General features: G+C 67.7%; 40 protein-coding genes and 3 pseudogenes (1 of these 43 only partly in view). 28 read left to right on the top strand and 15 right to left on the bottom strand.

Translation table 11 applies throughout. From position 1 onward, the window contains the following. Positions 1–6 precede the first annotated feature (6 nt). Positions 7–1,344: a PKD domain-containing protein gene (locus C1704_RS14160; RefSeq protein ID WP_419186808.1), complete on the bottom strand. Its 1,338-nt coding sequence runs from the start codon at positions 1,342–1,344 to the stop codon at positions 7–9. A gap of 119 nt (positions 1,345–1,463) precedes the next feature. Between C1704_RS14160 and C1704_RS14155 the strand changes: the two genes are divergently transcribed. Continuing rightward, complete coding sequence (locus tag C1704_RS14155; protein WP_170064707.1) at positions 1,464–1,718, top strand: hypothetical protein; 255 nt, start codon at positions 1,464–1,466, stop codon at positions 1,716–1,718. Positions 1,719–1,934: 216 nt separating this feature from the next. Here the strand turns inward: C1704_RS14155 and C1704_RS14150 are convergent, their stop codons facing one another. Next, the gene (locus C1704_RS14150) at positions 1,935–2,987 is read right to left on the bottom strand and encodes a glycosyltransferase family 61 protein (protein ID WP_104303385.1); all 1,053 of its coding nucleotides are present in this window, start codon (positions 2,985–2,987) and stop codon (positions 1,935–1,937) included. Positions 2,988–2,999: 12 nt separating this feature from the next. Between C1704_RS14150 and C1704_RS18025 the strand changes: the two are divergent. From C1704_RS18025 to C1704_RS14105, 11 genes and pseudogenes are all read left to right on the top strand, one after another. Further along, positions 3,000–4,016: pseudogene (locus C1704_RS18025) on the top strand (formyltransferase family protein); the annotation flags it as partial. Further along, positions 4,014–5,447 (top strand): annotated as a pseudogene (locus tag C1704_RS18020) (AMP-binding protein); the annotation flags it as partial. The pseudogenes C1704_RS18025 and C1704_RS18020, both read left to right, overlap by 3 nt. After that, positions 5,442–7,844, top strand: a complete 2,403-nt coding sequence (locus C1704_RS18015) for a MupA/Atu3671 family FMN-dependent luciferase-like monooxygenase (RefSeq protein WP_473206051.1) — start codon at positions 5,442–5,444, stop codon at positions 7,842–7,844. The pseudogene C1704_RS18020 and the gene C1704_RS18015, both read left to right, overlap by 6 nt. Before the next feature lie 36 nt (positions 7,845–7,880). Continuing rightward, positions 7,881–14,453 carry a type I polyketide synthase gene (locus C1704_RS14140; RefSeq protein WP_104303383.1) on the top strand — a complete coding sequence of 2,191 codons (6,573 nt, stop codon included), beginning with the start codon at positions 7,881–7,883 and terminating at the stop codon, positions 14,451–14,453. 26 nt (positions 14,454–14,479) lie between these two features. Beyond that, positions 14,480–15,493 (top strand): glycosyltransferase family 2 protein, encoded by a 1,014-nt coding sequence (locus C1704_RS14135; RefSeq protein WP_104303382.1) that lies wholly within the window; start codon positions 14,480–14,482, stop codon positions 15,491–15,493. Positions 15,494–15,539: 46 nt separating this feature from the next. Continuing rightward, positions 15,540–16,649: a DegT/DnrJ/EryC1/StrS family aminotransferase gene (locus C1704_RS14130; protein ID WP_104303381.1), complete on the top strand. Its 1,110-nt coding sequence runs from the start codon at positions 15,540–15,542 to the stop codon at positions 16,647–16,649. Next, the gene (locus tag C1704_RS14125) at positions 16,636–17,370 is read left to right on the top strand and encodes a 4'-phosphopantetheinyl transferase family protein (RefSeq protein WP_104303380.1); all 735 of its coding nucleotides are present in this window, start codon (positions 16,636–16,638) and stop codon (positions 17,368–17,370) included. The genes C1704_RS14130 and C1704_RS14125 overlap by 14 nt, the downstream gene beginning before the upstream one ends. 25 nt (positions 17,371–17,395) lie before the next feature. Further along, complete coding sequence (locus C1704_RS14120) at positions 17,396–18,463, top strand: glycosyltransferase family 61 protein (protein ID WP_104303379.1); 1,068 nt, start codon at positions 17,396–17,398, stop codon at positions 18,461–18,463. After that, the gene (locus C1704_RS14115; RefSeq protein ID WP_104303378.1) at positions 18,460–19,749 is read left to right on the top strand and encodes a glycosyltransferase; all 1,290 of its coding nucleotides are present in this window, start codon (positions 18,460–18,462) and stop codon (positions 19,747–19,749) included. Before C1704_RS14120 ends, C1704_RS14115 begins: the two co-directional genes overlap by 4 nt. Continuing rightward, positions 19,746–20,729 carry a glycosyltransferase family 2 protein gene (locus C1704_RS14110; protein WP_104303377.1) on the top strand — a complete coding sequence of 328 codons (984 nt, stop codon included), beginning with the start codon at positions 19,746–19,748 and terminating at the stop codon, positions 20,727–20,729. The genes C1704_RS14115 and C1704_RS14110 overlap by 4 nt, the downstream gene beginning before the upstream one ends. 2 nt (positions 20,730–20,731) lie before the next feature. Then, positions 20,732–22,015, top strand: coding sequence for a glycosyltransferase (locus tag C1704_RS14105; protein ID WP_104303376.1), 1,284 nt, complete (start codon positions 20,732–20,734; stop codon positions 22,013–22,015). On the opposite strand, the gene C1704_RS14100 is transcribed toward C1704_RS14105, so the two are convergent. The 5 genes from C1704_RS14100 to galE all read right to left on the bottom strand — a co-directional run bounded on the left by C1704_RS14100 (position 22,012) and on the right by galE (position 27,698). Next, positions 22,012–23,070 carry a polysaccharide deacetylase family protein gene (locus C1704_RS14100; protein WP_104303375.1) on the bottom strand — a complete coding sequence of 353 codons (1,059 nt, stop codon included), beginning with the start codon at positions 23,068–23,070 and terminating at the stop codon, positions 22,012–22,014. The two genes, C1704_RS14105 and C1704_RS14100, sit on opposite strands and share 4 nt — an antisense overlap. A gap of 160 nt (positions 23,071–23,230) precedes the next feature. Beyond that, on the bottom strand, positions 23,231–24,478 hold the full coding sequence (locus C1704_RS14095) for a porin family protein (RefSeq protein ID WP_146076090.1): 1,248 nt from the start codon (positions 24,476–24,478) through the stop codon (positions 23,231–23,233). Positions 24,479–24,551: 73 nt separating this feature from the next. Next, positions 24,552–25,856 (bottom strand): undecaprenyl-phosphate glucose phosphotransferase, encoded by a 1,305-nt coding sequence (locus C1704_RS14090; protein WP_336469945.1) that lies wholly within the window; start codon positions 25,854–25,856, stop codon positions 24,552–24,554. A 363-nt stretch (positions 25,857–26,219) separates the two neighbouring features. Next, positions 26,220–26,576, bottom strand: a complete 357-nt coding sequence (locus C1704_RS14085) for a hypothetical protein (protein WP_104303372.1) — start codon at positions 26,574–26,576, stop codon at positions 26,220–26,222. 105 nt (positions 26,577–26,681) lie between these two features. Further along, positions 26,682–27,698, bottom strand: a complete 1,017-nt coding sequence (gene galE / locus C1704_RS14080) for a UDP-glucose 4-epimerase GalE (RefSeq protein WP_104303371.1) — start codon at positions 27,696–27,698, stop codon at positions 26,682–26,684. A 93-nt stretch (positions 27,699–27,791) separates the two neighbouring features. On the opposite strand from galE, the gene C1704_RS14075 reads away from it, so the two are divergent. Both C1704_RS14075 and ubiB read left to right on the top strand, forming a co-directional pair. After that, positions 27,792–28,322 carry a hypothetical protein gene (locus C1704_RS14075; protein ID WP_146076089.1) on the top strand — a complete coding sequence of 177 codons (531 nt, stop codon included), beginning with the start codon at positions 27,792–27,794 and terminating at the stop codon, positions 28,320–28,322. Further along, entirely contained in the window at positions 28,319–29,875 is a 1,557-nt protein-coding gene (gene ubiB / locus C1704_RS14070) for a ubiquinone biosynthesis regulatory protein kinase UbiB (RefSeq protein WP_419186807.1), read from the top strand. Before C1704_RS14075 ends, ubiB begins: the two co-directional genes overlap by 4 nt. A 19-nt stretch (positions 29,876–29,894) precedes the next feature. Here ubiB and C1704_RS14065 read toward each other — a convergent pair. Next, a pseudogene (locus C1704_RS14065) lies at positions 29,895–31,324 on the bottom strand (high affinity choline transporter 1). 142 nt (positions 31,325–31,466) lie between these two features. Here C1704_RS14065 and C1704_RS14060 point away from each other — a divergent pair. The 9 genes from C1704_RS14060 (at position 31,467) to C1704_RS14020 (ending at position 40,415) form a co-directional block, all read left to right on the top strand. After that, positions 31,467–31,802: an FmdB family zinc ribbon protein gene (locus C1704_RS14060; RefSeq protein ID WP_104303368.1), complete on the top strand. Its 336-nt coding sequence runs from the start codon at positions 31,467–31,469 to the stop codon at positions 31,800–31,802. Positions 31,803–31,902: 100 nt separating this feature from the next. Next, complete coding sequence (aspS, locus tag C1704_RS14055) at positions 31,903–33,699, top strand: aspartate--tRNA ligase (protein WP_104303367.1); 1,797 nt, start codon at positions 31,903–31,905, stop codon at positions 33,697–33,699. Between the two features lie 124 nt (positions 33,700–33,823). Beyond that, entirely contained in the window at positions 33,824–34,315 is a 492-nt protein-coding gene (gene nudB / locus C1704_RS14050; protein ID WP_104303393.1) for a dihydroneopterin triphosphate diphosphatase, read from the top strand. Then, positions 34,312–35,112 carry an endonuclease/exonuclease/phosphatase family protein gene (locus C1704_RS14045; protein ID WP_104303366.1) on the top strand — a complete coding sequence of 267 codons (801 nt, stop codon included), beginning with the start codon at positions 34,312–34,314 and terminating at the stop codon, positions 35,110–35,112. The genes nudB and C1704_RS14045 overlap by 4 nt, the downstream gene beginning before the upstream one ends. Positions 35,113–35,115: 3 nt before the next feature. Continuing rightward, positions 35,116–36,432, top strand: coding sequence for a cardiolipin synthase ClsB (clsB, locus tag C1704_RS14040; protein WP_104303365.1), 1,317 nt, complete (start codon positions 35,116–35,118; stop codon positions 36,430–36,432). 3 nt (positions 36,433–36,435) lie between these two features. Beyond that, a complete protein-coding gene (locus tag C1704_RS14035) occupies positions 36,436–37,431 on the top strand; it encodes a ligase-associated DNA damage response exonuclease (protein WP_104303364.1) in 996 nt (331 codons plus the stop codon). Between the two features lie 7 nt (positions 37,432–37,438). Further along, positions 37,439–39,157, top strand: coding sequence for an ATP-dependent DNA ligase (locus tag C1704_RS14030; RefSeq protein WP_104303363.1), 1,719 nt, complete (start codon positions 37,439–37,441; stop codon positions 39,155–39,157). A 91-nt stretch (positions 39,158–39,248) separates the two neighbouring features. Then, positions 39,249–39,974 (top strand): GTP cyclohydrolase I, encoded by a 726-nt coding sequence (gene folE / locus C1704_RS14025; protein WP_104303362.1) that lies wholly within the window; start codon positions 39,249–39,251, stop codon positions 39,972–39,974. Positions 39,975–39,983: 9 nt separating this feature from the next. After that, positions 39,984–40,415 (top strand): BLUF domain-containing protein, encoded by a 432-nt coding sequence (locus C1704_RS14020; RefSeq protein WP_104303361.1) that lies wholly within the window; start codon positions 39,984–39,986, stop codon positions 40,413–40,415. Here the strand turns inward: C1704_RS14020 and C1704_RS14015 are convergent. Further along, the gene (locus C1704_RS14015) at positions 40,393–41,502 is read right to left on the bottom strand and encodes a DUF748 domain-containing protein (protein ID WP_104303392.1); all 1,110 of its coding nucleotides are present in this window, start codon (positions 41,500–41,502) and stop codon (positions 40,393–40,395) included. The genes C1704_RS14020 and C1704_RS14015 overlap by 23 nt on opposite strands. Positions 41,503–41,573: 71 nt before the next feature. Here C1704_RS14015 and C1704_RS14010 point away from each other — a divergent pair, with 71 nt between their 5' ends. Further along, positions 41,574–42,428, top strand: coding sequence for a DUF429 domain-containing protein (locus tag C1704_RS14010; protein ID WP_104303360.1), 855 nt, complete (start codon positions 41,574–41,576; stop codon positions 42,426–42,428). A 5-nt stretch (positions 42,429–42,433) separates the two neighbouring features. Here C1704_RS14010 and C1704_RS14005 read toward each other — a convergent pair whose 3' ends face one another. Genes C1704_RS14005 through C1704_RS13995 form a run of 3 tightly spaced genes read right to left on the bottom strand, consistent with a single transcriptional unit; the run spans position 42,434 to position 46,777 of the window. Then, positions 42,434–43,624 carry an efflux RND transporter periplasmic adaptor subunit gene (locus C1704_RS14005; protein WP_336469946.1) on the bottom strand — a complete coding sequence of 397 codons (1,191 nt, stop codon included), beginning with the start codon at positions 43,622–43,624 and terminating at the stop codon, positions 42,434–42,436. 22 nt (positions 43,625–43,646) lie between these two features. Then, positions 43,647–46,049 carry an ABC transporter permease gene (locus C1704_RS14000; RefSeq protein WP_245876496.1) on the bottom strand — a complete coding sequence of 801 codons (2,403 nt, stop codon included), beginning with the start codon at positions 46,047–46,049 and terminating at the stop codon, positions 43,647–43,649. After that, positions 46,046–46,777, bottom strand: a complete 732-nt coding sequence (locus C1704_RS13995) for an ABC transporter ATP-binding protein (RefSeq protein ID WP_104303390.1) — start codon at positions 46,775–46,777, stop codon at positions 46,046–46,048. The genes C1704_RS14000 and C1704_RS13995 overlap by 4 nt, the downstream gene beginning before the upstream one ends. Before the next feature lie 87 nt (positions 46,778–46,864). Between C1704_RS13995 and C1704_RS13990 the strand changes: the two genes are divergently transcribed. The 3 genes from C1704_RS13990 (at position 46,865) to C1704_RS13980 (ending at position 52,281) form a co-directional block, all read left to right on the top strand. Then, positions 46,865–49,312: a ligase-associated DNA damage response DEXH box helicase gene (locus tag C1704_RS13990; RefSeq protein WP_104303358.1), complete on the top strand. Its 2,448-nt coding sequence runs from the start codon at positions 46,865–46,867 to the stop codon at positions 49,310–49,312. Further along, on the top strand, positions 49,309–49,842 hold the full coding sequence (locus tag C1704_RS13985; RefSeq protein WP_245876495.1) for a thermonuclease family protein: 534 nt from the start codon (positions 49,309–49,311) through the stop codon (positions 49,840–49,842). The genes C1704_RS13990 and C1704_RS13985 overlap by 4 nt, the downstream gene beginning before the upstream one ends. Before the next feature lie 129 nt (positions 49,843–49,971). After that, positions 49,972–52,281 carry a PAS domain-containing hybrid sensor histidine kinase/response regulator gene (locus C1704_RS13980; RefSeq protein ID WP_146076088.1) on the top strand — a complete coding sequence of 770 codons (2,310 nt, stop codon included), beginning with the start codon at positions 49,972–49,974 and terminating at the stop codon, positions 52,279–52,281. Here C1704_RS13980 and C1704_RS13975 read toward each other — a convergent pair. Then, positions 52,278–52,820: a hemerythrin domain-containing protein gene (locus C1704_RS13975; protein ID WP_104303356.1), complete on the bottom strand. Its 543-nt coding sequence runs from the start codon at positions 52,818–52,820 to the stop codon at positions 52,278–52,280. The genes C1704_RS13980 and C1704_RS13975 overlap by 4 nt on opposite strands. A 198-nt stretch (positions 52,821–53,018) precedes the next feature. Here C1704_RS13975 and C1704_RS13970 point away from each other — a divergent pair, with 198 nt between their 5' ends. Then, positions 53,019–53,789, top strand: a complete 771-nt coding sequence (locus tag C1704_RS13970) for a Crp/Fnr family transcriptional regulator (RefSeq protein ID WP_104303355.1) — start codon at positions 53,019–53,021, stop codon at positions 53,787–53,789. Positions 53,790–53,796: 7 nt separating this feature from the next. Here the strand turns inward: C1704_RS13970 and xdhC are convergent, their stop codons facing one another. Together xdhC and xdhB are read right to left on the bottom strand one after the other, a co-directional pair. Beyond that, on the bottom strand, positions 53,797–54,603 hold the full coding sequence (gene xdhC / locus C1704_RS13965) for a xanthine dehydrogenase accessory protein XdhC (RefSeq protein WP_104303354.1): 807 nt from the start codon (positions 54,601–54,603) through the stop codon (positions 53,797–53,799). Then, on the bottom strand, positions 54,603–56,919 hold the 3' portion of the coding sequence (gene xdhB / locus C1704_RS13960) for a xanthine dehydrogenase molybdopterin binding subunit (RefSeq protein ID WP_104303353.1). The gene runs 101 nt beyond the window's last position; the window shows 2,317 of its 2,418 coding nt (coding positions 102–2,418); the start codon falls outside the window, past its right edge — the gene reads right to left on this strand; the stop codon is at positions 54,603–54,605. The genes xdhC and xdhB overlap by 1 nt, the downstream gene beginning before the upstream one ends.

Below are 56,919 nucleotides of genomic sequence, written 5' to 3'. Positions count from 1 at the left end.
CGCGTCTTACTGTGAGTAGTAAGGTCCTTGCCAGTCGGCGGGGAGTGCGCCGCCGTGGGCGCCGGTGCTGACCGAAGCTGCCGAAGAGCTGGTGGCGCTGATGTTGCCGCGATAGGCGATCCGCCGTCCGGTGATGTTCAGGTCGGTGACGGTACGCGAGCCACGCACATAGCGGTTGTTCTCGACGATGACGTCTTCGATGCCCTCGACGGATTGCCCGTTCTGGGGAGTGACGGCCACGGTCCACTGGTTGTTGTCGGCAGCGTCGCCAAAGATGTTGTTGGCGATGACGACATAGCGGGTGGCCCAGCTGCTGCCGGAGGAGGCGTAGTTGTCGGCGTAGGCGGACAGGCCACCGGAGTGCAGCTTGAGGGCGTGGCGGATGCCATCGGACGACCGACCGCGCAGGGCATTGTGGGCGATCACGCTCTTGTGCAGGCGGTACAGCCGGGCCGTGTGCTGGTTGGCCGTTCCCATTTCGTTGCCCAGCAGGGCCAGGCGGGAGACGGAGCCCTGGAAGTTCATGTGGGGCAGGTTGGTGGAACTGCCGATCACACGGTTCTCGACGACGAAGATCTCACGCGGGTTGAAGAACTGGTTGGTGGCCACGGTGCGATAGGGGTCGCTGCCGGCCCAGTACTCCAGGGCGCTGCCGACGGTGATCTGGTTGTCGGTGGAGCCGCTGTCAGCCAGGTCGTTGCGGTACAGCAGCAGGCGAGAGGCCGAACTGCCCTGGACGATGCCGTTGGAGACGTTCAGATCCATGACGGTGACGTCGTCGGGGAAGATGGCGCTGCTGGGGCGACCTTCGCCGATGCGCACCGAGGTCACGCGTGGCTTGGCACCCGAGCCATAGGTTGCGACGATGGCGTTGGAGGTGGCGTGTCCCATGTTGATCGAGCCGAAGGACTCGCCGCGGCGCAGCAGGACGCGACGGCCGCTGTAGCTGCTGGGCAGGGACGTGCTCTGTGCGGCGCCGGCCGGGCAACCGGTGTAGTTGGCCGAAGGTGAGACACACAGGGTCTGGGTGCCGGCGTAGACCGAGTCGGGGTTGTGCACCGTGATGGTGACGCTGGCCTGGGAGCGAGTGCCCGCGGCGTCGGTGGTGGTGACGCGCACGGTGTAGGTGCCGGGCAGATCAAAGACATGGGCGGCCAAGGGTCCGCCGACCTGGATGTTTTTGGGTTGCCCGGAGAAGGCCCACGACTCACCGCGGTTGTCGCCGAAGTCGAAGGAGTAGGAGATCTGGCGGAAGGTGTCGGTGCCGGACAGGCTGGAGGTGGTGCCTGTGGCGTCGAACAGCACGGCCAGGGGGGCGGTACCGCTGGTGCGGGTCGCTTGCAGGCTTGCACGGGTGGTGACGGAGTCCGGAGCGGGTGCGGGTGCGGGTGCGGGTAGGGGGGCGGTACCGCTGGTGCGGGTCGCTTGCAGGCTTGCACGGGTGGTGACGGAGTCCGGAGCGGGTGCGGGTGCGGGTGCGGGAGCGGGTGCGGGTGCAGGTGCAGGTGCAGGTGCAGGTGCAGGTGCAGGTGCAGGTGCAGGTGCAGGTGCAGGTGCAGGTGCGGGTGCGGGTGCAGGTGCAGGAGCGGGTGCAGGTGCGGGTGCAGGTGCCGGGGCCGGGGCCGGTGCAGGAGCCGGTGGATTGTTCGGGTGAACCTCTGAATCTTGGATCGCAGGGTTGGATCCACCGCAGGCCGCAAGAACTGCGCCGTAAATGACGATCCCGCAACGACGTGCAAGACGATGGGCTTGGAAATTCAAGAGGAGGACTCCAGTCACCGATAGCCGCTGCAGAGTCTTGTGCCCCCGTAGGGCAATCCGGACTCTGAAGAACTTTCCGTCGATGGTATCCCCCAAACGGGGGGGCAACCTTGAAGGGCGCTGCTCAATTGCGAAACCAACCGTAACAGGCTTCGCGCTGGGCGTGCAGCGCCTTACCTCATCCGGTCGACCAATCTCAGAAGTGCATCGATGTTGACCCTGAAACCGTCGCCGTCGGGGTGTCCCACAGTCATTGCGTAGGACAACTCAGCCGCATCGCAGATGTCCTTGAAGACGTTGTTGAAACGTTGCGGTGGCTGAAGCACCACCAGCGATCCTCCGGGCGCCAAGGTATAGATTGCATGGGCGAGATGACTGCCCTCCACGCCCACCGCGACGCGCGCACCGCGGCACGCCGCGAGAATCTCGCTGACTGAATGCTCTTCAGGACACAGCGACCGGAAGCCTCTCGCCCTCAAGGCTGCAGCGACCTGGTCTTCGTTCGTGAGAACACGCTGATGCCCCGTGTTTCGGCGTAGCAGCACGACGCCAGGCGTCGGTTCTTCCGTGAGCGTTGAGGTTATCGCCTGGAATCGCTCTCTGAGCGCCGCGTAACGGAGCGCCTTCAGCCGATTCTGCGCGATGTCATCGAACACGATGAGCTGCTTGAGATAGGCATTCGGCAGCATCTCGTACTCCAGACCGGTAAGCGTCAGGTACTCGGTCTGGTGCCGCGTCAATGCAACCCTCGGGGAAATCGGAGGGGCGTGATCCGTCGCCAGCTTGAGTGTCGGCAAGTCGTCTGTCATCCAGTGCCCGAAGTAACGGACGCCATAGCGGGAGGCGGCAAGACTGGCCTCCCCGCGTTCCTCCCGGATCGGCCCCGAGATCCAAGGAAGGGGGGTTCTTGACAGTTCTCGAAGCGCATCACGCCGGAACAGGTGACCCTCCAGGAGATAGACATCCGGGATCAGGTGGGCGACCGTGGCCCCGTGATGCCTGGGGCCCCCGCGTAGCCGCTCGAGCTCAGCGCTCATGCTGGTGTCGTCCTGACAGGCTGTCACCCTATCGAGCTCGCGGGTGTCATAGAGGGCTGGACGCTCGACCCTCGTCTCCGCGGGCTGCAAGACCCACGTCCGGGTGGCGGCGTGTTCGAGACTTTTGTCGAAGCCAAGTTTTCGTCTGAGTCGGGCGATCGCCGGATAGGCCGGGTAGAGGAGGGGCATGCCAGTGGGGCGATGTCGTCGAAGAGTGACGGCATTCTCGCGGCCCGTTCAGCGCCACGGCGGGATTCCTGCGCCCCTATCTGGGGGGGTGTTCCACCTACGTGCGTCGCGGAGAATCTCCGCGTGGTTCATCCCCTTGGGGTCTACCCGCCCACCCGGAAAGTCTTCATGTCGAACACCAAACGTTGTGTCCTGATCGGCGACGAGTCGTTGCTTGTCCAATGTGCTGAAACTCTGAAGCAGGCCGGACATGCGGTTATGGCCGTGGTCAGTACGCGCCCGGCGATCCGGCGCTGGGCGATGCACCGTGGCGTACATGTAGTGGACGATGCGAACCTCCTGTGTACTGCAACGGACCTGCAACCGCTTGATTACGTCCTGAGTGTCACCAACCTGTCGGTCTTGCCTTCCGAAGTGCTTGCACTGGCCCGCATCGCCGCCATCAACTTCCATGATGGTCCGTTGCCCGAGTACGCCGGACTGAACACGCCGGTGTGGGCGCTGCTGAATGGTGAGCGAGAGTACGGCATCACCTGGCACCTGATGACGCAAAAGGTGGATCAAGGTGCCATCCTTGTCCAGCGTCGGTTCCTCCTCGACGACAACGAGACCGCGCTGAGCCTCAACACGAAGTGCTTCGAGGCCGGAATTGCCGGCTTCGAGGAACTGCTGCCTCATCTCGCTACAGGGGTGCTGCCGACCATTGCGCAAACCACGCCGCCGCAGCGCTACTTCCGCCGCAAGGACCGTCCGGCGGCCGCCAGTGCCTTGATCTTTGATCAGGATGCTGAGCGCATCGCCACCCTGGTGCGGGCTCTGGACTTTGGCAGCTACGCCAACCCCATGGGATCGGCCAAGTTCGTGCATGCGGGCCATCTGGTGTGCGTGGGCGAGGCTCGCGTCCTAGACACGCGGTCCAGCCAACCGCCGGGCACCGTGCTCGGTGCGGAAACTGACGGCCTGGTGGTGGCCACGGCCACGTTCGACCTTCAGTTGCGCCGCCTGAGCGATGCCTTGGGTCGGTCGATGCCGGGCAAGGATGTGTCGCTGCGGCTGGGCTTGGTGGCGGGAGCCCGGCTCGAATCCCCCTCAGGTGCATTGGCGCAGCGGCTGGGCGAGCTCGACGCATCCGCCAGTGCCCACGAGGGCTTCTGGCGCGGCCGCCTCGAAATCCGCGATCCGGTCGAACTGCCCTACGTCGACCGCAGCGCGACCCCGGCGGCGCCGGCCTACGTGCACCGCGACGGCGAGCTGCTGGCGGCCGATGTGCAGACGGTGCTCGCCGCGGCCGTGGCTCACCTGGCACGCCTGGCCGATCGTGACAGCTTCGACCTGGGATATGCCGATGCACAAGTGGGGCAGCGATCGCCCGAGACAAGTGCCTGGTTCGCCCCCCAGGTGCCCTTGCGCGCCGTGGTGGACTTTGCCCAACCCTTCTCCCAATGGCGAGACGCGTTGTTGGCCGAGGTGGCCGAGCTTCGTCGTCGCGGCGCCTATCCGGCCGATCTGGTGGGGCGTTCCGTCGAGCTGCGTGCTCATGCGGCCACTGCGGGCGACCCCGGTGTCTTCCCGATGGCCATCGAGGTGGTCGCGCACTTGGGCGAGGCCCGAGCCCTGCCGGGCAGCGAGTGCACGCTGGCGATCGCCGAGGACGGCCGGCAGGTTCGCTGGATCTTCGATGCCAGCAAGCTGACGCATCAGCAGGTGGGCGAGCTGCACGAGCAGCTGGCAACCCTGCTGGCCCATGCGCAGGCGCATCCTCAGTGCACGGTGGGTGAGCTACCGCTGCTCGGCGAGCCCCTGTGCGATCGCGTGCTGCGCGAATGGAACGACACGGCGTGCCCGGTGCGAGACGACGCCTGCATCCATCACCTGATCACCGAGCAGGCTGCCCGCACGCCAGAGGCGGTGGCGTTGGTCTGTGAAGATCAGTCGCTCACCTACGCCGAACTCGACCGCCGTTCCAATCAACTGGCGCGCCGCCTAGCCCAACTGGGCGTGGGTCCGGATGTGCTGGTGGGGTTGTGCGTCGAGCGGTCGGTGGAGCTGATGGTTGGCCTGCTGGCCATCCACAAGGCCGGCGGCGCCTATGTGCCGCTGGACCCGACCTACCCGCCCGATCGCATCGCCTACATGATCGAGGACGCCAAGGCGCCCGTGCTGCTGACCCAGGAGCGCCTGCGCGACGAACTGCCACCGCATCGCGCGAGCCTGGTCTGCCTGGACAGCGACTGGCCTTCGACTGCAGCGGAGTCGGCCGAGCCCTTCGACGGCGGCGCCCAGCCGCACCATCTGGCCTATGTGATCTACACCTCGGGATCCACCGGCCGCCCCAAGGGCGTCATGGTCGAGCACCGCAACGTGGTGAACTTCTTCGCCGGCATGGACCGCCACCTGGGCACGGATGAACCCGGCACCTGGCTGGCGGTGACCAGCCTGAGTTTCGACATCTCGGTGCTGGAGTTGTGCTGGACGCTCACGCGCGGCTTCAAGGTGGTGATTTCCTCCGATGAAGACCGCAGCGCCGCCTCGCCGGCCCGGGGCCCGCATGCCGCTCGTGCGGTGGACTTCAGCCTGTTCTACTTCTCGAGCGATGAATCCGAAGGGGTGGGCGACAAGTACCGCCTGCTGCTGGAAGGCGCGAAGTACGCCGACCAGCATGGCTTTGCGGCGGTGTGGACGCCCGAGCGCCACTTCCATGCCTTCGGCGGTCTGTATCCCAACCCGGCGGTGACCAGTGCGGCCATTGCGACCATCACCCAGCGGGTGAAGATCCGCTCGGGCAGCGTGGTGCTGCCGCTGCACCACCCCGCGCGCATCGCCGAGGAATGGTCCGTGGTGGACAACCTGTCCAAGGGGCGTGTGGGCATCTCCTTCGCGTCGGGCTGGCAACCCAACGACTTCGTGCTCAAGCCCGAGAACTTTGCCAACAACAAGCAGGTGATGCTCGAGGGCATCGAGACGGTGCGCAAGCTCTGGCGCGGCGAATCGGTGAGCTTTCCCGGCACCACGGGCCAGCCGGTCGAGGTGCGCACGCTGCCGCGCCCGGTGCAGGCCGAACTGCCGTTCTGGGTGACCTCGGCGGGCAACCCCGAGACCTTCATCGCCGCCGGCCGGCTGGGCGCCAATGTACTGACCCACCTGCTGGGGCAGTCGGTGGAAGAGCTGTCCGACAAGCTCGCCGCCTACCGCCAGGCCTGGAAGGATGCCGGTCACCCGGGCGAGGGCCATGTCACGCTGATGCTGCACACCTTCGTGGGCCCCGATGAAGCGGCCGTGCGCGAGAAGGTGCGTCAGCCGCTGATCGAGTACCTGCGCAGCTCGCTCAACCTCGTCAAGCAATACGCCTGGTCCTTCCCGGCCTTCAAGCGCCGCGAGGGCATGGACGACACCAGCGCCAACATCGACCTGCAAAGCCTCAGCCATGACGAGATGACAGCACTGCTGGAGCACTCCTTCCAGCGCTACTACGAGACCAGCGGCCTCTTCGGCACGCCGCAGGGTTGCCTGGCGATGGTCGATCGCATCAAGGGCATCGGTGTGGACGAAATCGCCTGCCTGATCGACTTCGGTGTCGATTCCGAATCGGTGCTGTCGCATCTGGAATATCTCAACCAGCTGCGCAAGTTGTCCGCGCCGCGCCGCGTGGCCTCGGGTGACTATTCGCTGGCCGCGCAGATGCAGCGCCATGCCGTCACCCACCTGCAGTGCACGCCCTCGATGGCGCGCATGCTCACCCACGACGACAAGGCCGTGGCAGGCCTGAAGAAGCTGCGCCGCATGATGGTGGGCGGCGAGGCTCTGCCGCCCTCGCTGGCGCGGGACCTCAAGGCGTTGATTCCCGGCGTGTTGATGAACATGTACGGCCCCACCGAGACCACCATCTGGTCGGCCGTGCAGCCGGTGGACGCCATCGACGGCATCGTGCCGCTGGGCCGGCCGCTGGTGAATCAGGAGATCTACATCCTCGACCGCCGTCAGCAGCCCGTGCCCGTGGGCGTGCCAGGCGAACTGGTCATTGGCGGCAAGGGCGTGGTGCGCGGTTACCTGCATCGGCCCGAACTCACGGCCGAGCGCTTCCTGCCCCATCCCTTCCGCGGGGCGGCCGGGGGGCGGGTCTACCGAACCGGCGACCTGGCCCGCCAGCGACCCGACGGCACGGTGGAATTCCTGGGGCGCCTGGATCACCAGGTCAAGGTGCGGGGCTACCGCATCGAACTGGGCGAGATCGAGGCCCGTCTGCTGAGCCACCCGGCGGTGCGCGAGGCGGTGGTGGTGGCGCGCGAGGACAGCCCGGGCGACGTGCGCCTGGTCGCCTACCATGTGCCGCATTCCGGCCAGACGCCGGCCGTGGCCGAGCTGCGCGACCATCTGCGCGCCGGCCTGCCCGAGTACATGGTGCCGTCGCACTTCGTTTCGCTGCCGGCCTTGCCGCAAACCCCCAACGGCAAGATCGACCGCAAGGCCCTGCCTGCACCCGACAGCGGCCCCGCGCCGGCGCCGGCGGCCAGCTTCGTGGCGCCCACCAGCGATCTCGAGGAATCCATTGCTGCGATCTGGAAGGACGTGCTGAAGCTGCCGCAGGTGGGCACGCGTGACAACTTCTTCGACCTGGGCGGGCACTCCCTGCTGGCCGTGCAGGCCCATCGCCGCCTGCGCGAGGCCCTCGGGCGCGATCTGTCGATCACCGACATCTTCCGCTTCCCCACGATCGAAAGCCTGAGCGCCTATCTGGGCCAGGACGGCGCCGACGGGGCGGCCGCCCAGCAAGGCCGTGATCGTGCCCAGGGCCGTCGAGCGGCCCTGCAGCGCCGCCAGGGCCTGCGCACGGCCGCCACCACCGACCAGGGCGCCTGAGCCCCTGAATCGACTGCTTCTCCTTGGACTGAACGCATGAACGACACGTCTTCCGCCGGCTTTGACACCGACATCGCCGTGGTGGGCATGGCGGGCCGCTTTGCCGGCGCGCGCAACCTCGACGACTACTGGCGCAACCTGCGCGACGGCGTGGAGTCGCTGACCCGTTTCACCGAGGAGGAGTTGCTGGCCGCTGGTGTCAAGCCGGCCCAGCTGCGCGACCCGAACTACGTACCGGTGGGCGCCGTGCTGCCCGACATGGAGATGTTCGACGCCGCCTTCTTCGGCTTCAGCCCGCGCGAAGCGGCCATCATGGACCCGCAGCACCGGCACTTCCTGGAGTGCTCCTGGGAGGCGCTCGAGAACGCCGGCCACACGCCGGCGGGGTTCGAGGGATCGATCGGCGTGTTCGGTGGTTCGGGCCACAACGCCTACATGCCCTACAACCTGCTGACGAACCCGCAACTCGTCTCGTCGGTGGGGTTCTTCCTGATCCGTCACACCGGCAACGACAAGGACTTCCTGACGACCCGGGTGTCCTACCTGCTCAACCTCAAGGGCCCGAGCGTCAACGTGCAGACGGCCTGCTCGACCTCGCTGGTGGCCATCCACCTGGGGGTGCAGAGCCTGCTCAACGGCGAATGCGACATGGCACTGGCCGGCGGCGTGACCATCGAGCTTCCGCACCGCCAGGGCTATCTCTACCAAGAAGGCGAGATCCTCTCACCGGACGGCCACTGTCATGCCTTCGATGCCGACTCCAAAGGGACGGTCTTCGGCAGCGGGGTGGGTGTGGTGGTGCTGCGCCGCCTGGCCGATGCCATCGCCGATGGCGACCACATCCATGCGGTGATCAAGGGCTCGGCCGTCAACAACGACGGCTCGATGAAGGTGGGCTACATGGCCCCCAGCGTGGACGGGCAGGCCCAGGCCATCGCCGAGGCGCTGGCGATCGCCAATGTGGCGCCCGACACCATCACCTATGTGGAAGCCCATGGCACCGGCACGCCGGTGGGTGACCCCATCGAGATCGCGGCCCTGACCCAGGCCTACCGTGAAGGCACCGACAAGACCGGCTACTGCGGCATCGGCTCGGTCAAGACCAACATCGGCCACACCGACACCGCCGCGGGCGTGGCCAGCTTCCTCAAGGTGGCCCTGGCGATGCAGCATCGGCAGCTGCCGCCCTCGCTGCATTTCGCCCAGCCCAACCCGGCCTGCGAATTCGAGCGCAGCCCTTTCTACGTGAATGCCACCCTCAAGGACTGGACGCCGCCGCCAGGTGTACCGCGACGCGCCGGGGTGAGCTCGCTGGGCGTGGGGGGCACCAATGCCCACCTCATCCTGGAGGAGGCCCCGCCACGCAAACCATCTGGCCCGTCGCGCGAGCATCAATTGCTGATGCTCTCGGCCAAGTCGCAGGCTTCGCTCGACGCGAACACCGCGGCCCTGGCCGCGCATCTGCGCGAGCACCCGCAGATCAACCTCGCCGATGTGGCCTATACCCTGCAGGTGGGGCGCGAGCCGATGAAGCTGCGCCGCATCGTCGTGGCGCGCGATGCGACCGATGCCGCGCAGGCGCTGGAGGCGATGGACCCGCAGCGCGTGATCAGCCTGCCCGGGTCCACGGGCAGCCACAGCCTGGCGTTCATGTTCGCCGGCGGCGGCGCGCAGTACCCCGGCATGGGGGCCGACCTCTACCGCAGCGAGCCGGTCTACCGCCAGGCGGTCGATGAATGCCTGGTGCTGCTGGCCAAGCGGGGTGGAACCGATTACAAGGGCCTGCTCTTCCCGCCAGCCGGCCAGGAGGAGGACGCGGCGCGCCGCCTGGAGCAGCCCTCGCTGGCCCTGCCGCTGTTGCTGACCACGCAGTACGCGCTGGCCAGGCTCTGGATGTCCTGGGGCCTCACGCCTGCGGCCATGATCGGCCACAGCATGGGCGAATACACGGCGGCGCACCTGGCGGGTGTGTTCAGCCTCGAGGATGCGCTGACGCTGGTCGAGCTGCGCGGCCGCCTGTTCGAGACCCTGCCCGAAGGCGGCATGCTCAGCGTGCCGCTGCCCGAGGCCGAGGTGCTGGCGCGCATCGGCCCCGAGCTGTCGATCGCTGCGGTCAACGGCCCTTCACTCACCGTGGTGGCCGGTCCGGTGCAGGCCATCGAGGCCCTGCAGCAGGCCCTGCAGGCCGACGAGATCGAAGCCGCCCGCGTGCGCATCAACGTCGCCGCGCACTCGTCCATGCTCGAGCCCATCCTCGAGGAGTTCGGCGCCTTCTTCCGCCGCGTGGCGATGAAGCCGCCCACGCTGCCCTTCGTCTCCAATCTCTCGGGCACCTGGATCACGCCGGCCGAGGCCACCGATCCGCAGTACTGGGTGCGTCACCTGCGCCACACCGTGCGCTTTGCCGACGGCCTGCAGGAGCTGCTGAAGGACGAGAGCCGCATCCTGCTGGAGGTGGGCCCCGGTCGCACGCTGTCGTCGCTGGCCCGCCAGCACAGCGCGCGCAAGCCGCAGCAGGTGGTGCTGAACTCGCTGCGCCATCCCGACGAGAAAGTCGATGACCAGGCCTATGTGCTGGGCATCCTGGGGCGGTTGTGGGCCGCCGGGGCACCCATCGACTGGGCGCGCTTCCGCCAGGGCGAGCGTCGCCTGCGCCTGCCGTTGCCCACCTATCGCTTCGATCACCAGCGCCACTGGATCGACCCCGGCCTGTCGCTCCAGGCTGCCCCCACGCTGGAGGAGCGTCTGGCCCGCCATGCCGACATGACTAACTGGTTCTATGAGCCGGTCTGGCAACGTGCGGCGCGGCCCACGCCCGTGCCCCTGGAGGGGCCGGTGCTGGTGTTCGAGGACGAGGCCGGCCTGGGCGAGGAACTCGCCCGCCAGCTTCGCGAAGCCGGCCAGGTCGTCACGCGCGTGCGCCCGGGCAAGGCCTATGCCCAGCGGGGCGACGGCAGCTTCACGATCACGCCCGACGCAGCGGGCGATTACGACCGCCTCTTTGCCGCCTTGCGTGCCAGCGGCGCGCTGCCCAGCCGCATCTTCCATCTGTGGTCGGTTACCGGCGATCGCCGGCTCGACAGCAGCCTCAAGACGGTGGAGGAACTGCAGCGCCTGGGCTTCTACAGCCTGCTGCAGCTTGCGCAGGCCATCGGCCGGGAAGACTTGAGCGATCCGATGCGGCTTGCGGTGGTCACCGACCGGCTGCAGCGCGTGGGCGCCGAGTCCGGCCTGGTGCCGGCCAAGGCCACGGCTGCGGCGGTGTGCCGCGTGATCTCACAGGAGTTTCGCAACATCCGTTGCTGCGCGGTGGACGTGCAGGTGCCTGCCCGTGGCTCGCGACAGGCTGTGCGCCTGGCAGCCGATGTGGCCGCTGAACTGGCCGCTGCGCCGTCCGATGAGGTGGTGGCGCTGCGCCTGGGCGAACGCTGGCTGCAGGATGTCGCCCCAGTGCGGCTGGAGCGCCCGACGCCCAGCCAGACCGGCCTGCGCGAACGGGGCGTCTACCTGATCACGGGCGGCCTGGGCGGCGTAGGCCTGGCGCTGGCCGAACACCTGGCGCTGTCGGTGAAGGCCCGTCTGGTGCTCGTGGGCCGCTCCGGATTGCCGCCGCGCGAAGGATGGGCCGACTGGGTGCGCGAGAAGGGGTCGCGCGACGCCACCAGCCGACGCATCCGCCAGGTGATGGCGCTGGAATCCCGGGGTGCCGAGGTGATGGTGGCCCAGGCCGATGTCACGGACCTCGCGCAGATGCGCCAGGTCGTCAAGCAGGCGGTGGCGCGCTTCGGGGCGCTGCACGGCGTGCTGCACACGGCCGGCGTGCTCGACGATGGGGTCATCCAACTCAAGGAGCCGAGGACGGCCGCCGCGGTGCTGGCGCCCAAGGTCCAGGGCACGCTTGCGCTCGACGCGGCACTGGGCGACACGCCGCTGGACTTCCTGGTGCTGTTCTCCTCGATCAGCTCCTTCGCCGGCCTGGCCGGGCAGTTCGACTATGCGGCGGCCAACGCCTTCCTCGATGCCTTTGCGCAGGAGCGCATGGCCCGCGACGGCCGCTACACCGTGGCCATTAACTGGAGCCAGTGGCAGGAAGTCGGCATGGCTGCCGAACTCGCGCGCCAGCTCGGCATCGGGTCGTCCGACGCGGTGCAGGGGGAGGGCGTCCCGGTGGACCATCCGCTGCTCGACCGCTGCCTGCTGGATGCCGACGACGAGCGCGTGTACAGCACCCGCTTTGCCGTGGAGCGCCACTGGTTGCTCGACGAGCACCGCATCCGCGGTGGCCAGGCGCTCATCCCCGGCACGGGCTACCTGGAGATCGTGCGGGCCGCAGCGGCCCAGCACCGCGAGGCGCGCACACTGGAGTTGCGTGACGTGACCTTCCTGTCGCCGTTCGTGGTGCGAGAGGGCGAAGAGCGCGAGTTGCGGGTGCGGCTGCGCGCGCTGCCTGGGGGTCAGCACGACTTCGCGTTGCAGAGCCCTGCGGCCGGCGGCGGCGACGCAGGCTGGAACGACCATGTGCGCGGCGAGGTGGGCTATGTCGATGCCAAGCCGCCTGCGGTGCAGACGCCGGCCGCCATCGCCGCACGCTGCACCGCCCGCGCCCAGGTGTTCCAAGGGGATGAGCAGCCGGTCCACCTGCTGTTCGGACCGCGCTGGAGCAACCTGCGGCGCATCGACTTCGGCCAGGGCGAGGCCCTGGCAACACTGGAGCTGCCGGCGGCCTTCAGGGGCGACCTGCTTCAGTTCGAACTGCACCCGGCCGTGATGGACCTGGCCACCGCGGGGGCCCAGTCGCTCATCCCGGGCTTCGACGAGGCGCGGGACTTCTTCGTGCCGGCCTCCTATGGCTACATCCGGGTGTTCGCCCCGTTGTCGGCCAAGGTGTTCAGTCATATCCGCTACCGGCCGCAGGACGGGGAAGATGTCCAGCTGGCCAGCTATGACGTCACCGTGATGGATGAAAGCGGCCGCGTTCTCGTGGACATCCAGGAGTTCACGATGATGCGCGTGCGTGACAAGGCGCTGCTCGATGGTGTCTCGGGCGGCGCAGAGAGCGGCGCGCAGGCCAGCGCCCACCGCCCGCGCGCCACTGCCAACAAGGTGCTGGAGATGGGCCTGTCCGAAGGCCTGCGCAGCGCCGAGGGGGCCGAGGTGCTCGAGCGTGTGCTGGCCGACGGCCGCCTGGCCCAGGTGGCCGTCTCGCCGCAGGACCTGCACGCCACGCTGGAGAAGCTGCGTGCGCCGGCCTTGCCTGCGACCGCGACGCAGGTGACCGAGGGCGGGGAGGTCAGGGCCGGCTGGAAAGCCCCACGCACCGAGACCGAACAGTTGATTGCGCAGATGTGGGGCGAGATGCTGGGCGTGGCGCGCGTGAGCGCAAGCGACAACTTCTTCGACCTGGGCGGCCATTCGCTGCTGGCCGTGCAGGTCATCAACAAGCTCAAGCGCAAGACGGGCAAGGTCCTGCCGCTGACGGCCTTGCTCGAGGCTCCCACGGTCGAGACCCTGGCCGCCTTGATCGAGCCGCCGCCGGCCGAGGGTGAGGAGAGGGCAACTGCGGTGCCCGTTGCCGGTGGTGGTCACCCGGTGCAGGCAGCCGCTGCCATGCCCAGGACGGTGGTGCGCATCCGCCCGGGCGGCGACAAGCGAGCGATCTTCTTCGTCCACGATGGCAAGGGCGAGACCCTGCTGTACCGCACGCTGGCCCTCAAGCTGGATGCGGGACACCCGATCTACGGACTGCAGCCCGAAATGGGCAGTGACGGCAGCTATGTGCACACCCGCATCGTCGACATGGCCGCGGCACATATCGAGGCCCTGCGCCACGTGCAACCCGAGGGCCCTTACCTGCTGACCGGGCTGTGTGCGGGTGGCGTGATCGCCTTTGAGATGGCACGCCAGCTCGAGGATGCGGGACAGCAGGTCATCTTCGTCGGCATCATGGATGCAGCGGACGTGCATGCCGAAGAACGGCCCTTCCGGCTGGCCCAGAACCGCCTGAATCGTTTCCTGGGCACCCTCAACGATCCGACTGCCGGGTCGACCCTGCAGCGCATCGGCAAGGCGGTGCCCAAGATGCTGGCCAAGACCAAGAACTTCGCGCTGTACGAGGTGCAGTCCCGGCTGGAACAGTTCCAGAATGCCCGCAAAGTCAGGGCTATGCGGGACCAGGCCCAGAGTGCCGACGAACCGGTCCTCCACGCGGGAGAGGAGGATCATGGGCTCGACTTCCTGAAAATGTACGAAGTGGCGCACAAGGAGCATCAACCCCAGGGGCTGTTCCGGGGCGGCGATGTGGTGCTGTTCCGAGCGATGAAAGGGGACGGATCGGCGTCGGATGAGGCCTATGTGGACATCTACAGCGATCCGTTGCTTGGGTGGGGGCCGCGTGTGGCAGGACAAATTTCCGCCTACGATGTGCCCGGTGGACACTCGAGCATGTTGCAGGAGCCGCACGTGAGCGTGCTGGCGCAGGCCATGCAGACAAGCATTGATGCCGCGGTGCAGCGGCACGACGCTGTGCAGCGGATGCTGGGCGCGTCCGCCCCGCACTCGGCACCGGCCCGCCCGGTGGCCGAGGCCGCGACCGAGGCGGAGGCGGTGTGAACCCGGCCGAGCCAGGCTCTCTGGCCATGGGCGCACGAACACTGGTCGCCATCGTCAACTACCGGACGGCGTCGCTGGTGGTGAACTGCCTGGGCTCTCTCGCAGAGGAAGTACCGCAAGGCGATGTTGGGTTTCGTGTGGTGGTGGTGGACAACGCCTCCGGCGACGGATCGGCTGCGCACATCCGGGCATCGATCGACGCGCACGGTTGGGGCAGTTGGGCCGAAGTGCGCGAAGCGCCGCGCAACGGAGGATTCTCCTACGGCAACAACCTCGCGGTGCGCGAGGCCCTGCAGGGACCGCACCCTCCCGACCTGGTCTGGTTGCTCAACCCGGATACGTTGGTGCAGCGCGGGGCCTTGCGACGTCTGGTCGAGTGCTTTCAGCGTCATCCGCAGGCCGGGATCGTCGGCAGCGGTATCGACAGCGATGACGGGGCGCCGTGGCCCTATGCGTTTCGCTTTCCCTCCATCGCCAGTGAGTTTGAGAACGGTGTCCGGCTGGGCCTGGTGACGCGATGGTTGCATGCCCGGCTGGTGGCCCGGCGCATGGGGGCGCGGGCCCAGACGGCAGACTGGGTGTCTGGCGCCAGCATGATGGTTCGTCGTGAAGTCTTCGAGCAGATCGGCTTGATGGACGAAGGCTACTTCCTCTATTTCGAGGAAACCGACTTCTGCAGGCGCGCACGTGAGGCGGGCTGGGAGGTGTGGTATGAGCCGGCTGCGCGCGTGATGCACATTGCGGGGCAGAGCACCGGTGTGACAGGACGCCAGGCGGTGGTTCCGCGCCGGCCCGCCTATTGGTTTGAATCGCGTCGACGCTATTTCGTCAAGCACCACGGTCGCCTGTATGCGGCCATGGCCGACATCGCCTGGATGATCGGCTTTTCGATGTGGCGCGTGCGTCGGCGGCTGCAGCGCAAGGAGGACACCGATCCTCCACGGATGCTGGGCGATTTCATCTCCCACTCCGTCTTGTGTCACCCTCGCTGGACACCCGATGCGGACTTGGGGGGCGACTTGGTGAAACCCCGGCGCTAGGGAGTCTGCGTGGTGCTTTGATTGGCAGGACTCGTCACGAAATATCATGAACAACATCTACGTGACGCGGCCGGAACTACCTCCCCTCGAGGCTGTGCTACCGAGCCTCGAGGAGATCTGGTCTAGTCGCGTGTTGACAAATGGCGGGGCCTTTCACGAGCGACTTGAATCGGCCCTGGCCCGCCGCCTGGGTGTGGCGTACCTGAGCTTGTGCACAAATGCCACGGTCGGATTGATGCTGGCGCTGCGGGCTTTGGACCTTCGCGGTGAAGTGATCACCACGCCCTTCACCTTCGTGGCTACCGCTCATGCCATCGAATGGGCCGGCCTGACACCCGTCTTTGCCGATATCGATCCCATCACCTTCAACATCGATCCGGCCGCGGTCGAGCGGGCCATCACGCCGCACACCTGCGCGATCCTCCCGGTGCACTGCTACGGACACGCTTGCGATGTCGAGGCACTGGACGGCCTGGCGCAAGCTCATGGATTGAAGCTGATCTACGACGCAGCCCATGCGTTCGGGGCACTGCTTCGAGGGCGCAGTCTGGTGTCCTGGGGGGACGTGTCGGTGTTGAGCTTCCACGCCACAAAGGTGTTCAACACTTTTGAAGGCGGGGCGATCGTCTCTCGTGACGCACAGACCAAGCAGAAGGTCGATCGTTTGAAAAATTTCGGCATCGTGGACGAAACATCTGTCGAGGGGATTGGTCTGAACGGCAAGATGAACGAGTTTTGTGCAGCGTTGGGACTGGCCCAACTCGACCGCGTGGATGCCGCGATTGCGTTGCGTGCGCGAGTTGACGCGCGTTATCGTGAGGGGCTGGATGGGGTGCCCGGGCTGGTGCCGATGGGTCCCACGCCGCATGAAGTGCCCAACTACGCCTACTTTCCCGTGCGTGTCCTTCCTGCATATGGTGAGAGCCGGGACGCGCTGCAGGCTCGCCTGCGGTCGCAGGGCATCCATGCCAGGCGCTACTTCTGTCCTCTGGTCAGTGATTTGGAGGCCTACCGCGGCCGCGCATCGGCGGCGTCGGAGCCTCTGACCGTGGCTCGGCAGGCGGCGGACGAGGTCCTCTGCCTGCCCTTGTATCCCGATCTTGGCGAATCGGACCAAGCCCGCATCATCGATCTGTTACGGCATGGACCACACTGAGTCAGCGCCTCTGATGCTGAGGGCAGGAGATCTCACGCCGGTGTGGTACGAGGGTGTGGCGCTGTGGTTGATACGCCTGGATCATCGGCGAGTGCGGAGCCAGGCGTCCTGTTTATCGGACGAGGAGCACCGACGATCAGCCTCTTTCCGCTTCGACAAGGACAGGCAACGCTATCTGGCCGCCCACGTGGCCCTGCGCGAGCGCCTGGCGGTCTTTGTCGGCTGTCCTCCTGAACAACTGGCTTTCGAGGTCGGCGAGCACGGCAAGCCTCGCCTGGCAAAGGGCTCGTCGGGTGCTGCCCGTGTCCATTTCAATCTCAGCCACAGCGAAGATCTGGCGCTGGTCGCTCTGTCCGAGGAAGAGGAGGTCGGTGTCGACCTGGAGGTGATTCGCGCCGTGGAGGATGCGCCAGCGCTCGCCGCATCGGTGTTTGGCGTGAACGAGCGTCGGGTGCTCAGTGAGCTGAGCGGTGCGCAGCGCGATCGTGCCTTTCTGCAAGGATGGACCCGCAAGGAGGCGTGCCTCAAGGCGCTGGGCACCGGCCTGAGCTTGAGCCCCTTGGGGTTCGAGGCTGGCCTGCAGGACACGGTGGCCGAGGTGGTTATCGACACTCCCCGGTATCGTGAGCGTCTGGCCCTGCGCAGCCTGGCGGTGGGTGGGCCGGCGGACACGGAGACACCCTGGGTGGGGGCTGTCGCAAGACGACTGGGACGCGCATGATTCAGATGCCCACCGCTCGACGCCTATGCAGCTGAATCTTTCCCTGGCCAAGCGCGTCACGCGACGGCTCGCCGTGCGACGTGCTCCCGAGTTTCATACCTTCGCATCCCGTGAATGGGTGTTGTGCCCGTCGGAGCGCGCACGGATTCCTCCCGCGATTCATCTGCCAGGTGCCATCGAGAAGGTGCGGGCCCTGTCCCCCTGGCGAAACTGGGACACCGAGCGTGTCCTGCTGGCTGGTGGTGTGATCGATCACGCCGCTTCGGTGGCACGCGAGATCAGCAATGTCGATCTGGCGGGAGCCTTCCTCTATCGGGGGGCAGCGAAGCTGCAGCCAGGTTTTGGCGAGGAGAGATGGTTTGGGTTTGGGCAGGATCTGGGTCCGCGGGAGGAACTTGACCAAGTGCATCTGATGACGAGCCAGTCAGGCAGTCACTTCTTCGGCACGCTGATGCTGGATGACATGCCGCTGGGGCTCATTCCCCGACCGGAGGACCGATGCATTGCGATGGTTTCCAAATCCTACGTGCACGAGGCGGGCTATCGCGCCCTGTTGGGGCTGCCCCGACCTCGTGAGGTTCATCACGCCCGCATACGGCGCCTCGTGTGTTACACCGACTTTGCGCAGAACTCGTTCAAGCAAGCAAGGTACGAACAGCTGCGGGCGCGGTTGCGCGCCGCCTTGGCGCAAGACCCGCAGCGGGTTCCTTCACTAGGTGTCTATCTGCGCCGAGGCATCGGGGGGGAACCTCGGGTGCTGGTCAACGAGGCCGAGTTGGAGCGATCGCTGCAGGCCTTGGGCTTTGACATCCTGGACCCGGAGCATCTGTCAGCCCGGGAGATCGCCGAACGCTCACTGGATGCCCGCGTGGTGGTCGCCGTCGAAGGCAGTCATCTGTCACACGCCATCTTCTCCGCAGCGGATCAGGCGAGCTTTCTCGTCATCCAGCCGCCGGACCGTTTCGCGCTGGCGTACAAGGAGTACACCGACCGCGTGGGCATGCGCTTTGCGCTGGCCGTGGCTGATCCTGCGCCGGGAGGGTTTACGGTGGCACTCGATGACATCCATCGGTTGCTGGAGCAGTTGCTATGAGGCATTTTGTCGATCCAGCCCAGGTGGCTTCGTTCGGGACACAGCCCCGCAACGCCGATCCGCAATCCAGCGAACTCATCCTTCTGCCCAGCCTGAAGGCCTTCCGCGGACCGCGTGGCGGCCTGGTGGTCACGCAGAAATTCCTCGATGGGGTGGCTTCCTACGCGCGTTCCTGGCCCGGGCCGGTGACGACGCTTGTCCAGATCACCGACACCCTGGGGTCGGACATGGACCATGTCGAAATCCTGCCCGACATGCCGGCCCCGGCCTTCGAGGTGAGGCCTGCGCGCCTGGAGGATCTGGCCCGGCGCATTCGCGCAGCGGCTCTGGTCTCGGGGTTTCTGTCTCCGTTTGAGCTGGAGATGGCGCAACTGTGCCATCGCATGGGGATCCCCACCGTGTTCACCAGTGAGTACACCTTGCGAACGGAAAAGCAGATCCTGGACGCCGAGGTGAGCAATCCTCTGATCCGCTGGCGTCGCAAGCTGTGGGTGACACAGGCTGAAGCCAAGCGTCGTCGGGTCCTCGCATTGGCCGCTGGCTTGCAATGCAGTGGGGCGCCCACCTACGAGGCCTATCGTCATCTTCATCCGAATGTGATGATCTTCTTCGACAATCGTGTGCCGCGTGGGGATGTGATCGATGAGGCCCATCTGGAGCGCAAGCTGGCGGCGCTGCGGGAAGGCCGTCCGCTGCGTCTGGTGTTTGGCGGGCGCCTGATCGGCATGAAGGGTGTGATGGATCTGCCGCGGTTCGCGCAGGAGCTCAAGCGGCACGGAGTGTCCTTCACCCTGGACATTTACGGGCGAGGGGCCCTGGAACAGAACCTGGCGCGGGAGATCGCCCACAGGGGAGTGTCTGAGGAGGTGAGGTTGAAAGGGGTGGTTGATTTCAGGCGCGAATGGGTGCCCTTGCTCAAGCAAGGGGCGGACTTGTTCATATGCCCCCACCCCCAGGGCGACCCGTCGAGCACCTATCCCGAAGTCATGTCCTGTGGCGTGCCCATCGTCGGGTACGACAACGAGGCGTTCAAGGGCATCGTCCAGCATGCGGGCAGCGGCTGGCTGAGTCCTACCGGCGATGCGGGGCATCTTGCCCAGACAGTGGCCCGGCTGCATGGGAGCCGGGACGAGATCGCCCTGGCCGCTCGTCGCGCGCGCGATTTCGCCCTGGCACATGCCTTCGAAGACACATTTGCGGCCCGCGTGCGGCACATGGTGGGTGCAAGCCGCCTGCCTGAGGCGATCAAGCAGTCCTGGGGGCCTGCCATGACGGAGCACCCATGACCCGGCTGGCGCATGTCGGTGTCGTGGCGATTGGTCGCAACGAGGGCGAGCGGCTCAGGCGTTGCCTCGAGTCGGTGCGCCACCTTGCCGACCAGGTGGTGTATGTCGACTCCGGCTCCACCGATCATTCTGTGTCGATGGCGCGCAAGCTCGGTGTCGAGTGCATCGAACTGGATCTGAGCATCCCCTTCACAGCGGCGCGTGCCCGCAATGCGGGATGGCGCCGGCTGCTGGAGCTGGCTCCGGAGATTCGCTGGGTGCAGTTTGTCGATGGAGATTGCGAGGTGGTGACGGGTTGGCTGGAGCAGGCGCAGGAGTTCCTGGCCGCGCATCCCAAGGCGGCCGCCGTGTGCGGCCAGCGCCGGGAGCGCCATCCGGAGCGGTCTGTCTACAACCAGCTGTGTCACCTGGAATGGGCCAAGCCCCCTGGCTTGCTCAAGTCCTTCGGGGGAGATGTGATGCTCCGTCGCGAGGCGCTGGAGCAGGTGGGGGGCTACCGGGACGACTTGATCGCAGGGGAGGAGCCCGAACTCTCGGTCCGGATCCGGTCGCAGGGCTGGGAACTGCATGCCTTGCCGGCAGAGATGACCCTGCATGACGCGGCCATGACGCGCTTCCGGCAATGGTGGCTGCGCATCGTGCGCAGCGGCTATGCCTATGCCGCGGGACGGCATCTGCACGGAGGGCCGCCGGAACGACACTGCGTCCGGGAAACCTGGCGCACCTGGGTCTGGGCGCTTGGCCCTCCAGCCATGGCTGCGGCACTGTGGCCCTGGATGTCGATCTGGGCCTTGCTGGTGTTGGGGGTCTATCCGCTGCAGGTCCTGCGCCTGTACCTTCGTTTGCCCGGGCCGCCGCGTGACCGCCGCCTCCAGGCGACCTTCCACACGCTGGGACGCTTCCCCGAGCTGGTGGGGCACCTCCAGTTCTGGCGCGATCAGATGCTGGGCCGCCGGGCGCGGCTCATCGAGTACAAGTGAGCATGGACTACGTCATCGCCGTACAGGCTCCTGCCTATCCCCTCTCCGACACCTGCTTTGCGACCGAAAGCGCCTTTGCGCAGCATCTGCGTGAGTTGCGGCACAGCGTGGGCGAGGACTTCGAGAAGGTGGTGCTGATCGCGCCAGCACTCACGGAAGCAGAGTACGCGGCGCGCCGCGATCACCTGGGCGTGGTGGATTTCGCCAGGGATGGGGTGGTCTTCGTGCCGGCACATCGCACCGATACGTCGGCGCGAAGGTTCTGGCTCCGTGAGGCATCCGGCCTGTGGCGGCGCATCCGCGACGCCGTGCGCACCGCGGGCATCGTGCATTCCGGTGTGGCCGACGATGTCTGGCGGCCCCTGATGGCGATGGTCAACTTCGCGGCCTGGCTCTCAGGTCGGCCGGTCATGTTCCTGGTCGACATCGACTTCCGGGAGCACGCTCGTCGCTATCGCCAGGTGGGCCTGTGGAACTTCCGGCAATACCTCGTCAACCGGCTGATCTACGACCCCCTGGTGTACCTGCAGGTGTGGCTGGCACCGCGGATGTTTCAGCTGGTGCTGCTCAAGAGTGCGTCGATGGTGCGCGACTTTGGCCTCAGGCGTGCCCATGTCCGGAACTTCTATGACACTGCCCACGGCGCAGATGATGTGCTGAGCCCGGCCGAGCTTGCCGAGCGTAACGTGATGCTGCGGGAACCGGACCAACCCCTGGAAGCCGTATTCTTCGGCCGCTTCGTCGCTTACAAGGGGCTCGATCGGGCCATCGAGGCCGTCCGCCTGGCGCGTGCGCAGGGCCTGGACGTGCGGCTGACGCTCATCGGTGAGGGCGAGTGCGAGGCATCGCTGCGCCAGCAGGTTGCCGCCAGCGGGCTGCAGGAGGCCGTGCGGTTCCTCCCGCCCGTACCTTATGGCGATCCCCTGTTCGAGCAACTCCGGACCAAGCACGTGTGCGTGGCCGCCCCGCTCGTGGAAGACACCCCCCGAGCCGCCTTTGATGCCATGGCGCGGGGGCTTCCGGTGGTGGCCTTCGACATCAGCTATTTCGCGGACCTGGCGCAGGCCAGTGGTGCGGTGTTGCTGGCCCCCTGGCCGGACCCGGGCGGCTTGGCCGAGGGGTTTCGCCAGCTGCTGTCTGACCGGACGAGGTTGTCCAGCATGGCGAGTGCCGGCGTGGAGTTTGCCCTGTCGAACACCCAGGCGATCTGGCTCGAGCGCCGGGCGCGGTGGATGAAGGGCATCGTGCGCCCCCCGGAGTCCGCGCTCGCCCTTGAAGGCCGCTAGGGCAGCCAGTAGCCCGAATCCGACCGCGGGTCGTAGTGGAAGGGGTTTCTCTCGTCCTGCCGTGAAAGCTTGTAGCGCCACTCGGCGTAGTGGCGTACCCATTTGGCATACGCCATCACGACATTCATCTCCCGTCGCCAGTAGGCATCGCGGATGTAGGACCAGTAGCGCCAGGCGAAATCGTCGCGGATCAGCGACTGGCACTGCGCCATCGTGCGAGGACGCAGGTGGCTGTAGTAGTCGTTGACGAAGGCCCAGGCATGGTCCTGCAGAACCTGGGCCTGGTCGGGGCGAACGCCTTCAGGGGCCCATGCGCCGACCGGAGAGCGGCCAAAACGGGCCGCATAGGTCACGAGGGCGGCGTAGTACATGCCCAGCGGGCCCAGGTGTACCTCATCGCCGATGAACTGGCTGACCGTCTCCAGCGTGGTGGCGGCTTTCAGGGCGGACGGCCCGGATGGAGCCAGGCTGTCCTCGATCAGCTGGGCCAGTGCCAGCCCCATCGGCAGCGGGGTGATGCGGTCACGGCGCCCCTGTGCTGCCAACGACAGGTTCACTCGTTCTGCGATGCAATGCCAGATCGGGGAGGCTGCCCGCTCATAGGCAATCCAGCGCCGGGGGTCGCTCTTGTCATCCAGGCTGATCCAGGACTCGTAGAAGAAGGTCTTGCCCTGGGGGTTCCCGTCGATGAACCGGTCGTGGTAGTGGCGCAGGTAGCGCACGGTGTCGTTCCAGAGCAGTGTGCCCAGCAGGCCATGCTGCTCGGTGATCACCAGAGTGTCATAAGGACGGCCATCGGTGGTCTGCGGCGCCCGGAACTCGGCCACCACGTCCAGCCCCTCGGTATCGCGGTTGTAGCCCTGGCGGTAGCCCCGGTAGTCCTGGGCCAGGGGATCATCACCCTGAACCCGACGGCGAATGGAGGAGCCCACCACGTACTGCCGGTTCCACAGAACCGGGGTGCCAAGGCTCTGGGCAATGCGTTCGAAGTGGTCGGGCAGGGGGCGGTCGGTCAGACTGTGGCCCGAGAAGAAGACCCTGGCAGCGGCGGTCATGCCGGACGAACTGGCCTGCGCACCGACACAGACGGCAGCAAGCAGGCATGCTCCCAGCCATGCCGGGAGTCGCTTGGGAGAAGGGGCAGCATCTTTCGAGACCACGTGGTTGGCAGGCAAGAGGCAGTGCTTGGAAGGAGAGGCGTGTGCACGCATCGCCTCAATCCAGCGTCAGCCGGACGAGGCACTGTGCGGTGGTGGCACGGTAAGCGTAGGACAGCGGCGACGCGGTGGACCGGTTCTCCTGCCCAGCCTCGCAACCCAGCAGCACGGTGCGTGTGGGGTTGTACTCGATGCCCAGGCCATAGATGTTGGTGTTGTCGTGGCCGGTCGTACCCGTGCCATCACTGAGCTTGGTGCGTGCATGGCGAACCCGGGCATTCAGGCGGGTCTTGCCCGTGAGTTCGTAGCGCGCTTCCAGCTGGGCGCTGTTGACGAGGCGGCGGCTTTCCACCGAGAGCTCGGGGTCAGTTCCGGAGAAATCCGCGAATCGGGCTTCTGCCCCCGTGTCGCGTTCGAGCTGGGTGCTCAGGCTCAAGCGCCCCGTGGGTCGGTACTCCCAGCGCAACGACCCGGTCGCGCCGGAAAAGTCTGCTTCCGTGGCCTGGGTGTATCGCTGCCTCGTCGCGCTGATGCGGGCAGACACGGTGCTCAGCCCCGAGGGCTGCCACAGCAGGGTGAAATCGACATCGCGTCGGGTGCCGCGGTTGGCGACGAAGCTGCCCGGCGTCGGCTCGTCATACCGGGGGGTGTGGTCGCGCGTGTGGCGTGCACCGACGCCCAGTGTCAGCGCGCGCTCGACGCCGTACTGGTAGCCGAGGGAGGCCACGTTCTGCCGGTACTCCCGGTCCTGGTAGGCCGCTTCCGAATAGTCAACGCGCCGGTGGGCCACGCTGCCCAGCAGCGCAGAGCGCGACGTGATCCCGAAACGCACTGTGGCTTCGCCCAGCTGGGTGCGTTCAAGGATGCGGTCGTTGATCTGAGGGGCGCCTGCTGTGCCATAGACCGCCAGGCCGCGGTTCTGCGCATAGCGCAGCGTGCCCGACAGTCGTTCGACAGTCGCCCAGTTCACGCCGGTTTCCAAGGTGTTGCCAGTGAAGTCGAGCTGGTCATTGTCGCGGTAGCGATGGGCACTGACGCCTGCGCCCAGATAGGCCTGCTGTCGTCCGAGCTGGGCACGCAGTCGCCCGTCCAGGCTGGTGATGGAGGCCACGTCGCTGTCCGTTGGGGTGCCGCGCTCAGCGCGGAACACGTTCGAGTCGTAGCGAACCGCCTGACTTGCGCTCACGGTCCAGGGACGTTCCTGCGCCCGGGCAGCCCCCAGGGCAGACAGGATCAGCGTGAGGGTCGCCAGCCCACGCACGCAGGCACGGCTGGAGAGAAGGCTTGAGTCAGTGTGGTTGGTCACAGAGGTCTCCGAGTCTTGTGTCACGGCGTAGGGGCGCCGGAATGGTCAGCCGCACCGGTCCGGCCGGGTCGCCTCAGTAGGCATGCCGATCGAACAGGATCAGCCGGATGGTGCGCGCAATGATCTGCAAGTCAAGCCCCAGCGACCAGTTGCGCAGGTACTCCAGATCGTATTCGACGCGGGCCTGCATCTTTTCGATCACTTCGGTTTCACCACGGTAGCCGTTGACCTGGGCCCAGCCGGTGATGCCGGGGCGGACCTTGTGGCGCACCATGTAGGACTTGATCAGGCGGCGGTACTCCTCGTTGTGGGCCACGGCATGAGGTCGGGGGCCGACGATGCTCATGCGACCCTGCAGGACGTTGATGAACTGCGGCAACTCGTCGAGCGAGGTTTTGCGCAGGAAGGCCCCAAAGGGCGTGATGCGAGGGTCGTCCTTGGTGGCTTGCTTGACCACAGGCCCATTGTCGAGGGCGCGCATGGACCGGAACTTGTAGACGATGATCTCCTCGCCATCCAGACCGTTGCGTCGCTGCCTGAAGATCACCGGTCCGGGTGAGCTGAGCTTCACGCCCAGGGCAATCGCCAGCATCAGCGGTGAAATCAGCAAGAGGATCAGGCTGGCCATCACGATGTCGCTGACGCGCTTGACCAGCTCGTTGGTCCCGGTGAACGGGGTTTCGCAGATGCCGACGACGGGCACGCCCCCCATGTCCTGCAGCCGTCCCTGGATGATGCTGATGCCGAAGACATCGGGCACGTAGTACAGGCTCGCCGTGGTGCCCTGCAGTTGTTCCAGCAGCTTGACGATGCGGGGCTGCGACCCCAGTGGCAAGGTGATGTAGACATCCCGCACACCGTTATCCGTCACGTAGGCCCCGACATCCTTGAGCATGCCCAGGCGATGCGCGACCGCACCTTCATGCAGGCGGTCGTCGGTACGGTCATCGAAGTAGCCGAGGAAGTCGATGCCGCGGTCCTTGCGCGTGGCCAGGGCGCGCGACACCTTCTCTCCGACCGGCCCCGCACCGACCACCACGGCGCTGCGTCGAGCCTGCGGCAGGTTGGCGAGGTGATTCACCAGGCTTGCGCCCGTCCAGACGGCCAGCCATTGCAGCACTGGTGTCCCCAGCACCCACAGCAGGAGTGCGCGGGTGTCGAACATCGGGAAGCTGTTGGTGGCGTAGCCCAGCAGGGCAAAGATGGCCATGAGCGTGAACCAGCTCAGGGCGATGTCGGTGGCCGCGGCAAGCAGGTTGTCCCTGAACCGGTCGCGGCCGGGAAATGCGAGGGCGAACACGAGCAGGCACAACACCAGCTCGGGGCGGCCGACGGGTTGCCCGAACCATGCATAGGCCACGAGCAGAGAGACCACCATGAGGGTAGGCTCCAGGACGGCAGCCACCATCGACGTGATGGATTGTGGGGCACCGAAAAACGTTCGCTTGTTGCTGCTGCGGTCTTCGAACATGCAGGGCCTCAGAACTTCGGACGATGCGTTCGACGCCCGGGTCGGGGAAGGGGCAGGGCGCATCCTTCGGCGGGGCAGACGGCAGTTGCGCCGTCGGCTGCCGAGAGGCATTGTCGGCCGGTTCGAAGGCTCGCCAACCCACGTGTTTGAGGGGAAATGACGCCGCTTCGTCGCGCTTGGTGCCGCCCTCGTTGCCCACGTGAAGCATGAAGACAAAGGCCCTGCCTGCGCCGGTCAAGGCGTCGGCAGGGCCCCAGGGCGTCGGGGAGATCAGGAATGGGTGCGTCGGCTGGCCATGAACCCGACGGCAGCGATGCCAGCGGCAATGAGCGCGTAGAACTGCAGGCCCGAGTTGGGCAAGCCGTCCGAGCGGGGGCTGCCGGATGGGGCGGCACCCACCGTTTCGGTGCGCGCACCCCGTGTGGACGTGGCCTGCATGGAGGACCAATGGGTGGCGTTGGCCAGTTCGGTGCGCCCAGCAGGGGCTGACTGGATCACAGCCGGCTGGATGCGTTCGGAAGGTGGGGCAGACGCAAGAGCCGGCGAATGGGCACCGTTCGCACCACTGTCAGCGGCCCAGGCCCACAGCGGAGCCGCAAGGATGACGATGGCCAGACGAGCTTTCATGGCTCCTTCCCTTCAGCAGTGTTTCGGGAAGTGTCACGGACCCCGTTGTTTTTTCCCATCCCGCGCCTGGGGGGTGACACTGCCATCGCGCTTTCACATCAGCGCTCAGCCGTCGTAGCCGCGCGGATGGCCCGACTGCCAACGCCAGGCGTCCTCGCACATGGCAGACAGGCTGCGGCGTGCAGCCCAGCCCAGCAGGCGGCGGGCGAGGCTGGGGTCCGCGTAGCAGGCGGCCACGTCGCCGGCCCGCCGGTCGACGATACGGTAGGGCACGGGGCGTCCGCTGGCCTGTTCGAAAGCTTGAACGACCTCCAGCACGCTGTGTCCCTGGCCTGTGCCCAGGTTCACGACGTGGGATCCGCCGCCGTCCAGCAGGTGTTTCATCGAGGCAACATGACCCTCGGCCAGATCCATCACGTGGATGTAGTCGCGCACACCGGTGCCGTCAGGTGTGTCGTAGTCGCCCCCGTACACCTGCAACTCGGCCCGGGTCCCCACGGCGACCTGGCAGACATAGGGCATGAGGTTGTTGGGAATCCCCCGCGGATCCTCGCCGATGAGGCCGCTTTCGTGGGCGCCGACGGGGTTGAAGTAGCGCAGCCGGGCAATCTGCCAGCGGGGATCGCAACGCTCCAGTTCGGCGAGCAGTTGCTCACCGATCAGCTTCGTGCTCCCGTAGGGATTGGTGGTCGCCAGCGGGGCGTCTTCAGGGATCGGCAGCGTCTCGGGCTGACCATAGACCGTGGCCGAGGAGCTGAAGACCAGTCGGAACACACCCTGATCCTGCAGGGCCTGGACCACGTTGAGCAGGCCGCCGATGTTGTTGCGGTAGTAGCGCAGAGGCTGCTGCACGGATTCCCCCACCGCCTTGTACGCCGCGAAGTGAATCGCGGCATCGATGCGGTGTCTCGACAATACCTGGGCCAGGCCGAGCGGGTCGCAGACGTCGGCCTCCTCGAAGGTGACCCGCTGTCCAGCCAGTTGGCTGAGGCGGTCGAGCACCTTGGGGGAACTGTTGGCGAAGTTGTCCAGACCGACCACGGTGTGGCCGGCCTCGAGCAACGCCAGCCAGGTGTGCGATCCGATGTATCCGGTGGCGCCGGTCAGGAGAACGCGGGACATGAAAGCTCCATGGGCTGAGGGTGACCGGGATTGTTCCAGATGACCGAGGGCACACCCCCACGGCCCGAGGGGCACCCACCTACAATTCCCGGCATGCTCGATTCAGTCTTGAACCTTCTGGGCCCTGCCGTGCTGGACCGTGTCACGCTGGCGCTCAACCACGTCCTGGCCTCGGAGCCTGCGGCCACGCAACGGCTGAAGCTCCACGAGGGGCGCAGCCTGAGGCTCAGTTTCGAAGGTTGGCCGGCCCTGCTGCCCCCGCCGCCGCCAGCGGCGTGGACGATCACCCCGGCCGGCCTGCTCGAACGGGTTGAACTCCCGACGGACCCGGTCGGTGTGCTCGAGCTGAAGGTGGATGCCACGCAACCCGTTCAACTGGCCGCCCAGCTGCTCAGCGGTGACCGCTCGGCCGTGGCCCTGCGGGGAGACGCGGAACTGGCTTCCACACTGGCCTGGCTGATGGACAACGTGCGGTGGGACCCTGAAGAAGACCTGGCGCGTCTGTTCGGCGATGCCGCAGCCCGCCCGATGGCAAACACCCTGCGCTCGATCGGGGCGGGGGTGCAAGCCACCCTGAAGGCGCTGGCTCCCCTGGCGCAACGCATGGGCGGCGGGCCCCGGTGATGCGCCTGCTGCGTCTGCTGGTCATTCTTTACACCGTCTGGCGCTTCGGGCTGGATCAGATCGCATTGCGCGAGGCCCCCCAGCGGCTGGTGCGCTGGGGGGCCCGCCTGGCAGGCACGGGGCGCCGCTTCGAGCGGCCCGCCGGGGAACGGCTGCGCGAGGCCCTGGAGCGTCTGGGCCCGATCTTCGTCAAGTTCGGTCAGGTTTTGTCCACCCGACGGGACCTGCTGCCGCCGGAGGTGGCCGACGAACTTGCCCGGCTCCAGGACCGTGTGCCCCCGTTCCCGGCGGAACAGGCGGTGCGCAGCATCGAGGCTGCCTTCGGCCGTCCGGTGGAGGCCTTGTTCGAGGCGTTCGAGCGCGAACCCGTGGCCAGCGCGTCCATCGCCCAGGTGCATTTCGCCCGCCTGCGCGACGGCCGGGAGGTGGCCGTCAAGGTGCTGCGGCCGGGCATGCTCAAGGTGATTGAGGAAGACCTCGGCTTGCTGCGCATCCTGGCGGCCTGGGTCGAGCGCCTGTGGCCGGACGGCAAGCGCCTCAAGCCGCGCGAGGTGGTGGCCGAGTTCGACAAGTACCTGCACGACGAACTCGATCTGGTGCGTGAGGCCGCCAATGCGACGCAGCTGCGCCGCAACATGGACGGCCTCAACCTGGTCATCGTGCCCGAGATGGTCTGGGACCTGTGCGCCGAGCAGGTGATCGTCATGGAGCGCATGAAGGGCGTGCCCATCAGCCAGGTCCAGCGGCTGCGCGAGGCCGGCGTGGACATCAGGAAGCTGGCGCGCGACGGTGTCACGATCTTCTTCACCCAGGTCTTCCGCGACGGCTTCTTCCACGCCGACATGCACCCGGGCAACATCCAGGTCAGCATCGACCCGGCCACCTTCGGGCGCTACATCGCGCTGGACTTCGGGATCATCGGCACGCTCACCGAGTTCGACAAGGAATACCTGGCACAGAACTTCATCGCCTTCTTCCGGCGCGACTACAAGCGCGTGGCCGAGTTGCATCTGGAAAGCGGCTGGGTGCCGCCCGACACCCGGGTCGACGAGCTGGAGGGCGCCATCCGTGCCTGCTGCGAGCCCCACTTCGACAAGCCGCTGAAGGACATCTCGCTTGGTCAGGTGCTCATGCGTCTGTTCCAGACATCCCGACGCTTCAATGTGGAGATCCAGCCCCAGCTGGTGCTGCTCCAGAAGACCCTGCTCAACGTGGAGGGGCTGGGTCGGCAACTGGACCCGGACCTGGACTTGTGGAGCACGGCCAAGCCCTTCCTCGAGCGCTGGATGAACGAGCAGATTGGCTGGCGCGGCCTGTGGGCGCGGCTGAAGAACGAGGCACCGCGTTACGCCAAGCTGCTGCCGGAGCTGCCTCGACTCCTGCACCACGCGTTGCAGCAGTCGCAGGGCCCGCAGTCCCGGGAGTTGCAGCGTCTGATCAGGGAGCAGCGCCGCACAAACCGTCTGCTCCAGGCCATCCTGTATGGCGGTGTGGGCTTCACGCTGGGCCTGCTGGCCCTGCAGGTGATGACGCGCGCGCGGCTGTGGTGGTAGCCGCGCGCTGCGCTAGGGTTCAGGCCGTGTGAGCCGCGCTTTGGGGGCGGGCGGCGGGGCCGGTGAGACCGCCGATGATCATGCCGATGGCGCTGGCGACCAGGCCGATGAGTTGGGGTTCGACGGGCTCATCGATGCCCAGGACTTCCAGTACCAGCCAGGTGCCCAGCCCGAACACCAACGCCAGCGCCGCGCCACGGTTGTTGGCCCGCTTCCAGAACAGGCCGAAGGCCAGCGGCACGAAGGCGCCGGCCAGCGTCACGCGGTAGGCGTTTTCGACCATGGTGTGGATGGTGGCATCCGTGGCGACGGCATAGGTGGTCACCAGCACGGCGAAGCAGGCCACGATGACACGGGTCATCATCAGGAACTGGCGGTCGGTCTGGTTCTTCAGGAAGGGGCGCAGAACGTTCTCGGCGAAGGTCACGGCCGGCGCCAGCAGGGTGCCCGAAGCCGTGCTCATGATCACCGAGAGCAGGGCGCCGAAGAACACCACCTGCAGCCAGAAGGGCATGCGCTCGATCACGAGCGTCGGCAGCACCAGCTGCGAGTCCACCTCCATCAGCCGCTCGACCAGGCCATGGTCGATCAGGTTCGCGCTGTAGGCGAGGAAGAGCGGGATGGAGGCGAAGAAGAAGTAGGCCACACCACCCAGAGCCGTGCTCCAGACAGCGACAAACTCGTTCTTGGACGAGTTCACGCGCTGGAACACGTCCTGTTGGGGGATGGAGCCCAGGGCCATGGTCAGCAATGCGGCCGTCCAGCCGAGGATGTCGATCATGTCCAGGGTGGGCAGCCACTCGAACTTGCCCTCGGCGGCCGCCTTGGCGATCACGGTGGCCACACCCCCGGCCTGAGTGGCGGCTTCGTTCGTCACCAGCAGCAGGCCAACGACGATGACGATCATCTGCACAAAAGTCGTCACGGCCACCGACCACATCCCCCCGAACACGGTGTACAGGAGCACCACGGCCATGCCGATGAGCATGCCCTCGTTCATGGAAATGGCGTCGGCCGACAGCACGTTGAACACCAGGCCCAGGGCGGTGATCTGGGCGGCGACCCATCCCAGGTAGGAGAGCACAATGCAGATCGACACCGCCAGTTCGACCGGGCGGCTGTAACGGATGCGGAAGTAATCCCCCAGCGTGAGCAGATTCATCCGGTACAGTGGCCGCGCGAAGATGAGCCCGAACAGCACCAGGCACAGCGAAGCGCCCAACGGGTCGGAGATCAGGCCGCGGAAACCTTCATCGAGGAAGGTGGCCGAGATGCCGAGCACGGTTTCTGCGCCGAACCAGGTGGCAAACACCATGGCCATCACCACCGGGAAGGGCAGGTGGCGGCTGGCGGTGATGTAGTCGCGCGCGCGCTGTGCACCTGCCGCGATGCATACAACCCGATGCCGATCGACAGCGCCAGATAGATGAACACGAGGGTCAGCAACATCGGGGCATTCCTTTCGCCAGGGAAGGGGGTTACAAATGCGCGCGGATTATAGGTGGCCCAAGTCGGCCCACCAATGCAGGAAACATGCCTGAAGCCGGACACCTATAATTCAGGGTTTTTCTCATTTCCTCTGGGTGTTGGTATGCCTATCTATGCTTACAAGTGCGAGTCCTGCGGGCATGGGCAGGACGTGCTTCAGAAAATCTCTGATCCGGTGCTGACGCGTTGCCCACACTGCGGTGCGGAAACCTTCCGCAAGCAGGTCACCGCCGCGGGCTTCCAGCTCAAAGGATCAGGCTGGTATGTGACGGATTTCCGTGGCGGGGCATCGGGCTCGACCGGCGCTGCAGCTGCGGGTGGGGCTGCCGCCGCGGCGTCGGCATCTGGCAGCACCGGCGATTCGCCCGCCAGTGGCGGCGCGAGCACCCCGGCCAGCACGGCATCGGCACCTTGCGGCGGCTCCTGCGCCTGCCATTGACTGACTTCCCGGCCGGGCCGCGCGAGGCCCGGCGTCTCCAGGGCGCATCGGCCCTTGGGCGCCAAGCCTTGGCGCTTCCCCCCCGTATCGGAGTGATTGCATGAGAACCACCTACTGCGGCCTCGTCAGCGAAGCGCTGATGGGTCAGACCGTGACCCTGATGGGTTGGGCCCATCGCCGCCGGGATCACGGCGGCGTCATCTTCATCGACCTGCGCGACCGCGAGGGTCTGGTGCAGGTGGTGTGCGATCCCGATCGCCCGGAGATGTTCAAGGTCGCCGAAGGTGTGCGCAACGAGTTCTGCCTGAAGGTGGTGGGCAAGGTGCGTGCCCGCCCGGCCGGCACCGAAAACGCCAATCTCACCAGCGGCAAGATCGAGGTGCTGTGCCAGGAGCTGGAGGTGCTCAATCCCAGCGTGACGCCGCCCTTCCAGATCGACGACGAGAACCTCTCGGAGACCACGCGCCTGACCCACCGGGTGCTGGACCTGCGCCGACCCTACATGCAGAAGAACCTCATGCTGCGCTACAAGGTGGCGATGGAGGTGCGCAAGTTCCTGGACGCCAATGGCTTCATCGACGTCGAGACGCCCATGCTCACCAAGAGCACGCCCGAGGGCGCGCGCGACTACCTGGTGCCCAGTCGTGTGCACGATGGCATGTTCTTCGCGCTGCCCCAGTCGCCGCAGCTCTTCAAGCAGCTGCTGATGGTGGCCGGTTTCGACCGCTACTACCAGATCACCAAGTGCTTCCGCGATGAGGACCTGCGCGCCGACCGTCAGCCCGAGTTCACCCAGATCGATATCGAGACCTCCTTCCTCAATGAAGAAGAGATCCGCGGCATGTTCGAAGGCATGATCCGCACGGTTTTCCGCAACGTGATGGGCGTGGAGCTGCCGGTGTATCCGGTGATGAAGTACGCCGATGCGATGCACCGCTACGGCTCGGACAAGCCCGACCTGCGCGTGAAGCTCGAGTTCACCGAGCTGACCGAGGTGATGAAGGACGTGGAGTTCAAGGTCTTCTCGGGCCCGGCCAACACCAAGGGCGGCCGGGTGGTGGCGCTGCGCATCCCAGGTGGCGGCGAGATGAGCCGCAGCGAGATCGATGCCTACACCGACTACGTGAAGATCTACGGCGCCAAGGGCCTGGCCTGGATCAAGGTCAACGACGCCGGCAAGGGCCGCGATGGCCTGCAGTCGCCCATCGTGAAGAACCTGCACGACGGCGCCATCGGCGAAATCCTGGCCCGCACGGGTGCGCGCAACGGCGACCTGATCTTTTTCGGGGCTGATAAAGCCAAGGTGGTGAACGACGCCATGGGCGCGCTGCGCGTGAAGATCGGGCACAGCGAGTTCGGCAAGGCGGGCGGCCTGTTCGAAGACCGTTGGGCGCCGCTGTGGGTGGTGGACTTCCCGATGTTCGAGTTCGACGAGGACGAGCACCGCTGGAACGCCGTGCACCATCCCTTTACGGCGCCGAAGGACGGGCATGAGGACTACATGGACAGCGCCCCCGAGAAGTGCGTGGCCAAGGCCTATGACATGGTGCTCAACGGCTGGGAGCTGGGCGGCGGTTCGGTGCGTATCCACCGTGCCGATGTGCAAAGCAAGGTCTTCAGTGCCCTGAAGATCGGCCCCGAGGAGGCCCGCCAGAAGTTCGGCTTCCTGCTCGATGCGCTGCAGTACGGCGCACCGCCCCATGGCGGGCTGGCCTTCGGTCTGGACCGCCTGGTCACGCTCATGACCAAGGCGGAGTCCATCCGTGACGTGATCGCCTTCCCCAAGACGCAGCGCGCGCAGTGCCTGCTCACGGGCGCGCCGTCCAACGTGGACGAGAAACAGCTGCGCGAACTGCACATCCGGCTTCGCAACCCGCAGCCTGCGGCGGCCGCCTGAACTGTTGCGACCCGTCGGTATCGAAGGGGTGGCCCTGGCGGCCACCCCTTGTTTTTTCGGGGCGGGTTCTCAGCGCAACAGGGCGCTGGATGGTCCAGAATCCACGGCAGTGACAGGAGTTGGCATCTTGAGTGAACGCCCACCGAAGATTCCGGAATCCGTGCTGGTGGTGATCCACAGCCCGGCGCTGGAGGTGCTGCTGATCGAGCGTGCCGATCGGCCGGGGTACTGGCAGAGTGTCACGGGGTCGAAGGATCGTCCGGACGAACCACTGGTGGACACCTGCATCCGGGAAGTGGCCGAAGAGACGGGGATCGAGATCGGCAGTGCGGCGGTACCGCGTGAGCAGCTGGTGGATTGGGGCCTGCGCAATGTGTACGAAATCTACCCGGTGTGGCGGCACCGCTACGCCCCCGGCGTCACGCACAACACCGAGCATGTGTTCGGCCTGCAGGTGCCACGCGACATTCCCGTGCGTCTGACACCGCGGGAGCACCTTCAGCATGCCTGGTTGCCCTGGCGCGCCGCGGCTGATCGTTGCTTTTCGCCGTCCAACGCCGAGGCCATCCTGATGCTGCCGCGCTTTGCGGGCCATGGGGAGGCTGGCTCTGCATGAACCCCCTGCAGTCCAGCCAGCTTCCGCCGGCCACCCATTTCGATGGGCAGCGCCTGCGCGTGGCCACGTACAACATCCACAAGGGGGTGCGCGGCCTGGGGCCGTTGCGTCGCCTGGAGATCCATAACCTGGGGCTGGGTGTGGAAGCGCTCGATGCAGATCTGGTGTTCCTCCAGGAGGTGCGCAGCTTCCACCACCGCGATGCGCGTCGTTTTGAGCGCACCTGGTTTGGCTGGCCGGATCAGTCGCAGGCCGACTTCCTCGCGCCCGAGGGCTATGTGGCGGCCTACCGGACCAATGCGGTGACCCGTGACGGCGAGCATGGCAATGCCTTGCTGTCACGCTGGCCGATCGGTGACATCGGCCACCATGATGTGTCGGATCACCGCTTCGAGCAGCGGGGCCTGCTGCATGTGCCTGTGCAGTGGCAGGGAAGTGAGCTGCATGCAGTGGTGGCGCATTTCGGGCTGATCCATGCCAGCCGGATCCGGCAGGTGGAGCGCCTGGCGGATTTCATCGAGACGCATGTTCCGCCAGGAGCTCCGTTGATCGTGGCCGGGGATTTCAACGACTGGGGCGAAAAGCTCAACCCGGCCATTTCGGCCCTTGGATTGGAGCGGGCCTGCGATCCGAACGGCCGCCGCCCGCTGACCTTCCCCTCGCGTGTGCCGGTGTTCGCGCTCGATCGCATCTACACCCGCGGTCTGCGCTGCGTCTCGACCTTCGTGCCACGTGGGACGTCCTGGGCGCGCATGTCCGACCACCTTCCGCTGGTGGCCGAGCTGGAGCCGGTCTGAGCCATGGCGGCACGGCCCGACAATCTGATGGCCGAACCGGTGTCTGAAGACGACACCCATGCTCTGGCCTGGTACGCCCAGTCGCGGCCCCTGTTCACAGGCTCCAACCAGGTGCGTCTGCTGCGAGGGGGAGACCAGCTGTTCCCGGCCATGCAGGAAGCCATCGAGCGGGCGCGTCACCGCGTCTGGCTGGCCACCTACATTTTTCACGACGACATTGCGGGGCAGGACATGGCGGCGGCCCTGGCGCGTGCGGCGCAACGTGGCGTGCGTGTCAGTGTGGTGATCGACGGCTTCGGCTCAGGACCTTCGCTGGCCAGGATCGGCCCCCGCCTGCGCGACAGCGGCGTGCGCCTGACCGTTTTCCGGCCGCTGGCAGGGTGGCGCAGCTGGCTGCAGCCGGGCCAGCTGCGGCGTTTGCATCAGAAGCTGTGCGTCGTCGATGCCGACGTGGGATTCGTGGGGGGCATCAACATCATCGATGACCGGCTTGACATTCACCATGGCTGGAGCGATTGGCCTCGGCTGGACTATGCCGTCGAGGTGCGCGGCCCGATCGTGGCTCCGATGGAGCAGACCGTGCGCGCTCTGTGGATGCGTTCGCATCTTGGCCGGGACTGGCGCGACGAGCTCGTGGAGCTGGCGCGCAGCTCTTACCCGATGGCGCGCGCGCGCCGTCTGTTGCGCAGGCTTCGCACCACCCGCTGGCAGGTGGTGGAGCGGGCCTTGCACGACCCGCACCCCATGCGTGTGGCCTTCGTGGTGCGAGACAACCTCAAGCAGCGCCGCACCATCGAGCGAGCCTACATCGAGGCCATCCGCGGGGCCCGTCAGCGGGTGGACCTGGTCAGCCCCTACTTCTATCCCGGACGGGCCTTTCGCCGCGCACTGCGCCATGCGGCCCAGCGGGGCGTTCAAGTGCGATTGCTGCTCCAGGGCAAGGTCGATTACCGCATGGCCGCCCTGGCTGCGCAGGCGCTCTATGACGAGATGCTCGCGCACGGCATCCGCATCTTCGAGTACACGCCGGCCTTTCTGCATGCCAAGGTGGCGGTCGTGGACGACGACTGGGCCACGGTGGGCAGCTCCAACATCGATCCGTTGTCGCTGCTGGTGAACCTGGAGGGCAACGTGATCGTGCGTGATGCCGGCTTCGTGGCGGGACTGGCCGACGAGATCGAGCAGGCGATGGCCGTCTCACGTGAAGTGACCCGCGAGACGCTGGGCTTGCCGGCCTGGCGTCGCTACCTGCGACGCGGCCTGGTGGCCTGGATGGCGCGGCTGTTCATGCGGGTCGCCGGAGCCACCGGGCGGTACTGAGGCATGGCGGCTCGCGCCGATCTCGTGGTGGCACGCCCGGACGGGCTGTACTGCCCCGCGGGTGACTTCCACATCGACCCCTGGCGGCCGGTGGCGCGCGCCGTGATCACCCACGCCCATGCCGACCACGCGCGCAGTGGCCACCAGCACTACCTGGCGGCGGCGCCGGGTGCGGGCGTGCTGCGCGAGCGCCTGGGCGACATCTCGCTGCAGGCCCTGGCCTATGGCGAGACGGTGACGATCGGCGGCGTCCAGGTGTCGCTGTACCCGGCCGGGCATGTGCTGGGCTCGGCTCAGGTGAGGATCGAGCACCGCGGCGAGGTCTGGGTGGTGTCGGGCGACTACAAGCTCGAAGCGGACGGCACCTGCGCGCCCTTCGAGCCGGTGCGCTGCGACTGCTTCATCACCGAATCGACCTTCGGCCTGCCGATCTACCGCTGGTCACCCCAGGCCGAAGTGCTGGACGAGATCCGGCGCTGGTGGGCGGCGAACGCTGCCGACGGGCGGCCCAGCCTGCTCTATGCCTACAGCTTCGGCAAGGCGCAGCGCCTGCTGCATGGGCTGGGCGAGGGGCCCGGGCCGCTGGTGGTGCACCCGGCGGTGGCGGCTGTGAACCGGGCCTACGTGGCGGCGGGCGTGTCGCTGCCCGAGGCCCTGGCGTTGGGGCCGGGCGTCACGCCAGACACCCTGACCCGTGCCCTGGTCATTGCCCCCCCTGCGGCCTCGCGCAGCACCTGGGAACGTCGTCTGGGCGAGGCGCGCGACGGGTACGTGAGCGGCTGGATGCGGCTGCGCGGCACGCGGCGTCGCCAGGGCGTGGACCGGGGCTTCGTGCTGAGCGACCATGCCGACTGGCCGGCACTGCAGCGGGCCATCGGCGCGAGTGGTGCGTCCCGTGTCATCGTGACCCACGGCTACGAGGCGGTGATGGTGCGCTGGCTGCAGGAGCAGGGCCTGGAGGCGGGCTCGTTCCGCACCGAGTACGGCGACGAGAACTGAGCCTGCGATGCGCGACTTCGCCGACCTCTACGCCGAGCTGGACGCGACCACGTCCACCCGTGACAAGGTGGCGGCGCTGCGGCGCTACTTCGCGCGTGCCACGGCGGCCGATGCGGCCTGGGCGGTCTACTTCCTCAGTGGCGGCCGGCCCCGGCGGGTGGTGGGCACGGCGCAGCTCAAGACCTGGGCCTGCGAGGCGGCGGGTATCGACGACTGGCTCTTCGAAGAGTGCTATCAGAGCGTGGGCGATCTGGCCGAAACCATCGCCCTGATCCTCCCGCCTCCTAAGACGGCCATCGAGCTGGGCCTGGCGCAGTGGATGGATCAGCGCCTCCTGCCCTTGCGAGAGGCCCCGCCCGAGGTGCAGCGCGAGCGCCTGCGCCAGTGGTGGAACGAACTCGACACACCCGGCCGTTTTCTGCTGGGCAAGCTGATCGGCGGGGGCTTCCGCGTGGGGGTGTCGCGCTTGCTCGTGACGCGTGCGCTGGCCGAGCAGGCCGGGCTGCCACCCGAAATCATCGCCCAGCGGCTCATGGGCTTCGCCACCACCGGACGAGCCGCCAGCGCACCGCCCGACGCGGCGCAGTTCGAGGCCCTGGTGTCGCCGGCCATCGATGCCCGCCAGGACGCCGGCCAGCCCTATCCCTTTTTCCTGGCCCACCCGCTGGAGACACCGGTCGAGGCGATGGACGAGGTGCTGGGGCCGGTGACCGACTGGCAGGCCGAGTGGAAATATGACGGCATCCGTGTGCAGGTCGTGCGACGCGCTGGCGACGTGTGGATCTGGTCGCGCGGCGAGGAACTCGTGACCGACCGCTTTCCCGAGGTGGTGGAGGCCGCGCGTGCCTGGCCCGAAGGCACGGTGATCGACGGGGAGCTCGTGGTGTGGAAGGACGGGCGCCCGGCGGCCTTTGCCTTGCTGCAGCAGCGCATCGGGCGCAAGACGCTCGGCCGGCGTGTGCTGGCCGAGGTGCCGGTGGCGCTGATCGCCTACGACCTGCTGGAATGGGAGGGGCGGGATCTTCGGAAAGCCTCCCAGGCCATGCGCCGCCTGCAGCTTGAAGCGCTGGCGGCGCGGCTGGGCTCGCGCTCGGACGGCACGGCGACGCTGAACCTGTCGCCGCTGGTGGAGGCAGCCGACTGGGCAGGGCTCGCCCGGCTGCGCGAGGGCTCGCGCGCGCGGGGGGTGGAGGGCTTGATGCTCAAGCAGCGCGAGGCCCGCTACGGCACCGGGCGCACGAAGTCCGAGGGTGTGTGGTGGAAGTGGAAGACCGACCCCTTGAGCGTGGACGCCGTGCTGATCTATGCCCAGCGTGGCCACGGGCGCCGCGCCAGCCTCTACACCGACTACACCTTTGCCGTGTGGAACCGCCCCCCGCGCGATGCCGACGAGGCGCAGGCCGTGGTGGAGGCGATCGCCCGCCGCGAGCCGGCCCAACCCGGGGCCTTGCAGCTCGTGGCGTTCGCCAAGGCGTACTCGGGGCTGAGCGACGAGGAGTTCCGGCGCATCGATGCCGTCATCCGACGCACCACGCTCGAGCGCTTCGGGCCGGTGCACAGCGTGCGGCCCAGCCTGGTCTTCGAGCTCGGCTTCGAAGGGTTGAACCGCAGCACCCGCCACAAGAGCGGCATCGCCGTGCGATTTCCCCGCATGCTGCGCATCCGCGACGACAAACCCCTTCACGAGGCCGACTGCCTGGCCTCGCTGGAAGCTCTGCTGCCATAGGCCTGGACACCCGGGGGCCATTGAGCGAGGATGCACGGCAGGCTCATGCCGCGCTGCTAGGATGGCTGCTTGACCCTGGAAGGCCCAGCCCATGACCGCCCTGAGTTCCGTTCCCCTGAATCGCGATGACGAGGAAGGCGTGCCGGTGTCGGTGCGCATCCGCGAGCGCATCAAGGCCGCGCAGCGGCGCTTTCACGCCAATGACAACATCTCGGATTTCATCGAGCCCGGCGAACTGGAAGCCTTGCTCGACGAGGTCCAGGCCAAGATGGCCGGCGTACTCGAAAGCCTGGTGATCGACACCGAGAGCGACCACAACACCCAGGACACCGCGCGCCGCGTGGCCAAGATGTACCTGCGAGAGGTCTTCAAGGGCCGCTACGTGGCCGAGCCCGACGTGACCGAGTTCCCGAACGTGGAGCGACTCAACGAGCTGATGATCGTCGGGCCGATCACGGTGCGCAGCGCCTGCTCCCACCACTTCTGCCCCATCATCGGGCGGCTGTGGGTGGGCGTGATGCCCAACGAGCACTCCAACCTGATCGGCCTGTCGAAGTATGCGCGCCTGGCGGAATGGATCATGAGCCGGCCGCAGATCCAGGAGGAGGCGGTCACCCAGGTGGCCGACCTGCTGCAGGACAAGATGCAGCCCGACGGCCTGGCCATCGTGATGGAGGCCGACCACTTCTGCATGCAGTGGCGCGGCGTCAAGGACATGGATTCCAAGATGATCAACAGCGTGATGCGCGGCAGCTTCCTGAAGGATGCCAACCTGCGCCGCGAATTCCTGGCCCTGCTCAACAGCAAGAAGCCCTGAGGTCCCCCCATGCTCGTCCGTCTGCTCTACGCCAGCCGCGCGGCCCAGCCGCTCACGCATGAGGCCATCGACTCCATCCTGGCACAGTCTCGCGCACACAATCCGCCCTTGGGCATCACCGGCATCCTGTGCTACGGGGGCAACCTCTTCATGCAGGTGCTCGAAGGCGGGCGGGAGGCGGTCAACAAGCTCTACAGCGACATCGTGCGCGACGACCGGCACCAGGATGTCGTGCTGCTGCACTACGAGGAAATCAGCGAGCGCCGCTTCGCCGGCTGGACGATGGGGCAGGTCAACCTCGGCAAGATCAACCCGTCCATCGTGCTGAAGTACTCCGAGAAGCCGACCCTCGACCCCTATGCGGTGCCGGGGCGGGTGTCGATGGCGCTTCTGGAGGAACTGATCGCCACCGCCTCCATCATCGGCCGAACAGGCCCTTGATCACGTTGCCGACGCCTTCCACGACGCCGCCGAGGCTCACACCCAGGGCCGAGGCCAGCCCGCCGGCCACCTTCAGGGCGAAGTTCTCGTTGAGCGAGAAGTTCGGGTCGTCCAGGCGGCCTTCCAGCGTGAAGGCCACGTCCAGCTTGCCGTCCCGGCTCATCGCGGCGAGCACCGCCTGACGCGGCACCCCCGCGAAGGTGCCCAGCATGCCGCCGCTGCTGTTCAACTCGAGCCCGATCAGCGTGAGGCGGCCCGGGGCGTGCAGCTGCTGGTTGCGCACCCGGGCGTCGATGCTGAGGTCCATGGCACCGCGCCGCACGCCGGCCTCGGACACCTTGATCAGGTAGGGCTGCAGCGCCACCAGGTCCACGCCACGCAGGTCCGCCTTCACGCGCGCATCGGTGGTGGCCAGCGTCACCTCACCGGCGAGCTTCACCCGGCCGTCGCGTTGCACCCCCTTGAGCGTGGCGTCGAGCTCGAAGGCGGTGGGCGTGTCCAGGGCCGGCAGATCCAGCGGCCCCACACGCGCCTGCAGTCCCTCCAGGCGCAGCTTCAGGGCCGGCTGGCGCACCGAGGCGTCGAAGAATTCCAGTGCGGTGTCGTGCAGGGCGACCTGTGCGATGTGCAGCGGCAGCCCGGCGCCACTCTGGCCCGAGGCCTTGGGGTCTCGCGGCCGGTCGAAAAGGGCTGGCAGCACGCGCAGACGCCCCTCGCGGGTGCGCCACATCGACAGGTAGCCACCTTCGATCAGCACCCGGCGAATGCGCAGGTCCGCGGTGAGCAGGCCCCACAGGTCGGGTGTGAGCACGACGCGCTGGGCACGCAGTTCGTCGTCGGCCGGCCAGCTGCCGGCGCGTTCGCTGCGCGTGGAGCGCACGCGCACCTCGGTGGCCTCCACGCCGGCCCAGGTCACGCGCAGGCTGCCCACGGAGGCGCGCGGCCCCAGGGCCTGCTCGACCTGGGCCTTGAGCTGCCAGGCCGCGAGCTGCAGGCCGCTGAAACCCAGCACCAGCAGGGCGGCCAGCGTCCAGGCGATGCGCCGTGCCAGTCGGCGCGGTGAAGCGGGCGGGAGGGGCTGATCCATGGTGTTGGGGGTGAAGCTCTCCATTGTGGAGGAGGTCGGCGGGGCTTTGTCGACTCCAGGACAATGCACCTGTGCAAGACTTGTTGCTGAATCCTCATGCCGCAGGCCCCTGGCCCGAGGGGCTGCGCGTTGTGGGCGTCGACTTCACCAGCCGGCCCACCCGCCGCAAGCCCATCACCGCCGCCGTGGGCGAGCGCCAGGGGGCGCGGGTGCGACTGCTGCACATGCAGTCGCTGACCGATGAAGCCGGCTTTGAGGCCTGGCTCGTGCAGCCGGGTCCCTGGGTGGGCGCCTTTGATTTTCCCTTCGGGCTGCCCCGCGAGCTGGTGGAGCATCTGGGCTGGCCCACCGACTGGCCGGCGCTGATGGACCACTATGCTGCCCTGGAGCGAGCCGAGATCCGGGCGACCTTCGCGGCCTTCTGCCAGTCCCGACCCGTGGGGGCCAAGTTCGCCCACCGGGTGGCGGACCGGCCGGCCGGCTCATCGCCATCGATGAAATGGGTCAACCCTCCGGTGGCCTACATGCTGCACGCCGGGGTGCCGGCGCTGCGCCGCGCCGGCGTGCATCTGCCCGGCTTGCAGGCGGGCGATGCTTCCCGCGTGGCGCTGGAGGGTTACCCGGGGATGCTGGCGCGCGAACTGATCGGCGCGCGCAGCTACAAGAGTGATGAGGCCGCCCGCCAGACGCCCGAACGCCTGATCGCCCGCAAGGACCTGATCGAGGCGCTGGTGCAGGGCCGCAGCCGCCTCGGCCTGCGCCTGCATCTGAGTTCGGCGCAGCGGGACGAGCTGGCGGCCGACGCCTCCGGAGACCGGCTCGACGCCGTGCTCTGCATGATGCAGGCCGCCTGGTCGATCGACCGGCCGCGCTGGGGGTGGCCGCTGCAGGTGGACCCGCTGGAAGGCTGGATCCTCACGGCCTGAGCCGCTCAGGGCTGGCGTGCCTGGACGCGCACACCGTCCCTGACAGCCGCGGGCGGGTAGATGATCACCGAGGCGCCTTCGTCCAGGCCTTCACGGATCCAGGCTTCCACGCCGTTGCGCTCGCCCACCGTGACCGGCTGGAGGTGGGCACGCCCATTGCGCACGACGAAGACCGCCATGTTGCTGCGGTTGTCGCTGTCCCATGGAAAGACGGCGCTGACCGGCACGCGCAGGGCGTCACGTTCGCGGCGCACGATGAGCTGCACGCCCACGCGGTAGCCGTCGCCCAGGGCCGACCACTGGGCATGGGGGGTGTCGATGTCGATGATCACGCGCACGCGCTGCTCTTCCACCCCCAGGGCCGAGACCTTGGTGAAGGCCGCCGGCTCCACCCGCCGCACGCGGCCGTCCAGCACCACCGGGCCGCCCCAGCGGTCGATGCGCACTGGCGTGCCGGGCGGGGTCTGCAGGGCTTCGTGGGTGAGCAGCTCGGCCACCACCTCGAGCTGGCGCGTGTCGCCGAGCTCCATCAGCGGGCTGCCCAGGGCCACCACGCCCTCGCTGGTCTGCGAAAGCTTGAGCACCTGCGCATCCACCGGGGCGCGCACCTGGAAGGCCCGGGCGGCACCGGTGCCGGGCGCGCGCACCGCCGACAGTGCGGCGCGGGCCTGCGTCAGTTCGTGGCGGGCCACGCGCTGGTCGAGCACGGCGGTGTCATATTCCTTCCGTGCGGCATCCAGGGCCAGGCGATCGGTGTCGCGCTTGGTGGCGGCGATGAAGCCCTGCTGGGCCAGCTGCTCGCTGCGGGCGAGCTCCTGTCGGGCCAGCTCCACCGCCACCTGGGCGCGTTCGACGCGGGCGCCGGCACGCTGCACCATGGCCTGGATCGTGTCGATCCGGGCGTTGAGCTCGCTCACGGTGCGCTCGTCGAGCATGGGGGAGTAAACGGGCGTGAGCGTGGCCAGCACATCACCGGCGCGCACGGCATCGCCTTCGCGCAGGGTGATGCGTGCGAGCTGGCCGGCCAGCGGGGCCGAGACGATGTAGCGGTCGCGCAGCCGGGTGCGCGCGTCCTCCTCGATGCTGCGCTCGAAGAGGCCGCGGCGGGCTTCGGCCACTTCGACCTGGACGGGGCGAGGCGCAAACGCCCAGGCCAGCAGCAGGCCCACGGCCACGACGGCCAGGGCAGAGGTCACCAAGGTTCTTTTCTTCATCACGTCATTCCCGGGTCTTCAAGGCGGCCACCATGTCCAGGTGGTCGATGCGGCGGCGAACAACCAGGGCACTGGCCACGCCCGCAGCCACCACGCACAGGCCGGCCCAGGCATAGGTACGGGCCTGGATCACGACCGGAAAGTGGAACTGGTCGGATTGCAGCAACTGGGCGATGAGGTGCACCAGGCCCCATCCCAGCACCATGCCGATGGGCAGTGCGATGGCGATGCTCAAGGCCATCTCGCCCAGCAGAAGCCCTGACACCTCGGCCCGGGTCAAGCCCAGCACGCGCAGGCTGGCCAGCTCCCACACGCGTTCTGACAGGGCGATGCGGGCGTTGTTGTAGACCACGCCGATGGCAATCACGCTGGCGAACAGGGTCAGCACCGTGCTCATCAGGCGGATGTTGCGCGCACTGATCTCCTGCATGTTGCGCAGCAGGGTGTGCTTGCTGAAGGTGCCCACCACGCGCGGCAGGCCTTGCGTGGCGTCCAGGAAGGCCGCCTCGCTGCCACGCTCCAGGGCCACGGCGTACTGTGACGACACATCGCCTTCCTGCAAGAGCCGGTTCAGGGCCTGGCGCTCCATGTAGGCGTTCAGGCCCATCATCTCCTGCACCGTGGCAGCCAGCGTGAGGGTCAGCGTCTGGCGGCGACCCTCCAGCACTTGTACCTGCACTGCGTCGCCGATGCGCAGGCCCAGCTTGCGGGCAAGCCGGTCGGTCATCACGAGGCCGTCGTCGGGCAAGGGGGTCTGGCGACCGCGGATGTCGATGATGCGCCGCAGTTCGGGCGCGGCGGCGTAGCCCTGGATGGCGCCGCGCTCGCTCACCGGGCCGTGTGTGAATCGCACCGGGACGTCGCGGCCCGATTCCACGGCGGTCACGCCGGGCAGTCGGGCCACCTCCAGCCGCGCCGTGTCGTTCGCCGCGTCCACCATCCACAGGATCACATCGCTGCGCATGGCGAGGTTGAACTGGGTGTCCACGATGTGGTCCATCGCATCTCGGATGAAATTGCCCATCACCACGATGGCCACCGAAGCGGCGACGCCGCCGATCGACAGCGCCGTGCGCAGCGGGCGGCGCTCCATGTTGCGCAGGATCATCTGCCAGGCCGGTGCAACGCCACGGATGCCCAGGCGCTCGAGCAGGGTGCGGCGAAAGCGCCCCGGAGCGGGCGGGCGCATGGCCTCGGCCGGCGCGAGCCGCACCGTGGCGCCGATGGCGCTGAGCGTGCCGGCCACCGCGGTGGCCACCGTGATGCCCAGGCTCAGCACCAGCAGGTTCGGGGCCAGGCGGTGCTCGAAGACGGGGAAATAGAAGAACTCGGCATACAGTCGCGTGAAGGCGGCGCCCAGCCACTGGCCCAGCCACACGCCCAGAGCAAGCCCGACGACCACGATCACCATCACCAGCTTCAGGTAGTGGGCGGCGATCCGGCGGTTGGGGTATCCCAGGGCCTTGAGCGCAGCGATCTGTTCGCGCTGCGTGGAGACCAGGCGCGACACCACCACGTGCAGCAGGAAGGCGGCCACGCCGAGGAAAATGGATGGGAGCACGGTGCCCAGCACCTGCTGCTCCTTGATCTCGGCCTCCAGCATGGCGTGGGAGGTCTGGTCTTCGCGCCCCAGGGCCTCACCGGCGCCGTAGGGGGCCAGCAGACCGGTGAGTCGGGCGCGCACGTCCTGTTCGGCCGCACCGGGTGCGAGCTTCACGGCGACCTGATTGAAGGCGCCTCGCATGTCGTAGGCGGCGGCCAGCGCGTCATGATCGACCCAGAAGATGCCGAAGCCGCGCAGATCGGGCATGCCGCCGAGGCCGGCGAAGATGTACTCGGGCGACAGTGCGGTCCCGGTGATGCGCAGCGTGCGCAGCCGTCCGTTGACCAGGGCGGTGAGGGTGTCGCCAGGCTTCAGACCCCGGGCATCCGCGAACCCGGCAGACACCAGCGCCTCCAGATGGCCGTCGCTGCGGGCGGGTCCCTGCGAGGAGGGGGCCTGGCCGCTGCGCACCACCACCCGGTTCATGCGATGAGGCTCCCGGGCATCGAGCCCGATGAGCCGGCCCAGGATGGGGTCATGGATGCCGTCGATGCGCACACGCACCAGTTGCTCGACCGTGGTCTGCACATCGGCCACGCCCGGCACCTCGCGCAGCCGGTCGGCCAGCGCGGTTGGAGCGCGCTTGACGGTGGCGAACACGTCGGCGAATCGACCCTGGGCATAGAAGCGTTCCCGCGCGAGTGCAAGCGAATCGACGGCGCTCAGGCTGGTGAGGAAGCCCCCCACGCCGCTGGCCACCACCAGAGCGATCGTGAGGGCCTGACTCCACAGGCGCACGAGGTCGCGCACCAGCTTGCGGTCCAGCGCCGTGGGCACCCAGCGCAGAGAGAGCAGCGCCTTCACCACGCCAGTTCCGCCGGCGTGAGCTTGCGCTCGTTGCGTTCGACGCTGAGGATGCGGCCATCGCCCAGCCGGATCACCCGATCGGCCATGCCGGCGATGGCTGCGTTGTGGGTGATCACGATGGCCGTGGTGCCCAGCTCCCGGTTGATGCGTGCGACCACGTCCAGCACCAGCTTGCCGGTTTCATAGTCGAGCGCGCCGGTGGGCTCGTCGCACAGCAGCACCTCGGGCCGCTTGACGATGGCCCGCGCGATGGCCACGCGCTGCTGCTCGCCACCCGAGAGCTGCGAGGGGAAATGGTCGCGCCGCGGCGTCAGCGCCACCAGGGCCAGGGCCTCGTCGATGGGCATGGGGTCCGGCACGATGTCGGTGACCAGTGCGATGTTCTCGCGCACCGTCAGGCTGGGGATCAGGTTGTAGAACTGGAACACGAAGCCCACGTGCTCGCGGCGGTAGCGCGTCAGCTCGGCCTCGGAGGCGGCGCTCAGGTCGTGGTCGGCAAAGCGCACCTGGCCGGCGGTGGGCACGTCCAGCCCGCCCAGGATGTTGAGCAGCGTGGACTTGCCGCTGCCCGAGGCCCCCAGCAGCACGATGAACTCGCCCCGGTACACGTCCAGGTCCACGCCGCGCAGGGCGTGCACCTCGACTTCGCCGGTGCGGTAGACCTTGCTCAGGCCACGGGCGCAGAAGATCGGCTCGGACGGCAGGGGCGTGGGATTGGCGGGCATGAGGGCATCGTGCCTGCCACGGTGTTCGAACGGGTTGATGCATGTCAAGCCGGCAGCCGTCCTGAGCTCACGGAATAATCCAGGCCCATGCAGCGCCAGCCCGACGATGTGGAGGAGACCCCGGCGGACGCCTGGATGGCCGCACGAGGCTGGACGGCCTTCCCATTCCAGCGGGAGGTCTGGCGCGCCATGACGGCCGGGCGCAGCGGACTGCTGCACGCCACGACGGGATCGGGCAAGACCTATGCGGTGTGGCTGGGCGCCTTGATGCGTGATCGGGAACACGCCCCGGCACCGGCGGGGAGCCGGGTGCTGTGGATCACGCCCATGCGGGCCCTGGCCGCGGACACGGTGCGGGCCCTGTCCCTGCCGCTGTCGGATCTGGCGCCGCGCTGGCGGGTGAGCCTGCGCACCGGGGACACCCCCAGCGCCGAGCGGGCCCGACAGGACCGCCGCCTGCCCGAAGCCCTGGTCACCACGCCCGAGTCGCTGAGCCTGCTCCTCACGCGCGCCGACGCGCGCGAGCGCCTGACCAGTGTCCACACCATCATCGTCGATGAATGGCATGAGCTGATGGGCAACAAGCGGGGCGTGCAGGTGCAGCTTGCCCTGGCCCGGCTGAGGGTCTGGAACCCATCGCTTGTCACCTGGGGTCTGAGCGCCACCTTGGGCAACCTGGAGGAGGCCATGGCGGTGCTGCTGGGTCATCGCAAGGGCCAGCTGGTGCAGGGTCGCATGGACAAGACCCTGGTGATCGACACCTTGTTGCCGCATGAGCCGGGGCGCTTTTCCTGGGCGGGCCACCTGGGCGGCCAGATGCTGGCACCGGTGGTCGAGGAGGTCGAGCGTTCGGGCACGAGCCTGGTCTTCACCAACACCCGCTCGCAAGCCGAGCTCTGGTACCAGATGCTCCTTGAGGCGCGGCCCGAGTGGGCCGGCATCGTGGCCCTGCATCACGGCTCGCTCGACAAGGCCGTGCGGGAATGGGTGGAGCTGGGCCTGAAGGAGGGGCGGCTGAAGGCCGTGGTGGCCACCTCCTCGCTGGACCTGGGTGTGGACTTCCTGCCGGTGGAGCGTGTGCTGCAGATCGGCTCCGCCAAGGGCGTGGCGCGGTTGCTGCAGCGTGCAGGCCGCAGCGGCCACGCGCCGGGGCGGCCGAGCCGCGTGACGCTGGTGCCCACCCACACGCTGGAACTGGTGGAGGCTGCGGCGGCTCGTCGCGCGGCGCAGGCCGGGTGCATCGAGAAGCGCGAGTCGCCGGACAAGCCCCTGGACGTCCTGGTGCAGCACCTCGTCACCGTGGCGCTGGGTGGTGGCTTCGTGGCCACCGACCTGCTGGCCGAGGTGCGCAGCACCTGGGCCTACCGCACGCTCACCGACGCCGAATGGCGCTGGGCGCTGGCCTTTGTCGAACGAGGCGGCGAGAGCCTGCAGGCCTATCCTGAATACCACCGCGTGCAACTCGTCGAAGGCGTCTACCGTGTGGCCGATGCCGGCATTGCGCGCCGCCACCGGCTCCAGGTGGGCACCATCGTCAGCGATGCCTCGATGCAGGTGAAATACCTGGGCGGGGCCAGCCTCGGCTCGGTGGAGGAGAGCTTCATCGCACGCCTGAAGAAGGGCGATTGCTTCCTTTTCGCCGGGCGGCTGCTGGAGTTCATCCGTGTGCAGGACATGACGGCCTACGTGCGCCGCGCCGAGAAGAATCGCGGCGCCGTGCCGCGCTGGGGCGGCGGCAAGATGCCCCTGTCCACCGAAATGGCCGACGCCGTCCTCGAACTGCTGGCTGCTGCCGACCAGGGCCACTTCCTCGAGCCGGAGCTGCAAACGGCGCGCCCGATGCTGGAGATGCAGCGTCGTGTCTCCCGCCTGCCCCGGCCCGACACCCTGGTGATCGAGCGCTACCGCTCCCGCGAAGGGCAGCACCTCTACCTCTATCCGTTCGCGGGCCGTTTCGTGAACCTGGGGCTGGCGAGCCTGCTGGCCTGGCGGCTGGCGCGCGATCGGCCGAACACCTTCAGCATCGCGATGAACGACTACGGCTTCGAACTGCTCAGCGCCGAGCCGGTGGACCTCTCCCCCGTGCTGGACGGCTCGGTCTTCACCACGGACGACCTGCTGCACGACGTGCTGGCCAGCCTCAATGCCACCGAGCTGTCGCAGCGGCGCTTTCGCGAGATCGCACGTGTGGCGGGGCTGGTGTTCAGCGGCTACCCCGGCGCACCCAAGAGCATGAAGCAGCTCCAGGCGTCCAGCAGCCTCTTCTTCGAGGTCTTCCGCAAGTACGATGCCGGCAACCTCCTGCTGGTCCAGGCCGAGCGCGAGGTGCTGAGCCAGGAACTCGACCTGCGGCGCCTCACGGCCACGCTCGAGCGCTTGCGGCTCTGGCGCCGCGAGGTGGTGGAGCTGCGTCACCCCAGCCCCATGAGCCTGCCGCTGATGGTGGAGCGTTTCCGGGAGAAACTCAGCAATGAGAAGCTGGCCGACCGGCTGGCCCGGATTCTGAAGGACGCCCAGAAGGGACTGGAATCGTGAATCGAGACATCAACGCGAGGGTCTTCTGCGCGGTCTTCTGGGCCCTGGCCCTCTTGTTCGGCCTTGTCGGTCAGGCCAGGACGGACGAGGCCCCCTGGATCGTCGCCATCGTGACCCATGTCTCCGACGGGGACACGGTCTGGATCGACGTGGGGAGGGTATCCGGCGAGGGGCCCACCGGGCGCCTCAAGGTCCGCATTGAGGGCATCGATGCGCCGGAGTCCTGCCAGGCCTGGGGCACTCAGGCCGGGGAGGCACTGCGTGAACGCGTGCTGGGACGTGCCGTGCAGGTGCAGCTGCGCCGGCAGGACGTCTACGCGCGCTGGCTCGGCCGGCTGTATCAGGACGGCGAGGACATTGGCGCGTGGATGGTGGCGCAAGGGCACGCCTGGAGCTACCGGTATCGGCAGGGGGTGGGGCCCTATGAGACCCAGGAACGGCAGGCCCGTGCGGCCACACGTGGGCTTTTCTCCCAGCCTGAACCCATGCCGCCGGCGGTCTTCCGTCAATTGCACGGGCCCTGCCGATGACAAGGCTTGCACGAACCAGGAAAACCTGTGATGTAGTCCACGGTGCCGCGCACGGGCGTGTTGCTGAGTGTACGTTCCCCCGACAGGGGGGCATGGGCTTTGCGGGTACCGGGGCACAATGGCCCTTCCGTGCTGCTTGAACGCATTCACCCCACCGAGCCTGCCCGCATGAACTGGGGGTCGTCCCTGACGCGCCTGATGGCGGCCCACCTGGGCGTGAGCCAGCCCCAAGAGCTGGCCGCCTGGCTGCGCGCGCTCGTTCTTGCCGAACCGGCCGGTCGCGCCGAGGCGGTGGTCAAGCTGCAGCGCTGGATCGAGGCCGTGGCGGTGACGCAGGCCGAGCTGGAAGCGTCCCTGACCGATGCGCGCATCGAACAGCGAGACGCCGAGCGCCTGCGCCTGGCGATGGACAGCGTCAACGATGCCTTCTGGGACTGGGACGTAGCGAATGGCGAGGCCTATTTCAGCCCGCGCCTGCTCGAGATCCTGGGGTATGCGCCCGGTGAAATCGAGATGACGCTCGCGCTGTGGCGCGAGCACATGCACACCGACGATCGGGAGGAGGCCCGTGTCCTGCTCGAGGCCCACCTGCGCGGCGAGACGGCGCGCTACCAGGGCGAGTTCCGCGTGCGTTCGCGCGACGGCCAGTGGCGCTGGGTGCGCTCCCGTGGCAAGGTGATCGAGCGCGGTGCACAGGGCCAGCCATTGCGCATGGTGGGCACCCACAGCGACGTGACCCAGCAGCGGCAGGCCGAGGAGGAGGTGCTGCACCAGCTGCGCTTCATCGAGGAACTGGTCGAGATCATTCCCAACCCGATCTACTTCAAGGACGCCCTGGGCCGCTACATCGGCTGCAACCGCGCCTGCGAGGATCTGTTCGGCCTGCGCCGCGAGGACTTCCTGGGCCGCATGGCCAGCGAGGTGCTGGGGACCGAAGGGGCGACGGAAGAGTCACACGATCAGCATCTGTTCGCCACCGGAGGGGTCCAGACCTTCGAGACGCAGCTCAGGTCGTCGTCGGGCGAGCAGCGCGAGCTGATCCACAGCCGCACGCTGTTCACCGGTGCGCAGGGCCATGTGGGGGGGATTCTGGGCGTCATCACCGACATCACGCAGCACAAGCAGGTGGAGGTGGCCCTTCGTGACGCCAAGGCCGCGGCCGAGGCGGCCAGCCGCGCCAAGAGCGAGTTCCTGGCCAACATGAGCCACGAGATCCGCACGCCGATGAACGGCATCATGGGCCTGGTGGATCTCACGCTGGACACGGCCCTGGACGACACCCAGCGGCGCTATCTTTCCCTGGTGAAGTCTTCATCGACCTCGCTACTGAACATCCTCAACGACATCCTGGACCTTTCGCGCATCGAGGCGGGCCGCCTGAGCGTCGAGCAGCTCGGCTTCGACCTGCGCAGCTTGCTCCACGAGGCCCTGGCACCGCTGGAGCCGCGTGCGCGGGAGAAACAACTGGTTCTGCAGTGCACTGTGGCGCCCGATGTGCCGGCCCAGCTCGTGAGCGACCCGCTGCGCTTGCGGCAGATCCTTGTCAACCTCGTGGGCAATGCGATCAAGTTCACGCGCCAGGGGCGGGTGGATCTCACGGCGTGGCCCGAGGGCCGCGGGAGCGCGGCGGTGCTGCATCTGTGCGTGGCTGACACGGGGGTGGGCATCGCACCGGACAAGCTCGACCGCATCTTCGAGTCCTTCACCCAGGCCGATAACTCCACCACACGCGAGTACGGCGGCACGGGGCTGGGCCTGACCATCTCACGCCGCCTGGCCCAGGCCCTGGGCGGGCAGCTGTGGGCCGAGAGCGAGGTGGGCGTGGGCAGCCGCTTCCACCTCACCGTGCCTCTGCTGCTGCTGGGAGCCGCAGCCGATGGAGGACGGGGCGAACCCAGCCTCACCGAGGCGGCCGCCGGCACGACCAACGTGTCGCGCGACAAGGCGCGTTCTCGCTTCGAATCGACGGCCTACCTGGGCCTGGCGGGCCTGGACGCAGACGCCGAGGAGGCGCCCGCCGAGGGCGACGAGCATGGCCTGCACGTGCTGCTCGTGGACGACCACGCCGTCAATCGTTTCATTGCCAGCCGCATGATCCGTGCCTCGGGGCACCGTGTCAGCGGCGCCGTGACCGCGGAAGAGGCTCTCTCGCGCTGCGAATCCGAGGAATTCGACCTCATCTTCCTCGACCTGCAGATTCCGGGCATGAGCGGCATCGAACTCACCCATCGCATCCGGGCCTTGCAGGCCCAGTATGGGTGGCGCTGCCCCATCGTGGCACTCACGGCGCACGCGATGCCCATGGACCGCGCCCGCTGCATGGACGCCGGCATGGACGACTACCTCACCAAGCCGGTGGACCAGGAGCGGCTGCACAGCCTGCTGCGTCTGGTGGCCAGCGCCCGGCTGTTGCCGGCCTTCAGTATCTCGCGGCGCTAGGGCGCGCGACGGCGCCTGGCCATCTCTTCACCCATGGCCGCGAGGCCTGTCGCATCCAGCAGGGCGCGGGATGCGGGATAGATCACCGATTCCTCCAGTTCGATGTGGCTCGCGTACAGGCCGGTGAACCGGTGCAGCACCGTCAGATCGTCGTGAGAGAAGTCGGCTTCCTGGCCACTCGCGATGCGCGCCAGGGCGCCTCGCAACGACTGCCACAGCCGATGCATCAGGAGGTGATCCTGCTGGAGCTGGCGCACGGCCGCATGCACGGCCGCATGGGCCTCATCCTGGGGCAGGGCCAGCAGAGGCGGGAAGACGTGGCGCTCCTCGTCTTCATGGTGGTGCGGGGCTGCCACATCGAAATAACGCAGCACATCGGCTGCGGCCTGCTGGGCCGAGGCGTCGTGGCCCACGGTGTGCAGGTGCTCGGCCAGCCTCGTGAGCAGATCGACGCTGCGCTGCACCCGCTCGTGACAGGCTTCCAGCATCTCGAAAGGCTGGTCGAAACCCACGGCGGGGGAACTGAAACCCGGCAACATGGGGAAGATTGTGCGCGTTGGGCGCGCCGCTGTCTTGCGCCAGATCAAGCCGGACGGCGGGGTTTTTGCCCGGGGCCCCGGACGTCGGGGGCGGCGCAGCCCCGCTTTCTTGAGCCAACGCAATACCGTCTTGAACCCAAGCTGAGAGAGTCGGGGCACACGATCTCCCAATGGGTGGAGCAACCGATGAACAGGCTCATGGACAGATTCCGAGGACACCCCACCGGTGCAGCGCTGAATGGGCGGGGCATTCCGCTGGATGCCCGCGCAGCGCTGCTGCAGGCGTCGCTGGCCCCGGCCCGCATCACCCGCGAGGCGGCCCAGGCTCTGGCTCAGCTGGCACGCGAGCATGCCCTGGATGGCGGGCGCGTGGTCTTTCATCGGGAGGAACCGGCCCTCGCGCTGTGGCTGGTGGTCTCGGGGCAGGTGGCCCTGGGCACCCTGCGCGAAGGACGCCTGGCCCAGCAGACGCGGCTCGTGGAACCGGGGCAGTGGCTCGATGCGGCCAGCGCCTGGCTCGACGGGCGGCCGTTGGAAGACGCCGTCACCCAGGGGCCGGTGCTCCTGTGGGCGTTCGATGTCGAGGCCGTGCGGGACTGCTGCGTGGACCACCCCAGCCTGGCCGATGCCCTGATCCGCCTGCTGGCGGCCCGGGTGCGTTGTCTCACCGAGGGCACCCTGGGCCTGATGCTCAAGGACGCCGAGGCACGTTGCGCGACGTGGCTGCTTGAACATGCCGAGGTCAAGCCCGGCAGCGATGGCAGCAAGACGGCACTGGTGGCCCTGCGCGAGCGCAAGCGTGCCATTGCATCCCAGCTGGCCGTCACGCCAGAGACCTTCTCGCGGGTGCTGCGTCAGCTGCGCGAGCGCCAGGTGATCGACGTGGCGGGCTATACGGTCAAGGTGCTCGATGTCGATGCACTGCGCCGTGCAGCCGGCGCGCCGGTGGGTTCGCGCGCCGCGGCCTGAGCGCGGCTCAGGTGGGGTCCGAGGTTGCCTGGAGCAGTTCGGCCGCGACGGCCATCGCAATGACCTCCGGCTCCTTGCCCGTGATGCCTGACACGCCGATGGGGCAGGTGATGCGGGCGATGGTGGCGGCGTCCAGCCCCCGTTCGAGCAGGCGGTGCTCGAAGCGGGCGCGTTTGGTCTTCGAGCCGATCAGCCCGAAGTAGCGAAAGTCGCCGCGCCGCACGATGGCCTCGGTGATGCGCAGGTCCAGGTCGTGCTGGTGGGTCATGACCAGGTAGCAGGCTCCCGCCGGCGCGCGGTCCACCTCGGCTTCCACGCTGTCCACACAGAGCCGCTCGACCTGAGGGGGCCATCCACTCGGCCACTGGGTGGGGAAGCAGTCTTCACGCTCGTCGATCCACTGCACGCGGCATGGCAGGGTCGCCAGCAGGCGCACCAGCGCCTGCCCCACGTGGCCGGCACCGTAGAGCTGCAGGTGGAAGCGTGGGGTCGCCTCGGGCCACCGCGACCATTGCCCTTCGTCCAGCGTGGCGAACCCCAAGGTCACGACGCCCCCGCAGCACTGCCCGAGGCGGGGACCGAGCGGGAAGCGCTGCGTGAACGGGTCGAGCGGCCCGCGCCCGAGGGCCTCGCGGGCCAGCCGGATGGCCTCGAACTCCAGGTGGCCACCGCCGATGGTGCCCGCCACCTGGTCCGCCGTGACGAGCATGCGTGTGCCGGCCTCGCGCGGCACCGAGCCCTGGGTCTGGAGGACCTCCACCACGATCGACGGCAGGCCCTGGTCCAGCCAGGCGCGGGCTGATTGACGCAGCATCAGGCCGCCCCGCGCACGGCCTCGATGGCCGTGAGGATGGCCTCTGCCGTGGCCGGGGCGCGCAAGGGCGGGTCCACCCGATGGTGGCCCACGGCCGAGATGGCGTCGCGGATCGCGAAGAACACCGAAAACGGCAGCAGCAGCGGCGGCTCGCCCACCGCCTTGGAGCGGTGGATGCTGTCCTCGCGGTTGTCGGCGTCGAAGAGCTGCACATTGAACACCGGCGGCACATCGTTGGCCGTGGGAATCTTGTAGGTGCTGGGCGCGTGCGTCATCAGCCGGCCGCTGGTGGGATGCCACCAGAGCTCCTCCATCGTGAGCCAGCCCATGCCCTGGATGAAGGCGCCTTCCACCTGGCCGATGTCCACGGCCGGGTTGAGCGAGCGCCCAGCGTCGTAGAGCACATCGGCGCGCAGCGTGCGCGCCTCGCCGGTGAGCGTGTCCACCACCACCTCGGCCACGGCCGCACCGTAGGCGAAGTAGTAGAAGGGGTGGCCGGTGAGCGTCTTCGGGTCCCAGTGGATCTTGGGCGTGGCGTAGAAGCCGTCGCTCCAGAGCTGCACGCGGGCCACGTAGGCGGCGGCCACCAGTTCGGCGAAGGGCAGGGTGGTCGAACCGATCTGCACTTCATCGTTCGCGAAGCGGACGGCGCCCACGTCAACCTCGAACCTGCGGGCGGCAAAGGCGGCGAGCCGCTCTCGGATCTGGCGCGCGGCGTCCTGGGCCGCCTTGCCGTTGAGGTCGCTGCCGGTGGAGGCGGCTGTGGCCGAGGTATTGGCCACCTTGTCGGTGTCGGTGGCACTGCAGCGCACCCGCTCGAAATGCACGCCCAGCTCATGGGCCACCACCTGGGCCACCTTGGTGTTCAGGCCCTGGCCCATTTCCGTGCCACCGTGGTTCACCAGGATGGAGCCATCGTTGTACACGTGCACCAGCGCGCCGGCCTGGTTGAGGTGGGGCACGTTGAACGAGATGCCGAACTTCACCGGCGTGAGCGCCAGGCCCTTCTTCAGCACCGGGTTGCGCGCGTTGAAGGCCGCCACGGCTTCGCGGCGGGCCCGGTACTCGCTGCGCTGCTCCAGCCGTGCCACCAGGTCGTGCAGCAGGTTGTCGTCCACCCGCTGGCCGTAGGGGGTGGTCTGGCCCTCGGGGGCGTAGAAGTTCAGCCGGCGCACGTCCAGCGGATCACGCCCCAGGCGGCGGGCGATGGAATCCAGGATCTGCTCGATCGCGATGGCCCCCTGGGGCCCACCAAAGCCGCGGAAGGCCGTGTTGCTCTGCGTGTTGGTGCGCGCCGCATAGCCGTGCACGGCCACCTCGTGCAGCCAGTAGGCGTTGTCGAAGTGGCACAGCGCCCGCGTCATCACCGGGCCGGAGAGGTCGGCCGAGAAGCCGGCGTTTGACACCATCGTGACCTCGGCGGCGAGCACGCGGCCCTCGTCGTCATGGGCCACGTCGTACTCGTAGTGGAAGCCGTGACGGCGGCCGGTGATGAGGAAATCGTCGTCGCGGTCGACGCGCAGCTTCACGGCGCGGCCCAGCTTCACCGCGGCCATCGCCGCCAGGCAGGCGAACAGAGCCGACTGCGATTCCTTGCCCCCGAAGCCGCCGCCCATGCGACGACACTCCACGCGCACATGGTGCGCGTGCAGGCCCAGGGCATGGGCCACCGCATGCTGCATCTCGGTAGGGTGCTGGGTGGAGCATTGCACCAGCACGCCCCGGTCTTCCAGCGGCCGGGCGTAGGCGATCTGGCCTTCGAGGTAGAACTGTTCCTGCCCGCCCACCTCGAAGCGGCCCTGCAGCCGGTGCGGCGCACGGGCCAGCGCCCGCGGCAAGGCGCCGGGGGCGCTTTCGCGCTTCAGGTGCAGGGGCGGGATCACGTAGCGGCCGGCGGCGTGCGCGGCCATGGCCGTCAGCAGTGGGGGCAGGGGCTCATAGGCCACGACCTCGGGCTGGCGCGCCAGGGCGGCGGCACGGCGGGCGGCCTCCACCGAGCGGGCAATCACGAGGAAGACGGGTTGGCCCACGTAGTGCACCACGCCATCGGCCAGGATGGGATCGTCGCCCTTCACGATGGGGCCCACGTCGTTCACACCCGGGATGTCCGCGGCGGTGTAGACGGCCACCACACCAGGCTGTGCGCGCACGGCCTCCAGCTGCAGGGTGGTGATGCGCGCATGCGGCTCACGCGAGAGGCCCAGCGCGGCATACAGCGTGCCGGCGAGTTCCGGGATGTCGTCCGTGTAGGTGGCTTCGCCGGCCACATGCAGGTGCGCCGATTCGTGCGCCCGGCTCACGCCCACGCGCTGGCCC

The sequence above is a fragment of the Caldimonas caldifontis genome (assembly GCF_002930615.1).
GTDB classification, from domain to species: Bacteria; Pseudomonadota; Gammaproteobacteria; order Burkholderiales; family Burkholderiaceae_C; genus Caldimonas; species Caldimonas caldifontis.
The sequence above is the reverse complement of the archived record's forward strand: the minus strand, read 5'-3'. Positions and strand labels throughout refer to the sequence as shown.

Bases quoted from the DNA above. Each gene is read 5' to 3' on its own strand.
- C1704_RS14115 (WP_104303378.1), top strand. From the start codon at position 18,460: ATGAGGCATTTTGTCGATCCAGCCCAGGTGGCTTCGTTCGGGACACAG.
- C1704_RS13970 (WP_104303355.1), top strand. From the start codon at position 53,019: ATGGACAGATTCCGAGGACACCCCACCGGTGCAGCGCTGAATGGGCGG.
- clsB (WP_104303365.1), top strand. From the start codon at position 35,116: ATGGCGGCACGGCCCGACAATCTGATGGCCGAACCGGTGTCTGAAGAC.
- C1704_RS14085 (WP_104303372.1), bottom strand. From the start codon at position 26,576: ATGAAAGCTCGTCTGGCCATCGTCATCCTTGCGGCTCCGCTGTGGGCC.
- C1704_RS14035 (WP_104303364.1), top strand. From the start codon at position 36,436: ATGGCGGCTCGCGCCGATCTCGTGGTGGCACGCCCGGACGGGCTGTAC.
- C1704_RS14060 (WP_104303368.1), top strand. From the start codon at position 31,467: ATGCCTATCTATGCTTACAAGTGCGAGTCCTGCGGGCATGGGCAGGAC.
- C1704_RS14130 (WP_104303381.1), top strand. From the start codon at position 15,540: ATGAACAACATCTACGTGACGCGGCCGGAACTACCTCCCCTCGAGGCT.
- C1704_RS14100 (WP_104303375.1), bottom strand. From the start codon at position 23,070: ATGACCGCCGCTGCCAGGGTCTTCTTCTCGGGCCACAGTCTGACCGAC.
- C1704_RS13975 (WP_104303356.1), bottom strand. From the start codon at position 52,820: ATGTTGCCGGGTTTCAGTTCCCCCGCCGTGGGTTTCGACCAGCCTTTC.
- xdhC (WP_104303354.1), bottom strand. From the start codon at position 54,603: ATGCTGCGTCAATCAGCCCGCGCCTGGCTGGACCAGGGCCTGCCGTCG.
- C1704_RS14125 (WP_104303380.1), top strand. From the start codon at position 16,636: ATGGACCACACTGAGTCAGCGCCTCTGATGCTGAGGGCAGGAGATCTC.
- galE (WP_104303371.1), bottom strand. From the start codon at position 27,698: ATGTCCCGCGTTCTCCTGACCGGCGCCACCGGATACATCGGATCGCAC.
- C1704_RS14120 (WP_104303379.1), top strand. From the start codon at position 17,396: ATGCAGCTGAATCTTTCCCTGGCCAAGCGCGTCACGCGACGGCTCGCC.
- folE (WP_104303362.1), top strand. From the start codon at position 39,249: ATGACCGCCCTGAGTTCCGTTCCCCTGAATCGCGATGACGAGGAAGGC.
- C1704_RS14030 (WP_104303363.1), top strand. From the start codon at position 37,439: ATGCGCGACTTCGCCGACCTCTACGCCGAGCTGGACGCGACCACGTCC.
- C1704_RS14075 (WP_146076089.1), top strand. From the start codon at position 27,792: ATGCTCGATTCAGTCTTGAACCTTCTGGGCCCTGCCGTGCTGGACCGT.
- C1704_RS14150 (WP_104303385.1), bottom strand. From the start codon at position 2,987: ATGCCCCTCCTCTACCCGGCCTATCCGGCGATCGCCCGACTCAGACGA.
- C1704_RS14110 (WP_104303377.1), top strand. From the start codon at position 19,746: ATGACCCGGCTGGCGCATGTCGGTGTCGTGGCGATTGGTCGCAACGAG.
- C1704_RS14140 (WP_104303383.1), top strand. From the start codon at position 7,881: ATGAACGACACGTCTTCCGCCGGCTTTGACACCGACATCGCCGTGGTG.
- C1704_RS14045 (WP_104303366.1), top strand. From the start codon at position 34,312: ATGAACCCCCTGCAGTCCAGCCAGCTTCCGCCGGCCACCCATTTCGAT.
- C1704_RS14105 (WP_104303376.1), top strand. From the start codon at position 20,732: ATGGACTACGTCATCGCCGTACAGGCTCCTGCCTATCCCCTCTCCGAC.
- aspS (WP_104303367.1), top strand. From the start codon at position 31,903: ATGAGAACCACCTACTGCGGCCTCGTCAGCGAAGCGCTGATGGGTCAG.
- C1704_RS14090 (WP_336469945.1), bottom strand. From the start codon at position 25,856: ATGGTGGTCTCTCTGCTCGTGGCCTATGCATGGTTCGGGCAACCCGTC.
- C1704_RS13990 (WP_104303358.1), top strand. From the start codon at position 46,865: ATGCAGCGCCAGCCCGACGATGTGGAGGAGACCCCGGCGGACGCCTGG.
- C1704_RS14020 (WP_104303361.1), top strand. From the start codon at position 39,984: ATGCTCGTCCGTCTGCTCTACGCCAGCCGCGCGGCCCAGCCGCTCACG.
- C1704_RS14135 (WP_104303382.1), top strand. From the start codon at position 14,480: ATGGGCGCACGAACACTGGTCGCCATCGTCAACTACCGGACGGCGTCG.
- C1704_RS14015 (WP_104303392.1), bottom strand. From the start codon at position 41,502: ATGGATCAGCCCCTCCCGCCCGCTTCACCGCGCCGACTGGCACGGCGC.
- C1704_RS13995 (WP_104303390.1), bottom strand. From the start codon at position 46,777: ATGCCCGCCAATCCCACGCCCCTGCCGTCCGAGCCGATCTTCTGCGCC.